The sequence below is a fragment of the Telluria sp. ZB4P34 genome (genome assembly GCF_059686055.1).
In genome coordinates this window covers 852398-908787 of the sequence record NZ_JCASIF010000001.1, presented here as the reverse complement: position 1 = coordinate 908787, position 56390 = coordinate 852398, and the positions used below count along the sequence as shown (strand labels likewise).

Genomic DNA, 56390 nt, shown 5'->3' with positions numbered 1-56390 from the left:
CGGGCCCGCCGCAGCAACAAACTGATGGCGCTGATTTACCTCGACATCGACCATTTCAAGCAGATCAACGACAGTCTCGGCCACCAGGTCGGAGACGCCTTGCTGCGCGAGTTCGGCGCCCGGCTCAAGGCCAGCGTCCGTGTCGTCGATACCGTGGCGCGGCTTGGCGGTGACGAATTCGTGATGATTCTCGAACAATTGCAGGAGCCCGCCGATTCGGACATCATCATTGCCAAGATCCTGGACAACGTGCGTCGCCCCGTGGAGATCGAGGGACGAACCCTGCACGTCACCACGAGCCTGGGCGGCGCCTTTTATTCCGCCCAAATGCATTCTCCGGACGAATTGCTGGCCCGCGCCGATGAAGCCTTGTACAAGGCCAAGCAGGCGGGACGCAACCAGGGGTGCTGGGCAAGCGACTGAGGACAGCGGACTCGCGCCGGCAGCCGCCGGCAGCGTCGAATGCCCCGCCAGGCACACGACGCTGCCGGGCTGCCAGGGAACAGAACTGGCATACAGGGGGAAAGCTGTGTCGACACCAATCATCCGGGTCGTGATGGGCGTAAGCGGATGCGGCAAGAGCGAAGTTGGCAGGCGGCTGGCGCACGCCATGCACGGGCGCTTCATCGAGGGCGATGCTTTCCATTCGCCCGACAAGCTTGCCAAGATGTCCGCCGGAGAGCCGCTCACGGATGCCGACCGGTACGGCTGGCTGCACGCCCTGCGCGCCGAAATCGTGGGCGCGGCCGGGGCCGGAGAGTCCGTGGTGCTGTCCTGCTCCGCGCTGAAACGCGCCTATCGCGACATCTTGCGCGGCGAGGGTGGCGAGGGTGGCGAGCGTGAAGTTGGCTACGGTTCGCGCATCTGCTTCATCCACCTGCATGGCGAGCGCGAGCTGATCGCCCGGCGCATGGCTGCGCGCAGCGGCCACTTCATGCCGCTTTCCCTGCTCGACAGCCAGTTGCGCGACCTCGAGCCGCTCCAGCCGGACGAATGCGGCCTCACGCTCGACCTGCGCGAACCGCCGGCGCGTCTGGTGGAGCAGGCCTTGGCCTGCTGCGCCTCCTGAAACCTCTCGTTACACACTCGTTTCCACGCCGTGGTTTTCTGATGATTTTCCGGGCTTCCCATCTGCTACGCTCACGAAAATAGTTCATCTTTGGAAGACATCTCATGGCAATCAAGCAGCAATGGAGCATTGTCCTGGCGCTGGCGGCATCCGGCGCATCCGCCGTCGAGGCGCCGATCCAGAGCGTGACCCTGTATCCCGGCAGCGCCACGGTCGAGCGCGTGGTGCAGGTCACGCCTGGCATGAGCCAGGTCGAGATCAGCGGCCTGCTTGCCAACTTCAGCACCGACACCGTGCGGCTGCAGGCCGACCCGGGCATCCAGGTCGGGCAGGTGCTCACCCGCGACCAGGCGGCGGCAGAGAATCCGAGCCCGCGCGAAGCGGCACTGGAGGCGAATATCCAGGCGCTGCAGGACCAGGCGGCGCTGCTCGATGCGGACCATAAATCGGCGCAGCTGGTCCAGGGCTACCTGGAGCGTCTGGGCGGCGGCGAAGGCGCAGGCCGCGCCGCTCCCGCCGACCCCAGGGCCCTGCCAGGCATCCTGGACGCAATCCGCAAGGGCGGCAGCGATGCGCTGGCCCGCATGCACGAGGCCGAGGTGAAGAAGCGCGCCTTGACGAAGCAGCTCGAGGCCCTGAAGCTCGACCTGTCCAGGCTCCAGGCCAGCACGCGCGAGAGCCGCACCATGACGGTGGCGGTGTCGGTGCGGCAGCCGGGCAGGATCCTGCTGAGCTACCAGGTCAATCGCGCCGGGTGGAAGCCGGCCTACCGCGCCTCGCTCGACTCGCATGCCTCCGTCGTCGAACTGGAACGGATGGCGGCGATCTCGCAAAAGACCGGCGAGGCCTGGAGCAAGGTCAAGCTGCGCCTGTCGACCGGGCAGCCGAACCTGGCTGCCTACGCGCCCGATCCTTCCCCGTGGCTGCTGAGCTGGCAACCGCCGCAGCCGCCGCAGCCGCAGCAAGAGGCGCAGGGAGCGATCCGGTACCGCTACGCGCGTCCGCCTGCGCCGCCACCGGCGCCGTCGCCCGTGATGGTGAGCGGTTCGCGCATTGCCCAGGCTGACGACTACATTGCGCCCGTTATCGAAATGCAGGGCACATTCGCCACCGAATTCGAGGTGCCGGCGCGTGTCGACCTGGCGTCGGACGGCCGCGAGATCTCGGTCGCGCTGTCGACGCAAAAGCTCCCGGTCAGGCAGCAGGTGCGCATCGCACCGCGCGACCACAAGGACCTGGCGGTGCTGACCATCGATGCGGCGCGTCCGGACGGCGACTGGCTGCCGGGTCAGGTGCAGCTGCGCCGCGACGGTTCCTACGTCGGCGTCCTGCATTGGAACCCGCGCGCCAGCGAGCGCTTCAGCATGGCCTTCGGCCGCGATCCGCTGGTGCGGGTGGCCGTCGAGCGCCGCAACGAGAAGTCGGGCGAGGTGGGCCTGCTCAACCGGGAAAACCAGAAGCGCATCGCCGATACCTACGTGGTGACGAGCTCGCACCGCCAGCCGATCGACATCCTGGTGCTGGAGCCAACCCCGGTCAGCCAGTCGGACAAGGTGCAGGTGAAGGTCGCACTGCGTCCGGAAGCGAACCTGAAGGATTGGCAGCAGCGGCGCGGCCTGGTGGGATGGGAACGCACGCTCCAACCCAAAGAGACGGCGCGCTTCGACGTCGATTACGTGATCGACTATCCGACAGAGGGAAGCGTGCAGGGCTTGCCCTGAAGCGGCCGGAGGGATCGCTACTGTTCCCCCCGCCGTGGGGCTGTTATCCGCAGCCGGCGCCGCTTATCTTGCCAGGAATGACAAGACCCGGCCGGCTGCATGACAACAGCATGCGGCGGTCTCTACACCCGGAACGAACCATCATGATCGACACCCTCTACAAGAGCTGTGCCGCAGCCGCCGTGCTGCTGGCGCTCGGCATGCCGGCCGCCGCGCAGGCCGCTCAGAACACTCCCCACCAGCCGGCGGCGAACGCATCCGCACAAGGCAAATACATCGAACGGGGACGCTACCTCGTGAAAGTCGGCGGCTGCAATGACTGCCACACTGCCGGCTATGGCATGAGCGCCGGCAAGGTGGCGGAAAAGGACTGGCTCCAGGGCGACCAGCTCGGCTGGCGCGGCCCCTGGGGCACGACCTATCCGACCAACCTGCGCCTGTCGATGAATGCGGTAGGCGAAGAAGAATGGATCAGGATGGCGCAAACCATCCAGACCCGTCCGCCGATGCCCTGGTTTATCCTGCACGAGATGGACAAGGAAGACCTGCGCGCCATCTACCGCTTCGTGCGTCACCTCGGCCCGGCAGGCAAGCCGGCGCCGGCCGCGCTGCCCCCGGGCGTCGTACCGAAGGGGCCGGCGATCCAGTTCCCGGCCCCGCCGCAGCCGCCCAGGCAGGCACCGAAATAATCGTTCACCTGGCGGCGTGCCGGCCACAGCGCCCGGCGCCCGCCATCTCTTACGGCGTCGCCTGCACGGGCGCCGCCTGGCCAGGCTCCTGCACGATCGGCGCCGGCTCGGCAAACTCCGCATAGACCCAGTCTCCGCCGGCCTGCACCACCCCCTCGGGCGGCGTGCGCTCGCGCTGCGGCGTGCCCGCCAGCGCCACGCGCATGTAGTCGACCCAGACCGGCAGCGCGAGGGTGGAGCCGAATTCGCGGCTGCCCAGCGAGCGCGGCTCGTCGTAGCCCATCCACGCGACCGCCACCACCTTGCCGCCGTAGCCGGCGAACCAGCCGTCGATGGCGTTGCTGGTGGTGCCGGTCTTGCCCGCGAGATCGCTGCGGTTCAGCAGCCGCGAGGCCTGGGCTCCGGTGCCGACGCGGGCCACGTCGCGCAGCATGGAATCGAGGATGAAGGCGTTGCGGGCGTCGAGGACACGCGAATTTTCCCTTTCCTCCTCCTGCAGCGGGCGCGGCCTGCCGCTCTCGAACAGCAGCTTGCCGTCGCGGTCGTGGATGCGCATCGCCAGCTGGGGCTCGACCCGGTAGCCGCCGTTGGCAAGCACCGCATAGGCGCCGGCCAGCTGCAGCGGCGTCACGGCGCCCGTGCCCAGCGCCAGCGTCAGGTTGCTCGGGTGGCGCGCCAGGTCGAAGCCGAAGCGTCCCAGGTGTTGGCGCGCATAGTCGACGTCGAGCGCGCGCAGCATGCGCACCGCGGGCACGTTGCGCGAATGCGTGAGCGCATGGCGGATCGTCACCGGGCCTTCGAACAGGCCGTCGTCGTTGCGCGGCGACCAGCTGGCGTAGGCTTTCTCATCCGAAAAATCGAGCGGCTCGTCGAGGATGGCAGTGCCGGGGAAGAAACCGCGCTCCAGCGCCGCCGAATACACGAAAGGCTTGATGCTCGATCCCGGCTGGCGCCAGGCCTGCGTCACGTGGTTGAGCTTCTGCAGCCCGTAGTCGAAGCCGCCGACCAGCGCGCGCACCGTGCCGGTCTGGGCGTCGAGGGCGACGAAGGCGGAGGCCACCTGCGGCAGCTGGGTGATCGCCCAGGCGTTCTTGCCGGAAGGAGCGATGCGCACCACCGCGCCCGGCGCCAGCTTGAGACCGGCCTTGGCCGCGGGCGACAGGGCAGGGGCGGCGAAGGCCAGTCCGGCGCCCTGCACCTCGATCGTCTCGCCGTCGCGGGTGGCGACCCGAACGCGCCTGGGCGAGGCCGACAGCACCACGGCCGGGGTGAAGCCGGTGACCGCGGGACGCTTCTGCAGCGCATCGACGATCGCGTCCGCGCGTTCTTCCTGCGCCTTCGGCAGCGCGATGCGCGCCTCGGGGCCGCGGTAGCCGTGGCGGCGGTCGTAGGCGATCGCATTGCGGCGCACCGCCTCGTAGGCTGCCAGCTGCTCCGCCGCATTGACGCTGGTGGTGACCGTGTAGCCGTGCTCGTAGGCGGCCTGGCCGAAGCGGGCAAAGGCCGCCTGGCGCGCCAGCTCGGCGACGTATTCCGCCCCCGCACCGGGGCCGCCGCCATCGCGCCGCACGCGCAGGGGCTCGTCGAGCGCGCGCCGGTACTGCGCATCGCTGATTCTGCCCAGCGCGAGCATGCGCTTGAGGACGGCGCGCTGGCGCTCCTGCGCGCGCTCGGGGTTGGCGACCGGGTTGTGGCGCGAGGGATTCTGCGGCAGGCCGGCCAGCATCGCCGTCTCGGCCAGGCTCAGCTTGTCCAGCGGCTTGCCGAAATAGGTGCGCGCCGCGCTGGAAAAGCCGTACGAACGCTGCCCGAGGTAGATCTGGTTCATGTAGACCTCCAAAATCTGGTCCTTGGACAGGGCCTGTTCGATCTTGTAGGCCAGCGCCACTTCGGTCAGCTTGCGCGGCAGGGTCTTGTCGCGCGACAGGAAGAAGTTGCGCGCCACCTGCATGGTGATGGTCGAGGCGCCCTGGCGGAAATTGCCCAGCGCGGCCAGGTTGGCCTTGGCGGCGCCCAGCGCGCGGATCCAGTCGATGCCGCCATGCTCGTAGAAGCGCGCGTCCTCGATGGCCAGCACGGCGGCTTTCATCAGGGGCGGGATCTTCGCGATCGGCACGAAGTCGCGCCGCTCGGTCCCGAATTCGCCGATCAGTACCTTGTCGGCCGAATAGACCCGCAGCGGGATCTTCGGACGGTAGTCGGTGACGGCGCCGATGTCCGGGACCTCGTCCAGGATGCCGGCCGCGGCCGGCGCGGCGGCGAGCGCGGCCAGCAGCGCAGGAAGCGCAGCGAGGCGAAGGAGAAGGGGCGGGCGGGAGGGATGGAAAGGTGGCTGGAAGCTGGGCATGGTGGTGCGTCTGGTTGAAGGCTGCGGCAAGGACTGGATAGGCATGGGCGGCATCATACTGCCGGCCCGGCGCGCGTGCACCCGGCGCCGCCAAGGTAGCGTCGGATGCCTTCGCCGGGCTCAGTCGGCGCTACCCTGGCGCGCCGCATCCCCGCGCGCAGGGCCAGGCCGCTGCCGTGCGCATGGTCGACCAGGATGTCGCGCTACAGCAGGTATTCCCTCGTGCAGGCGGCCAGCTGCGCCGCGAGACGCTCGGTGATGCGTTGCGTGGCTCCGGCGAACGCGCCCGGCTCGGCGAAGAACGAGTAGCCGAGCCTACCAGCGCCGATACAGGCCGAGGCCGAGGCCGCGCTCGCGGGCTCCGTTGCCGCCGCTGCGGGCGAAACTCGCGCCGACCCTGCCGCCCCAGTCGCGCGACAGGTAGTGGACCCAGGTCAGGCTGCCGCCGCCGGAACGCGCCCGTCCCCCGGTGAGGGAGAGCGGATCGTCGCTGCGGCCGCGGTTGGCCGTTGCCTCGAGGTAGCTGTCGCCGCTGCCCGTGTAATACCAGCGCGCCAGCAGGCGGTCGCCCGAGCTGCGCGTGCCCGCGGACACGATATTCTGGCGGCGCAGCTGGACATAGAAGTTGCCGGTGTAGCGGGCCAGGCCCAGCCCGTAGATGTTGACCCGCTCGTCGAAACGTAGCACGTCGTCGCTGAGCGACACTTCCCATCCATTGCCGAGCGACTGGTAGAGCTCAATGCGGCCGGAACGCGATGGGAATAGGCGCCCGGCCGGTGCGCGCTGGTAGCGCAGGTTGGCATAGGCTCCCTGCCACAGGGGCGCATAGGCATCGATCGCCCAGGCGCCGTCGCTGCGGTCGAAGCGGTGCGCGCGCAGCGCCTCGAAGCCGATCGAACCGCCTTCCAGGTAGCGGCGCACGCTCAGTGTCTGGTCGTTCCAGCGCGCGCCCGCGCCTGCACCCGCGTCCTGCCAGTTGCCGGTGACGCCCGCGGCCCAGGCCTGGCCGGGGAGGATGGCGGCATCGAAGCTGGCGCCCGGCTGGCGCTGCGGCTGCATCGCGCGTAACAGGGCGTCGGCCTCGCCCGCATCGGCGCCGGCAGCGCGCGCCTCTTCCAGGGCGGCCCGCGCGGCGCCGGTGTCGCCGGCTGCGCGCAAGGAGCGCGCCCGCGCCATCAGGATGGCGGAGTCGCCGGGACGCAGGGCGGCGGCGCGCCCATAGGCCTCGGCGGCCCTGGCCGGCCGGGCTTGCCATGCATGGAGGTTGCCGAGGGCGAACCAGACGTCGGCATAGTCCGGCGCCGTCCTGGCTGCCGCCGTCAGGTCGGCTTCGGCCTCGGGCCAGCGCTCCAGGCGGCTGAGTACGATGCCGCGCCCGAGCAGCACATCGGCATTGCCCGGCGCGCGCACCAGCAGGGCGTCGTAGGCCGCCAGCGCCAGTTCGGGCTGGCCGGCGTTGGCGAGCGCGCGGGCGCGCGCATAGTGTTCATCGAAGGAAGCGGTGGCGGGCGCCTGTGCCTGGACGGTCTCGGCGGGAGGCTGCTGGTAATCGAAAGGCATGGACTCGGCAATGGAAGAAACGGAGGCGGCCGGGCCGCCGGACAGGCAAGACTGTGCCCGAGCGCTGGACGAGCGTCAATCCGACCGCCCGTTCGCGTCAGGCAGTATCGCGCAAAATCGTCAATTATGGCAAATCTGCCGGGATTGCCCGGAAACGCTCGCGGCCCTGCGCGGCCTAGTTGCCGCGCCCCGCCTCGCCCTCGAGCAGGCGCCTGCTGCGCAGGTAGCCGTCCGGGTGGCTGGCCGCATACGACATGGCCTGGCGGAAAAACTTCGGCACCTTCTCCTGCTTTTCGTCGAGCCGGTCGAACAGGGCCGCCAGCGGCGCCGCCGGGATGCCGTGCGCGCGCAAGGCGCGCGCCGCATAGTCGTCGGCCGCCAGTTCCATCTCGCGCGAATATTCCATGTTGCTCAGTACGGCCGGCAGGCCGGCGGCGACGGCGCTGAAGTCGCCGAACAGGGTGGCCGACAGCGCCGCCGTCAGCGAGGAACGCGTGATGGTGCGCACGCTGTGGCGCATCTCGATATGGCCGACCTCGTGGGCCAGCACGCCGGCCAGGGCCGCCGCCGCGCGCGCGTCCAGGTCGTTGTTCTTGCCCATCACCATGCGCACCATGTCGTCGGTGAGGACGATGGTGCCGTCGGGGAAGGCCAGCGCGTTCGGACCCAGGTGCGGCGCCGCATGGACCCGCAGCCGCAGCGGAATGCGCGGCGCGGCGGGCTGGACCCGTTGCAGGATGCCGGCCAGCGCGGCGATCCGGTCCTCGCTCAGCTGCGAAGGCTGCAGGATGCCCTGGCGCTGCAGCAGGGCGAGGGCGTTGCGGCCGAGCGACAGGTCGGCCGACGGCGGCACCGCGCGAGACAGGCGCTCGGCGGCAGCCGGGATGCCCCAGTGCCAGGCAGAGGCGATCAGGGCCACCAGCAGGATCACGGCAGCCAGGGCGGCCACGGTGTGCTCCTGCCAGCGCACTACCCAGGACTTGCGGTAGCCGAGCGTGGCGGCCAGCAGTGGACGCATGGCGGGGTCGAGGACTTCGGCATGGGCGCCGTCCTCGAAATACAGGACCGCGGGGGCGTGCTCGAAGGGTTCGGCAAGGCGCGTGGCCGCGGCGCTGTAGCTGCGCGTGATTGCGTCGCCGCGCAGGTGGATGGCGCCGTCGCCGGCGAGAAGCTCGACGACGTGCAGGCGTGCGCTGCGGCCATCGAAGTAGTGTGCTGCGCTCATTGGATTCATGTCCTTGCCGGATGCCTTACCAGGAGAGGTCGATGCCGAAGCCGTCCGCGACACTGTCGCCGGCCGCGCCCGAGCGGGTGACCACGTGGGCCGCGGCCGCCTCGATGTCGCCGTCGACCTCGATGTGCAGGTGCGCCAGCCGGAAGCGGTACACGCTGACCACGGCGAAAGGGCGGTACAGGCCGAGGGTGAGCAGGGTCAGCAGGGTGTTCTTCGTCTGCAGGCTCATGAAGTCGTAGGCCGGCAGGGTGGAGCGGAAGCGGATGCCGGGGAAGCCCGTATGCGACCAGGCCAGGTTGGATGCCCTCACCAGGATGTAAGGCCCCATCAGCAGGTAGACCACATAGGTCGCCACGGCCATGGCCGCCAGGCCGAACAGCATGACCGCCACGCCCCCACCGCGGGCGATGGCGCCGACGATGCCGGCCGCGAACACCGCGCCGAGCATGGACAGCAGCACCAGGCCGCCGGCCACCAGGTAGAAACGGTAGAAGCGGCGCGCCTTGACATCGTAGTGCGCATGCTGGTCGCCGAACAGCAGGTGGGCATGCTGGAAGCGGCGGATCCGCGCATGCATCAGCGGCCACAGCAGGTAAAGCGGCAGCGGCAGCGCGGCCAGCCAGGGCTGCCCCGGATTCAGGGCCAGCAGCACGCCCGGCGCCAGGAAGGTGAAGGCGGGCGGCAGCCAGGTGAGGTAGGCCTGCGCCACGCTGCCGTCGAAGCCCAGCCGCAGGCCGCGGTAGCTGGTGTTCCCCAGGCGGAAGCGCAGCGCGCCGCGCATCAGGAAGGGGAAGGCGAGCAGCAGGCCGGCGATGGTCGCCAGTCCGAAGGTGGTCGAGAAGCCGAAAGCATAGTGGTAGGCGACCAGCAGCAGCACCGCCAGGATCCGGCCTCTCAGGACGGCGCGCGGGTCGCCGTGAAAGTCGAAGCTGGCGCCCGCCAAGTGCGTGTTGCGGTCGAAATACTGCAGCCGGCGCACCTTGGCCCAGGCCGAATAAATGCCGAGCGTGGCCAGCGTCAGCAGCAGGTTCACGATCCAGATGCGGAAATATTCCTTGCCGTCGCCGGTGAAAGCGAGCGCCAGGGTGCGCGGCTGGGCGGCGGGGGGAAGGACGTCGGCGGCGGGCGGGTCGGAAAGGGTATGCATGGCTGGCCAGTAAAAAACACAGTATAGGCAGGCACCCGGCCGGTCGGTCAATTGCTGGGGCATATTCTGCGCGCCATCGTGCGCCGGCCTGTCATGGCGATGTCGACTTTTCCCTTGGCAATTGGCTGTAGATGGACCCGCGTTGGCATGGTGACCAGAAGTATTTGCGCGGTTTAAGGTATAATTTCTATTTCCCGCGCGTGCCATTCGGCACCTCAGTACACATGACCAAATTCGTATTCGTCACTGGCGGCGTCGTGTCTTCCCTCGGCAAGGGGATCGCGGCCGCTTCCCTCGCTGCGATCCTCGAATCGCGCGGTCTCAAAGTCACCATGCTCAAGCTCGACCCGTACATCAACGTGGACCCGGGCACCATGAGCCCGACCCAGCACGGTGAAGTGTTCGTCACCGACGACGGCGCCGAGACCGACCTCGACCTGGGCCACTACGAGCGCTTCATCAGCACCCGCATGAAGAAGGTGAACAATTTCACCACGGGCCAGATCTACGAATCGGTGATTCGCAAGGAGCGCCGCGGCGAGTACCTCGGCAAGACCGTGCAGGTGATCCCGCACATCACGAACGAGATCCAGGACTACATCCGCCGCGGCGCCGAAGGCGTCGACGTGGCGCTGGTGGAAATCGGCGGCACCGTCGGCGACATCGAGTCGCTGCCCTTCCTCGAAGCCGCGCGCCAGCTGTCGCTGCGTTCGGGCCGCAAGGGCGCGGCTTTCGTGCACCTGACCCTGGTGCCCTGGATCGCCTCGGCCGGCGAACTGAAAACCAAGCCGACCCAGCACTCGGTGCAGAAGCTGCGCGAGATCGGCATCTCGCCGAACGCGCTCCTGTGCCGCGCCGACCGCCGCATCCCGGACGACGAGCGCGCCAAGATCTCGCTGTTCGCCAATGTGGAAGAGCAGGCCGTGATCTCGGTGTGGGACGTGGACACCATCTACAAGGTGCCGCAGGTGCTGTGCGACCAGGGCCTGGACGACATCATCCTGGAAGCGCTCGGCCTGGAAGCGCCGAAAGCCGACCTGTCGATGTGGACGAAACTCATCCACACCCTGGAAAACCCGAAGCACGAGATCACCATCGGCATGGTGGGCAAGTACGTCGACCTGATCGAATCGTACAAGTCCCTCACCGAGGCGCTGCGCCACGCCGGCATCCACACCGAGAGCCGCGTCAACATCGAATACCTCGACTCCGAAGAAATCGAAGAGCGCGGCTGCGAGCACCTGGCGAAGTACGACGCCATCCTGGTGCCGGGCGGCTTCGGCAAGCGCGGCGTGGAAGGCAAGATCATGGCGGCGCGCTACGCCCGCGAGAACAAGATCCCCTACCTCGGCATCTGCCTGGGCATGCAGGTCGCGCTGATCGAATACGCGCGCCACGTGGCCGGCCTGCCGAACGCCAACTCGACCGAGTTCGACCCGGACACCGACCAGCCGGTGGTCGCCCTGATCACCGAATGGCAGAACCATGACGGCCGGGTCGAGCGCCGCGATACGAATTCCGACCTGGGCGGCACCATGCGCCTGGGCGCCCAGACCTGCGCCGTGAACCCGGGCACCCTGGCCGCCGAGATCTACGGCAACGTCGTGACCGAGCGCCACCGCCACCGCTACGAAGGCAACAACTTCTACCTGCCGCGCATCGAGGCGGCCGGTCTGGTGATCTCGGCGCGCACGCCGAATGAAGACCTGCTCGAGATCATGGAACTGCCGCGCAGCGGAGCCGATGCGCACCCGTTCTACATCGGCGTACAGTTCCACCCGGAGTTCAAGTCGACCCCGCGCAACGGCCACCCGCTGTTTACCGCGTTCATCCAGGCAGCCCTGACGCACCAGGCGGCCAACACCAAGGTGGCGGCGAACAATGCTTCGTCGCTGCAAGGAGATGCAGCATGAAACTCGCCGGTTTCGACGTCGGCCTCGACCACCCGATCTTCCTGATCGCGGGCACCTGTGTGATCGAATCGCGCCAGATGGCGCTCGACACCGCGGGCACGCTGAAGGAGATCACCAGCAGCCTGGGCATCCCCTTCATCTACAAGTCCTCGTTCGACAAGGCCAACCGCTCGTCCGGCAAGTCTTTCCGCGGACCGGGCCGCGACAAGGGCCTGGAGATCCTGGCCGACGTGCGCCGCGAGATCGGCGTGCCGGTCCTGACCGACGTGCACGACGAAGAAATGATCCCGGAAGTGGCGAGCGTGGTCGACGTGCTGCAGACCCCGGCATTCCTGTGCCGCCAGACCGACTTCATCAACGCCTGCGCGCGTTCGGGCAAGCCGGTCAACATCAAGAAGGGCCAGTTCCTGGCGCCCGGCGACATGAAGAACGTGATCGACAAGGCGCGCGCCGCCGCACGCGAAGCGGGCCTGCCGGAAGATAATTTCATGGCCTGCGAACGCGGCGCCTCGTTCGGCTACAACAACCTGGTGTCGGACATGCGCTCGCTCGCCATCATGCGCGAGTCGAACTGCCCGGTGGTGTTCGACGCGACCCACTCGGTGCAGCTGCCGGGCGGCCAGGGCACCTCGTCCGGCGGCCAGCGCGAGCACGTGCCGGTGCTGTCGCGCGCCGCAGTGGCGGCCGGCATTGCCGGCCTGTTCATGGAAACCCACCCGGACCCGGCCAATGCAATGTCCGACGGTCCGAACGCGGTGCCGCTCGGCCGCATGAAGGAACTGTTGACGACCCTGGTCGAGCTCGACCGCATCGTCAAGAAGACAGGTTTCCTGGAAACCGACTTCAAGTAAGAACAGCGACATTGCGATGCGCTGGTGCGCCACTGCGCCGTGCGCCCGGCCGCCCGGTCCACGGCGCAGTGGCGCACCAGCGCATTTGCTACAATGCTATCGGTTTGCCTGCGACGCCTTCACCCGGGACGCAGCCGCTACAGATTTTTTCCCCCTTCGGAGACTGAAAAACATGAGTGCTATCGTTGATATCATCGGCCGCGAAATCATTGACTCGCGCGGCAACCCGACCGTGGAATGCGACGTCCTGCTGGAATCGGGCGTGATGGGCCGCGCCGCCGTGCCCTCGGGCGCCTCCACCGGTTCGCGCGAAGCGATCGAGCTGCGCGACGGCGACCCGAAGCGTTACTTCGGCAAGGGCGTGCTGCAGGCCTGCGAGAACATCAACACCGAGATCTCCGAAGCGATCATGGGCCTGGACGCCAATGAGCAGGCCTTCCTGGACCGCACCCTGATCGACCTCGACGGCACCGAAAACAAGAGCCGCCTGGGCGCCAACGCCATGCTGGCCGTGTCGATGGCCGTGGCCAAGGCCGCTGCCGAAGAAGCCGGCCTGCCGCTGTACCGCTACTTCGGCGGTTCGGGCGCGATGCAGATGCCGGTACCGATGATGAACGTCATCAACGGCGGCGCGCACGCGGACAACAACCTGGACATCCAGGAATTCATGATCATCCCGGTCGGCGCACCGTCGTTCAAGGAAGCGCTGCGCTACGGCGCCGAGGTGTTCCACACCCTGAAAAAGATCCTGCACTCCAAGGGCCTGAACACGGCAGTGGGCGACGAAGGCGGTTTCGCCCCGTCGGTGGCCAACCACGAGGAAGCGATCAAGCTGATCATGCAGGCGATCGAGCAGGCAGGCTACGTGGCCGGCCAGGACATCGCCATCGGCCTCGATTGCGCCGCCAGCGAATTCTACAAGGACGGCCGCTACGTGCTGGAAGGCGAAGGCCTGAGCCTCTCCGCCGCCGACTTCACCAACATGCTTGCCACCTGGTGCGACCGCTACCCGATCATCTCGATCGAGGATGCCATGCACGAAGGCGACTGGGAAGGCTGGGCCACGCTTACCGCTGCCCTGGGCAAGCGCGTTCAGCTGGTGGGCGACGACCTGTTCGTCACCAACACCAAGATTTTGAAAGAAGGCATCCAGAAGGGCATCGCCAACTCGATCCTCATCAAGATCAACCAGATCGGCACCCTGACCGAGACCTTCGCCGCCATCGAGATGGCCAAGCGCGCCGGCTACACCGCCGTGATCTCGCACCGTTCGGGCGAGACCGAAGATTCGACCATCGCCGACATCGCCGTGGGCCTGAACGCCCTGCAGATCAAGACCGGCTCGATGTCGCGCTCGGACCGCATGGCCAAGTACAACCAGCTGCTGCGCATCGAGGAAGACCTGGGCGACGTCGCCACCTACCCGGGCCGCGACGCGTTCTATAATCTGAAGTAATCCCTGAGCAATCCGTAAGCACTGAAACGGGCCGGACTGCCTTCACGGGCGTCCGGCCCGCCATTTGGCACACCGTACGATCATGCGACTCATTACCATCGCGCTTGCCGTCCTGCTGCTCCTGATCCAGTACCCCCTGTGGCTGGGGAAGGGCGGCTGGCTGAACGTCGCCGACATGCGCGACCAGGTCGAGAAGACCCGTTCCCGCACCGAAGTGCTGGAGGCGCGCAACGCCAAGCTCGACTCGGAAGTGCGCGACCTGCGTGAAGGCCTGGGGGCCATCGAGGAGCGCGCCCGCTACGAGCTGGGCATGATCAAGCAAAATGAAATCTTCGTGCAGGTCTTGCGCAAGGACGAGCAGCCCGCGGTCTCGATGACCGTGCCGCCGCCCCCGCCGGCCCCGAAGGAAAAGAAACGTTGAGCGCGCCTGACGCTCCCACACCGGCCTCGAACAGCATGTCCCAAGCACACCCATCTCTCGATTCACTCGATGCGATCGCCGACTTCCTGGCCGAGGCCTTCGAGGACGGCGACGGCGCGACGATCGGCGCCGCGATGCAGGCGGTTGCGCAGGCGCCCGGCCTGGCGGCGCTGGCCGCCGCCGTCGGCATGCCGCGCGAGGACCTGCAGGCCGCCCTGCTGGCGGACGAGTTCAACCTCGACCTCACCCTCGAAATCATGAAGGTCGTTGACCTGCACCAGTCGGGTGGACGGGGCTGATCCGCCCGGTCCCCGAACATCAAAAACGCGCCTTCCGGCGCCATGCCGTTCAATCAAGCTTTTCTAGGGTGGACGGCTTCGCCGTCCGCGTGTTCAACGTCCATCAGAATGGATGCAGCACATGCGTTTCACGCACTGTCTGAACGCGTGCACGGCGAAGCCGTGCACCCTACGATCGTCTCACTGAACACCATGACGCCTTCCGGCGCGTTTGTCGATGTGGAGCCGCTATGCGTTCATCAGTCAGACGACGCTTCGCCCTGCGTCGAGCCTGCGCCCTGTTCCAGGAAGGAGCGCAGCATCCAGGCGTTCTTTTCATGCACTTCCATGCGGGTGGTCAGCATGTCGGCGGTGGGGAAGTCGTCCAGGTCGTCGGCCACCTTCACGCCTTCGCGCATGGTGCGCACCAGGATCTCGTTGCCTTCGACCAGCTGGCGGATCATTTCCTTGGCCGACAGGACGTCCGGCTCTTCCTTGATGCTCGACAGTTGCACGTAGCGCTGCGAGGTCGCAGGCGCGAAGTGGCCGAGGGCGCGGATGCGCTCGGCGATCTCGTCCAGCGCGTTCCACTGCTCGGTGTACTGCTCTTCGAACATCACGTGCAGGGTCGAGAACATCGGCCCCGTCACGTTCCAGTGGAAATTGTGGGTCTTCAGGTAAAGCATGAAAGCATCGCCCAAGACGGTCGACAAGGACTCGACGATCTTGGCGCGGTCTTCGGTGCTGATTCCAGTATCCATGTGCATCGTTTTTCTCCTGAGGTTAATGCAGTGTTCGTAAGGAAATGACAACACTGTCAAACATGCATCAGCTTAGCACCCCTGAAAAAAATGCGCGTTTTGAGTGTTCCGGTTCAAACACGGGGCGGTGAGCATGTGTGCACCTTGCCGTGCTGCCCGTCTTTACGATGCCGGGAGCACTTGCCAGGGAAGCGCTGCGACGACGAAAGCGCTGGCGATCTACGCATTCGCGGAGCCGAAGCCCTGGCTCAGGGAGCCAGCAGCGCTTCGAGAACGGCGCGCGTCGCCGGGGGAACCGGGGTCGGGCGCTTGGTCGTGCGGTCCACATAGACGTGCACGAAGTGCCCGGCGGCCGAGGGCAGGGCCTCGTCGTTGCGGTACAGCGCGATCTCGTAGCGCACGCTGGAATTGCCCAGCTTCGCCACCCGTACGCCGGCATGCACCGTGTCCGGGAAGGAGATCGGACTGAAGTAGGAGCAGCCCGTCTCCACCACCAGGCCGACCGTCGTGTCCTGGTGGATGTCCAGCACGCCCCTGGCGATCAGGTAGCGGTTGACCGCGGTGTCGAAGAAGCTGTAGTAGTTGACGTTGTTGACGTGCCCGTAGCTGTCGTTGTCCATCCAGCGCGTGGGAATCACGAGGAAATGGGGGAACGCGCTACGGGGCAGGTTTTTCATTGCCGACCTTAGTTGATCGACCCGCTGGCCGGCATCATTGTCTCCACTGGGGTGTCGACGGCGAACAGCTGGGCGCAGTCCACCTTGTCGAAGGCGTAGTGCTTGCCGCAGAAGTCGCAGTTGATGCCCAGCTCGCCCAGGTCGGCCAGGGCCGATTCGACCTCCTGCTGGCCCAGCATCTTGAGCATGTTGCCGACCTTCTCGCGCGTGCAGCTGCAATGGAACTGCGGGTGCTGCGGATCGAACACGCGGATCGTCTCTTCCCAGAACAGGCGCTTGAGCAGGGTCTCGATGCCCGTCGCCAGGAGCTCCTCGCGCTTGAGGGTCTGGCCCAGCATCACGGCGCGGTTCCAGGTTTCCAGGTCTTCCGCTTCCGAGGCCTGCTTCTGCTGGTCGTCCTTGCCGCTGTGGCGCGGCAGCTTCTGCAGCAGCAGGCCGCGCGAGACCTGGTCGTCGGCGGCCAGCCACAGGCGGGTGTCCATCTGCTCGGAACGCAGCATGTAGTTCTCGATGACGGTCGCCATGTCCTCGCCCGTCAAGGGAACCACGCCCTGGTAGGGCTGCTGGCCCGGCAGCTTGTCGGCCGGGTCGAGCGTGATCACGAAGCGTCCCTTGCCCCCGACGTTGAACATCTGGGTCAGCGTCGCGTCGTCGGCCAGCTCGGCGTCCGGCGCCAGTTTCGCGGTCGCGCGGATGCGCAGCTGGGCGTCGCATTCGACCACCAGCAGGCGCACCGGTCCGTCGCCGAAGATCTGCATCACGATGGCGCCGTTGAACTTCAGGTTGGCCGAGAGCAGGGCGCTGGCCGCCACCATCTCGCCGAGCGCGGCGCGGACCGCCTTCGGGTAGGCGTGCCGGGCCTGGATCTCGCGCCAGGTGTCGGAAATCTCGATCAGCTCGCCGCGCACGGCCGCGTTGTCGAAGATGAATTTTTGCAGGGTATCGCGGGTTGCGCTCATCGCTTCAGTCGTCATTCTTTATCCAATTTTCTTGAGCTGCGCCTTGAACAGCTGGCCGCGCGCCACGTAGCTCGCGGCGCTGGCCTGGAGGCGCAGCAGGTCGTCTTCCGTCAGGGTGCGTACGAGCTTGGCAGGCGAACCGAGAATCAGCGAACCGTCCGGGAACTCCTTGCCTTCAGTCACCAGCGCGCCGGCGCCCACCAGGCAACCCTTGCCAATCCGGGCGCCGTTCAGGATCACCGCCTGGATGCCGATCAGCGAACCGTCGCCCACCGTACAGCCATGCAGCATGGCCTGGTGGCCGACGGTCACGTTCTTGCCCAGCGTAAGGGGGAAGCCCATGTCGGTATGCATCACCGTGCCTTCCTGCACATTGCTGTTCTCGCCGATGGTGATGCGTTCGTTGTCGCCGCGCAGCGTCGCGCCGTACCACACCGAGGCGTTGGCTTCGAGCGTGACCTTGCCGATCAGGGTTGCCGAATCGGCCACGAAAGCCGACGCGTCGATGTCGGGCGCAATCTCGCCCAGCTGGTAAATCGCCATGGATGTGCTCGCAGAAGCCGAGGTTGATTGAAATGCCGCTATTGTAAACCCTGCGGCGAGCAGCGTCCGGTCGCTAGAAAATGGGGCCGCCCTGCGGAATATCAAGCATACGGCTATAATGCGAACGGTCGTACTTTTTTGACCGATTCTTGATTGAGCCAGCATGCATCCATCCCGTTCCGAATTCCTCACCGTGCGCGGCCTGCGCACCCACGTCCGCCATTGGGGCCGCGAAGGCGCGCCGAAAATCTTCATGCAGCACGGCTGGATGGACGTGTCGGCCTCGTTCCAGTTCGTGGTCGACGCGCTAAGGGGCGACTGGCACGTGATCGCCTTCGACTGGCGCGGTTTCGGGTTGAGCGAGCGCTCGCATTCGGACACCTACTGGTTCCCGGACTACCTGGCCGACCTGGAAGCCGTGCTCGACCATTACGCGCCGGGCGAAGCGGCTGGCGCGCCCCGCGTCAACCTGCTGGGCCACAGCATGGGCGGCAACATCGCCAGCCTGTATGCGGGTGTCCGGCCGCAGCGCATTGCAAAGTTGATTAATCTGGAAGGTTTCGGCCTGCCGGCAAGCCGGCCCTCGCAGGCGCCGGGCCGCTTCGCCAAATGGCTGGATGAACTGCGCGCCAAGCCCGGGATGCGTGGCTACGCGAGCCTCGGCGAGGTGGCGGCGCGCCTGCAGAAGACCAACCCGCGCCTCCCTGGCGAGCGCGCCGCCTTCCTGGCGGAGCACTGGTCGGCGCAGGATCCGGATGGCCAGTGGCGCATTTTGGGCGATCCGGCGCACAAGATGACCGGTCCGCTGCTGTACCACGCGGACGAAGTGCTGGCCTGCTGGACGCAGGTCACGGCGCCGGTGCTGTGGGTCGAGGCCGAGGAGACGGATATGTGGCGCTGGATGGGACCGAAAGAGCAGGCGCGGGCGGAGATCGACCGCCGGCGCGCGCACCTGGCGGATGTGACGGCGCGCATGATGCCGGGGGCGGGGCATATGCTGCACCATGACCAGCCGGCCTTGTTGGCGGGGATGATCGAGGCCTTCCTGACGGGCGGTGAGGTACCGGGCTAAGCGTGGGAAATTGGGCGCAGGCCCTGGCCCAGGTTCATAGCGCCGCGCTACCGTTGCAGGCGGTCCTCACCCGGCATCCCACTAATTGCCGTCAAGAAACGCCTGTGCTACAGTCCCATTCCGAACCGCGCCATCGGGCGCGATCGATGAACTGACAGGACACCCATGCGATTTCGAGCCGCCCTCGCGCTCTGCGGCGCCCTCCTGGCGGCAGGCTGCACCGTTCCCTACAGCCCGGCCCCGCTAGCCACCAACTTCCCGAGCACCCAGCAGGCCAAGCTGCAGGCTGCCGCCCACTGGGGCGTCATCGCGCGCCATATGGCGGGCCAGCTCGGCCCCTCGCTGAAGGTCAACGCGCGCCGCCCGCTGTACGTGAGCGCGCAGCAGTCGAGCGCCTTTGCCAAGGGTGTCAGTGCGCACCTGGTCACGGCCCTCGTCCACGACGGCTACACCGTCGTGAAAGTGCCGGACGCGAACACGCTGCGCATCGAGCTCGACACCCAGGTGCTCGCCTTTTCGCCCAATCGGCCCCAGTACAAATTCGCCGGCGAGCGCACGACGCTGGTCGCAGGCGCCTGGGCGCTGACCGGCATCGACCGCAGCATCGAATTCCTGGCCAGCGCCGCCATCGTCGGCCAGGACGCCTATGCCTGGTTCCGTTCCCAGTTCGCCACCGGCGCCACGCCGAAGACGGAAATCATCGTCAACCTGTCGCTGGCCGACGACAGCCGCTACTACGCGCGCTCGACCGCCGTGTACTACACGCTCGACAGCGACCGCGCCCTGTACGACGCCGCCCACCAGCCGACCAAGACCTTCGCGGTCCGCAACCATTGAATCCCGCCATGCGATTCCCAACCCTTCCTGTCGTCCTGTCTGCCCTGCTGGCCCTGCCGCCGCTGCTCGCCGGCTGCTCCACGCAGCCGCAGGAAGACACCAACTACACCTCGGTGTCGGCCAATGCGTTCGTTGCCGCCAACTACCGCGCCGCGGACGCGCTGGCGCTGCAGCTGCGCGGCAAGCTGGATGGCGAGAAGCCGCTCATCATGGCGACCATCGTCAACATCGATGCGCTGGAACACACGTCGATGCTGGGCCGCCTGGTCTCCGAGCAGCTCTCGACCCGCCTGGCCCAGGGCGGCATGAAAATGCTGGAAATGAAGCTGCGTAACAGCGTCTACCTCAAGCGCGGGCAGGGCGAACTCATGCTCACGCGCGAGATCGGCGACGTCGCCCACACGCACAACGCCCAGGCCGTCGTGGTGGGCTCGTATGCCGAAACCCGAGACGCCGTGTTCATCAACGTCAAGGTGATCCAGCCGACCACCAACCTGGTGCTTGCCGGCCACGACTACGTGCTGGCAAAAGAGGGCACCGTGCGTTCGATGCTGCAGTCCCACTGATCTCTCCAGCCCAGGCGGAGCGTGCCGGCGGCACGGCAGGCGATTGACGCGTACAATGTTCCGCTCCATCGCCATTGTGTCTGCCGTACCATGAAAGTCGATCTCCACTGCCATTCCAACGTCTCCGACGGCGTGCTCGCACCCGGCGCCGTCGCCGCCTATGCGAGAGCGGGCGGTGTCGACGTGTGGGCGCTGACCGACCATGACGAGATCGGCGGCATCAAGGGCGCGCGCCAGGCGGCCGGCGAACTCGGCATGCGCTTCGTGGCCGGCGTCGAGATTTCCGTCACCTGGGCCAATGAAACCGTGCACATCGTCGGCCTGCAGGTCGACGAGGACAACCAAGCCCTGATCGCAGGACTGGCGGCCACCCGCAACGGCCGCGAGGCGCGTGCCCGCGACATCGCCGCCCAGCTGGCAAGCGCCGGCATCCCGGACGCCTACGACGGCGCGCTGCGTTATGTCGGCAACCCGGACCTGATGTCGCGCACCCACTTCGCACGCTACCTGGTCGAGCTCGGCATCTGCGGCACGCCGGCCGAGGTGTTCCGCAAATACCTGACCGAAGGCAAGCCCGGCTATGTCCCGCACCGCTGGGCGACGCTCGAGCAGGCGGTCGGCTGGATCCGCGGCGCGGGCGGCATTCCCGTGATCGCGCATCCGGGACGCTACCCCTTCAGCGACACGGCCGAAGGCGCGCTGTTCGACGAGTTTCGCCAGCTCGGCGGCAACGCCATCGAGGTCGTGACGGGCAGCCATACGCCGGACCAGTACCTGGGCTATGCCGAAGTGGCGCGGCGCTACGGTTTCCTCGCGTCGCGCGGCACCGATTTCCACGCGCCGGGCGAGGCGCGCGTCGAGTTCGCCGAGCTGCCGCCGCTCCCTGGCGGGCTCAAGCCGGTCTGGCACGACTGGTTCTGAGGGCAACCGCGAAGCCCCGGAAACGGGGCTTCGCGGGCTCCCGTCCTATGGCCGAGCCCTTGAATTTCCCGTTTTGCAGCCCAATCTTGGCAGCCTGACATCATCCTGCTGCCCGGAGGCTCCGTCCATGAAACGCATCGTCCTGTTCCTTGCCACTAACCTTGCCGTCGTGCTGGTGGTGTCGCTGGTGCTCAACCTGCTCGGCGTGGGACGCGCCGTCTCGGGACAGGGGATCGACATCCAGGCGCTGGCCGTGTTCTCGCTGGTGGTCGGCTTCACCGGTTCCTTCATCTCGCTCCTGATGAGCAAGCCGATGGCCAAGTGGTCGACTGGCGCGCGCGTGATCGAGACACCCGCCAACGGCACCGAGCGCTGGCTGGTCGACACCGTGCGCAAGCTCTCCGAGCGCGCCGGCATCGGCATGCCGGAAGTGGCGGTCTACGAGGGCGAGCCGAACGCCTTCGCCACCGGCGCCTTCAAGAATTCGGCCCTGGTGGCCGTGTCCACGGGCCTGCTGGCCAACATGGACCAGGACGAGGTCGAGGCCGTGCTCGGCCACGAGGTCGCCCACATCGCCAATGGCGACATGGTCACGCTCACCCTGATCCAGGGCGTGGTGAATACCTTCGTCGTGTTCCTGGCGCGCGTGGTCGGCTTTTTCGTCGACAAGATGCTGTTTCGCAGCGAAGGCCGCGGGCCCGGCATCGGCTACATGATCACGGTGTTCGTGTGCGAGATCGCGTTCGGCATCCTGGCCTCGATCATCGTGGCCTGGTTCTCGCGCAAGCGCGAATTCCGCGCCGACGCCGGCGCCGCCAGGCTGATGGGCACCCCGGTACCGATGCAGCATGCGCTGGCCCGCCTCGGCGGCCTGGCGCCCGGCGCGCTGCCTTCGTCGATGGCCGCATCCGGCATCTCGGGCAGCGGCGGCGGCTGGGGCGCGCTGTTCTCGACCCACCCGCCGATGGAGCAGCGCATCGCCGCGCTGCAGGCGCTGCGCTAACCACCACATAAGGAAATGGCACCCCGATGGCCCAATACTTCCAGATCCATCCCGACAACCCGCAGCCGCGGCTGCTCAAGCAGGCTGCCCAGATCATCCGCTCGGGCGGGATCGTGGCCGCGCCGACCGATTCGGCCTACGCGCTGGTGTGCCGGCTAGACGACAAGGGCGCGGTCGAGAAGCTGCGCCGGATCCGCGGCGTCGACGACAAACACCACCTGACCCTGCTGGTGCGCGACCTGTCCGAAATCGCCCACTTCGCCCGCGTCGACAACACGCAGTACCGGCTGCTCAAGGCGACCACGCCGGGGCCCTACACCGTGATCCTCGAGGCCACCCGCGAAGTGCCGCGCCGCCTGTCGCACCCGTCGCGCAAGACCATCGGCCTGAGGGTTCCCGAAAACCACATCCTGCTGGCCCTGATCGAGGAGCTGGGCGAACCGCTGATCGGCACCACGCTGCAGCTGCCGGGGGACGAGCACATGCTGTCCGATCCCGACGAAGTGCTGGAGCGCCTCGGCAAGCAGATCGAACTGGTGATCGACGGCGGCGCCGGCACGCTCGAGCCGACCACGGTGATCGACCTGACCGGTCCGGCGCCGGAACTGGTGCGCGAAGGCAGGGGGGATCCGGCCGCATTCGGCCTGTGATCGATGTTGTTCGCGTAGGGTGGTCGGCTCCGCCGACCGCGCGTTCAGACAGAGGGAGAATGGCTGATGAGCGTGTATTCATCGTCTGCTTGAACGCGCGTTCGGCATAGCCGAACACCCTACGTCTTCAGGCCTGCTTAACTGCCGGCTACCCCGGACCTGATAGAATCCCCCCATGGATCCAGAACTCATACGCAACATCGCCGTCTACGCGCTCCCCGTTCTTTTTGCGATCACCCTGCACGAAGCCGCCCACGCCTACGTCGCCCGCTATTTCGGCGACAACACCGCCTATGCCGCCGGGCGCATGACGCTCAATCCGCTGGTGCACGTCGACATCCTCGGCACCATCGTGATCCCGATCGTGCTGTACCTGACCAGCGGCTTCGTGTTCGGCTACGCCAAGCCGGTTCCCGTGGACTTCAGCCGCCTGCGCAATCCCAAGCGCGACATGGCCTGGGTGGCGCTGGCCGGCCCGGGCGCCAACTTCATCATGGCCTTCATGTGGCTGGTCTTTGCCGTGTTGCTGGTCTCGTTCGGCGTGAACGAGGAATTCCCGCACAAGGTGGCGCAGGCCGGCCTGTTCGCCAACCTCCTGATGTTCGCCTTTAACCTGCTGCCGATCCCGCCGCTCGATGGCGGCCGCGTGGTCACGAGCATGCTGCCGACCCGACTGGCCTACCAGTTCTCGCGCATCGAGCCGTACGGCTTCTTCATCGTGCTGGCGCTGATTTTCCTGAACGTGCTGGCGTTCTGGGTGATGCCCGTCATGCAGCTGGGCCGCGTGCTGCTGCAGCTGATTGCCTCGCCGCTGACGATTCTGCTCACCTGATCTGCCGACATGAACATGCCGAACCTGCCGGTCTCGCCCTGGGTCGCGCGCTTCGCGCCCCTGGCCGCCTCCGGCGAAGCGCTCGACCTGGCCTGCGGCAGCGGCCGCCACACCCGCCTGCTGGCGGCGCGCGGCATGCCGGTAGTGGCGCTGGACCGCAACCCGGAACTCCTGGCGCCGCTGGCAGGTCCGAACGTGCTCACGCTGCAGCACGACCTCGAAGCCGCGGATGCCGCCTGGCCTTTCGCGCCCGGGCGCTTTGCGCTGATCGTCGTCACCAACTACCTGCACCGCCCGCTGTTCCCGCAGCTGGCCGCCAGCCTGCGCCCGGACGGGCTCCTGATCTACGAAACCTTCGCGCAGGGAAACCAGATCTACGGCAAACCATCCAATCCCGACTTCCTGCTAGGGCCCGAAGAATTGCTCGGCCTGGCGCGCGCGGGCGGGCTACAGGTGCTGGCCTACGAGGACGGCCACGTCGACCGGCCGCATCCGGCACAGGTGCAGCGCCTGTGCGCGGCTGGCCCGGGCTTTGCCAAAACCGAGGCAAAGCTCGACCATTATGTGGACGCGAATGAACCATAGAGGCGGGCGATCCGCTACAATCAGACTTTTATTTACTTTCCGGCACCGTCAACGCATATGATTAAGGGCAGCATCGTAGCAATCGTCACCCCGATGTTCGAGGACGGCAGTCTTGACCGCGATTCCCTGCGCAAGCTGCTCGACTGGCACATCGCGGAGGGCACCGACGGCATCGTCATCGTCGGCACCACGGGCGAATCGGCCACCGTCTCTCCCGAGGAGCACGCCGAACTGATCAAGATTGCGGTGGACCATGTGGCCGGCCGCATCCCGGTGATCGCCGGCGCGGGCGCGAACTCGACCGCGGAAGCCATCGCGCTCACGGTTCACGCCAAGCAGGTCGGCGCCGACGCTACCCTGCAAGTCGTGCCGTACTACAATCGCCCGACCCAGGAAGGCATGTTCCGCCACTTCAAGGCGATCGCGGAAGCGGTCGATCTGCCAGTGATCCTGTATAACGTGCCGGGCCGCACCGTGGCCGACATGAGCAACGAGACCGTCGCGCGCCTGGCGCAGGTCGATAACATCGTCGGCATCAAGGACGCCACCGGCAATGTCGGCCGCGGCATCGAGCTGCTGCGCATGGTCGACCAGTCCTTCGCCGTGTATTCGGGCGACGATCCCACGGCGATGGCCCTGATGTTCTGCGGCGCTGCCGGCAACATCTCGGTGACCGCCAACGTGGCGCCGCGCGCGATGCACGAGCTGTGCGCGGCCGCGATGGCGCGCGACGTGGCGCGCGCGGTCGAGATCAACAACCGCGTGCTCGACCTGCACGCGAAATTGTTCGTCGAGCCGAATCCGGTGCCGGTCAAGTGGGCGCTGGCCGAGATGGGCAAGATCCCGTCCGGCCTGCGCCTGCCGCTGGCGCCGCTGGGCTCGTCCTTCCACGATACCGTGCGTGACGCACTGGCCCAGGCGGGCCTCCTTTCTGCCTGAACCCGCAAGGTTCCGGTTCCCAGTACCTGATAGCGAAAGCCATGACTAACCGCACCAACAAGACTCCTGCCGCCGCCGCGCGCGTGCTGACGCTGAGCGCGATCGCGCTGAGCGTCTCGGCCTGCACCACCATCTTCGAATCGGACAAGGTTGACTACCGCGGCGCCAAGCGCGCGGCCAACCTGGAAGTCCCGCCCGACCTGACCGCACTGCAGCGCGACAACCGCTACGCCATCCCCGAGGGCAAGGGCGTGGCCACGGCATCCGGCTTCCAGCAGCAGCGCGCCGGCCAGCCGGGCGTGGCGCCAATGACGGGCTCGGGCTCGATGGAAACGATCGGCCCGGTCTCGACCGAGGCCGTGAGCATCCAGCGCAACGGCGACCAGCGCTGGCTGGTGGTCAAGCAGACTCCGGAGCAGCTGTGGCCGCAACTGCGCCAGTTCTGGGAAAACCAGGGCTTCGCGATCGAGACCGAATCGGTCACGACCGGCACCATGGAAACCAACTGGGTCGAGAACCGCTCGAAGATCCCGCAGGACTTCATCCGCCGCTCGATCGGCCGGGTGTTCGACAGCGCCTACTCCACCGGCGAGCGCGACAAGTTCCGCACCCGCCTGGAACGCCTGCCGGACGGCTCGACCGAAGTCTTCATCAGCCACCGCGGCGCCGAAGAGGTGCTGCAGGGCGCGCAGAAGGAAACCACGATCTGGACCGTGCGTCCGAACGATCCGGGCCTGGAATCGCAGTTCCTGGGCCGCCTGGTGGCGCAGCTTACCGGCAGCAAGGAAACCAAGCAGGCCGAGACCATGGTCGCGAGCGCGCCGGTGGCGCCGCAGCAGGCCAAGCTGGTCGGCAACGTGGTGGAGCTGAACGAAGGCTACGATCGCGCATGGCGCCGCGTCGGCCTGGCGCTGGACCGCGTCGGCTTCACCGTGGAAGACCGCGACCGCGTGCAGGGCGTGTACTTCGTCCGTTACGTCGACCCGGATGCGGCCAACAAGGAAGGCTTCCTGAAGAAGCTGCTCACCTTCGGCAGCGCCGAAGACAAGGCCAAGGAAGCACAGCGCTACCGCGTGATCGTCAAGGCGGAGCAGGGCGCCTCGACCAGCCAGGTGAGCGTGCAGACCAACGACGGCAAGACGGATACGGGTGAAACCGGGGCGAAGATCCTCAAGCTGCTGACCGACGAACTGAAGTAATCGGCATCGCGGTTCCATACTGGACGGCCCGCTCGGTATCCGAGTGGGCCGTTTTGCTTTTGGCGCCCATTGGCAGCCATGCCTGAAGCGCAGCGTGAATCCGTCTGGTTCCAGCGACTCCTACGGCTTCTTTGGAAACAGCGTGCTGGGCACGATCGACCTCAGCATGAACAACTACGCGGGGAATGCGCAGTCTGACTTTGCCTTGCCGACGGCATCGCTGGGATCTGAGCGCCTATAGTTACCGCCAGGTCGGGCTCAACTGGCAAAATAGGCGAGCTGAGGGCGTTTTCTACATCTTCGGCAGCGGGCGACGTGCCGGAGCCGGCTTCGCTGGGATTGATGGCGCTTGGGCTGGCGGCAGACGGAATCGCACGCCGCCGCATGCCGCTTGCATGACGAGCTAGACGGGCGTCATTCCCGCAGCGGGATCGTCCGTGGCGCATGAATCGCGGACGAAAAAAAACCGGCCCGCAGGCCGGTTCTGGATCAGCAGAAGCTGATTACTTCTTAGCAGCTTCGGTAGCAGCGCCAGCAGCCTGGTTGGCGTTGGCAGCAGCGTCGGTAGCGGTAGCAGCAGCGTCGGTAGCAGCGGCAGCAGCGTCAGCAGGAGCGGCCGGGGTAGCGGCTGCGTCGGTAGCGACTGGGGTGGTTGCAGCAGCGTCGGTGGTTGCAGCAGCAGGTGCTTCAACAGCAGCAGGAGCGGCCGGAGCAGCTTCTTCTTTCTTGCAAGCAGCCAGAGCGACAGCCATCAGGGAAACGATCAGCAGGGATTTTTTCATGATTTTCCTTAATATTTCAAAAGTAAGTACTGCTTGTTTGAATAATAATTACCGGTAATTATTGCTCAGAGGAATTCTCGTGCTTTCAGTGAAAGCAATACTGCCAGTTAGGCAACGGAACCTTCCTGACCCGATATTATAGCCAAATTTACTGAATCGCAATAGCGAACTCATGCTCTAGCGAAAGTAATTTGCGGTTTAATAAGCTTCATCTTGTTACAAGATGCAACGACGAGCACGCCGGATGCCGGTAACCCCCGTATAACGCTCAGCAAGCTGTCCCGGTTGACTGAAAAACAGGAAAAGTTTCTTCCCATATCGCTTCGAAGCGTCGGCGCGGCAGGTCCGCAGCTCCCTCGACGGAAAAGCTGGCCTCGCCCCGCATGTGCGCACTGTGAAAGCGCCGCACGACATGCAGCTCATCGGCAATACAGAACGAATCCGTCAGGTGGCGCAAGCCTTTTGGCGTGTTGCGGCAGCTGAGCAGATGCTTGTAGTCCCGCAGCAAACGCAGGAAGCGCGGGGCGTGGCGTTCGATGTGGGCCGGCGAGTGCATCGCCAGGCGCAGCTCGCCGCCGCGCTGGAAGAACGCGCGCAACATCGTCTCGACATCGACGGCGCCGAGCGGAAAGCTTGCAAAGTCCGGATCGAACAGGTCGAGGCGGGTACGGGCCGCGCCCAGGCAGGCGCGCAGCTGGGCGTCGAATTCGGTCCGGGTATCGAAACGTATCGTCGTCGGCTCCTGCATGGCCCCTCCCGCCGGTCTGCTCAGGCCAGTTCGACCCAGCCGTCCTGGTACCAGGTATACAGCGCTTCCAGCACGTCGTCGGTAGCGCCGGCCAGCAGCGCTCCCTTGAGGCGGCGCTCATTGGCCAGCACGTCCAGCACGGCCTTGTCGGCGCGTCCCACGGCGAAGGACTCGCCATTGATGAACACGTTCTTGCCGCGGTAGAGCATCAGGGTCTTGCTCGACAGCTTCAGCCCTTTCCTGGCGGCCGTCTCCATGAAGCGGCCCATCGTCAGCGGCTTGGCCGGTCCGGTAAAGAACACGTTGTGCTTCGGCTCGGACAGGTGTTCGCCCAGGAAGATGGTGACGTCTTCCTCGTCCCAGCGCACCTTGTTGAGCTCTTCCGTGATGGTCGACAGCATCTCGCGCGGGATCTCGGCCGGGTTCTTCGCCAGCTCCAGGTGCGGGTCGGCATAGCGCCCGGGCAGGTCGATCGAGTCGGCCATGAACTGCAGGAAGGCTTCGCCCAGCTCCTGGAACGAAGGCGAGCGGAAACCGACCGAATAGGTCATGCATTCGCCTTCGGCGACGCCGTCGTGGGCGTAGTGGGGCGGCAGGTAGAGCATGTCGCCCGGCTCCAGCACGAATTCTTCCTCGGCTGCGAAGTTGGCGAGGATCTTGAGCGGCAGGCCGTCGACCAGGTCCAGGTCCTGCTGGGCGCTGATGCGCCAGCGGCGCTTGCCCTGCGCCTGCAGCAGGAACACGTCGTAGGAATCGAAGTGCGGACCGACGCCGCCGCCGTCGCTGGCGTAGCTCACCATCAGGTCGTCCAGGCGTGCATCCGGCACGAAGCGGAACTGGCGCAGCAGCTCGTCGGCCCGCTCGTCGACCAGGTTGACGCCCTGGACCAGCATGGTCCATTCGCGTTCGCTGCGCGCCGGCAGTTCGGCGAGCGGGCCAATCTGCATGTCCCACTGGCCGTCGCGCAGGGTGACGAGGCGCGATTCGACGTAGTTCTGGCGGGCCAGCTCAGCCAGTTTCTCGAACTTCAGGAGCGGCTTGAAACCGGGGATGGCCTGGCGGATCAGCAGGGGTTTCTTGTGCCAGTAATCGCGCAGGAACTGGGCGGGAGTAATATTCCCGAGAAGCTGTAATTTTTTCATGCGCCATTATAACCAGCCTACCAGGTAAGCTAAGCGGGTGGGTTTATAATCCGGGGCTTACTACGAAAGGATCTGTGATGAAGATTGCCAAGAATACGGTCGTGTCGGTCAACTACAAACTGTCGGACGCCCAGAACAACCTGATCGAAGAGGGTTCCCAGCCGATGGTGTACCTTCACGGCGGCTACGAGAACACTCTGCCGAAGATCGAAGAAGAGCTCGATGGCAAGGAAGCCGGCTATTCTTCGACGATCCAGGTGGAACCGGAAGACGCCTTCGGCGACTACGATCCGGAGCTGGTAAAGGTCGAAGACCGCAAGCGCCTGCCCGAGCCGCTCGAAGTCGGCATGCAGTTCGAAGGCGTGGCCGAAGGCGTGGACGACGAGCCGACCATCTTCACCGTCACCGACATCGCGGACGACAAGGTGGTCCTGGACGGCAACCACCCGCTGGCCGGCATGGCCCTGCGTTTCGACCTGTCGGTGATCGACGTGCGCGAAGCTTCGCCCGAAGAAATCGCCCATGGCCACGTGCATGGCGCGCATGGTCACCACCATGAAGAGATTGACGACAGCGACGAAGGTGATCATTTCCGTAGCAAGCCGCTGTAATGTCGATTGCACGGCCCCGCGGTCATTCGGCGCCGCGGGTAGGGTGGTCGGCTACGCCGACCGCGCGTTCAGCTATCTCGTGAGCCGCCACGGCGCATCCGCGAGTTGAGCGCGGGGTCGGCGCAGCGTGGTCCATTCCACTAGACCACCCTGCAACGCAGCCCGACTATGGGGTGCAGCTGCTAGCGCAAGGCCTCACCCAAGCTGAACACGTTCTCCCCCTTGCCCGCCACCCGCAGCTCCACCGCGTGCGCCCCGACGGACAAGTGCCCCAGGTTGCCGCGCCACGTGATCGCCGGCCGCGCATCCTTGGGCAGCCCCGCGCTGTCCACCACCAGCACCTGCCCCTTGAAGCGGGCCGCGCGCTGCTGTACCTGGCGCCGCGTGTCGGCGAAGCCGTCGTGACCCGTAGGCGTGCGCTGCAGCAGGGCGCGCAGGCCGTTGGCCGGCTGCAGCAGCGGCTGCATATTCCCTTCCGCGAAAAGCACCACCGCATCCACCTTGTCCTGCCTGGCGATCGCGAACAGGCGGTTCAGCCAGAAGCGGTTGGCCACCGCCCGGTCTTCGTACTCGCTGTTGCGTCCCGCCGCCGGCAGGTAGTGGTTGTTGGCTGCGGGCAGGTTGATGGTGGCGTACAGCACCTTGCCGACCTGCCAGTGGGCGTTCTCCGCATAGCTGCGAAAGCGCGGACTGCTCGACAGGCGCGTGAGCGGCAGCTTGTTCCTGCCGAGCGACTCCGGCTCGCCATAGAACAGTTCGCGCAGCCGGTTCAGGCGTTCGATCGCATTCGTCCGGCCCGCCGAGTTGCGGCAGCCGGTCCAGTCGGCTCCCGCGAGCGACAGGATCACCGGCGTCTTCGCCTTGTCGAACAGGGCGCGCCGCTTCTGGTAGACGCGGTCGCCGCAGGCTTCCTCGAGCCCCTTGACGCCGGTGACGACCAGGAAGGCGAGTTCCTCGTCCTTCGCTTCCTGCAGCAGCTCCTTCAGGGCGTCCTCGCCGCCTTCGGCTGCACGGTGCCCCACGATAGCGACATGGTGGGTATCTGGATCCTTGACGACTTCCGTTGCCTTCTTCCTGTCGCGCGCGACACCAGGCGCCGCGATGACGGCGGCCGCAAGCAGCGCAACAAGTAGGAAGGAACGGCGCGCCGGCATCAGGCAGTGAGCCGTTTCAGCTCGTAGAGCCGCTCCAGCGCTTCGCGCGGGCTCAGGGCGTCCGGATCGATCGCAGCCAGCGCTTGCTGCAGCACGTCGGACGGGACAGTGCCGGTCGCCGCCGGCGCCTGCTCGATGTCCTCAGCCTCTTCGCAGGGCGCGGCGAACAGGTCGAGCTGCGGCGTGGTATCCAGGGCCTGCGACTCGAGGCGCGTCAGGTGCTTGCGCGCGGCGCGGATCACGGCCGGGGGCACGCCCGCAAGCTGGGCCACCTGCAGGCCATAGCTCTGCGAAGCCGGGCCGTCCTGCACGGCGTGCAGGAACACGATGCTGTCCTTGTGCTCGACCGCCGACAGGTGCACATTGACCGCGCTCGGGTGGTTCTCGGGCAGCTGGGTCAGTTCGAAATAGTGGGTCGCGAACAGCGTGAAGCTGCGGCTGCTCTCGATCAGGTGGCGCGCAATGGCCCAGGCCAGCGCCAGGCCATCGAACGTCGAGGTGCCGCGGCCCACTTCGTCCATCAGCACCAGCGACTGTTCGGTGGCGCCGTTGAGGATGGCGGCTGATTCGGTCATCTCGACCATGAAGGTCGAGCGCCCGTTGGCCAGGTCGTCGCTGGCGCCGATGCGGGTGAAGATGCGGTCGATCGGCCCGATGACTGCTTGGGTGGCGGGCACATAGCTGCCCACATAGGCCAGCAGGGTGATCAAGGCCACCTGGCGCATGAAGGTCGACTTGCCGCCCATGTTGGGGCCGGTGATCAGGAGCATGCGGCGATCGTTCGACAGGGCGCAATCGTTGGCGATGAAGCGCTCGATCTGGTTCTCCACCACCGGGTGGCGGCCTTCGACGATGGCGAGGCAGGGCTCGTCCACCAGCTGCGGCGCGCACCAGTTGTTGCGCACCGCGTGGCTGGTGAGGGCCACCAGCGTGTCGAGCTGCGCCAGGCCGCCGGCGACCGACTGCAGGCAGCCGATGAAGGGCGCCAGGTCGCCCAGCAGCTGGTCGTACAGCATCTTCTCGCGCGCCAGCGCGCGGTCCTGGGCCGACAGCGCCTTGTCTTCGAAGGCCTTCAATTCCGGCGTGATGTAGCGCTCGCAGTTCTTGAGGGTCTGGCGGCGGCGGTAGTCTTCCGGCACCTTGTCGGCCTGGCCGTTGGTGACTTCGATGTAGAAGCCGTGCACGCGGTTGTACTCGACGCGCAGGTTGGCGATGCCGGTGCGGGCGCGCTCGCGCGTCTCCAGGTCGACCAGGAACTGGCCGGCGTTCTCGGACAGCGCGCGCAACTCGTCCAGCTCGGCATCGAAACCGCGCGCGAACACGCCGCCGTCACGCACCATCACGCTCGGCTCGTCCATGATCGCGCGGCTGAGCAGGTCGAGGCAGGCTGCGGGCGGCGCCAGCAGGTCGTGGATTTCGCGCAGCAGGCAGGTGTCGCCCGGGATGAAGCAGCGCGCCACCTGTTCACGCAAGGCAGGGAGTTGCTTGAGGCCGTCGCGCAGGCAGGACAGGTCGCGCGGGCGCGCCGACAGCAGGGCAATGCGCGTGGTGATGCGTTCGATGTCCGGCACCTTGGCCAGGGTGCTCGACAATCCTCCCGTGGCGTCGGCCTGGGCCAGCGCTTCGATCGCCTCATGGCGCGAGCGGGCCACGCGCTGGTTGCGGCGCGCATGGTGCAGCCAGTGGCGCAGCATGCGCGATCCCATCGCGGTGCGGCAGCCGTCCAGCAGCGAGAACAGGGTAGGCGATTCCTGGCCGCGGATGGTCTCGGTGAGCTCGAGGTTGCGGCGCGTGGCGGCGTCCAGGCCGATGTATTCGTTTTCCGTTTCGCAGGCCAGGCTCTTCACGTGTCCCAGCGAGCGTCCCTGGGTCGACTGGGCGTAGCGCAGCAGCGCGCCGGCGGCGCCGAAGGCGGCGCCCATGCCGTCGGCGCCGAAGCCGGTGAGGGTGGTCACGCCCAGCTGTTCCAGCAGCGCGCCGTGGCCCTTGAGGACGTCGAAGTGCCACTCGGGCACGCGATTGGTGTGCGCCACCGGCTCGGACTCGAACAGGTCGGCGCAGTCTGCGCGCAGGATCTCGGCCGGCGCGATGCGTTCGAGTTCATGCGCCAGGCGCGATTCGACGGCGCGCCCGTCTCCCGAGAATTCCATCAGGCGCAGCACGCCGCTGGCCAGCGACAGCCAGGCCAGGCCGACGGTGACGGTCTTGCGCTGGCTCAGCATGCACATGGCGAGCAGCGGGCGGTCGGCCTTTTCAGGCAGCAGGTCGCTGTCGGTGAGCGTGCCCGGCGTGACCACGCGCACCACCTTGCGTTCGACCGGGCCCTTGGACAGGGCCGGGTCGCCGATCTGCTCGCAGATGGCGCAGGATTCGCCGATCCTCACCAGCTTGGCCAGGTAGCCGTCCAGGGAGTGAAAGGGCACGCCGCACATCTTGATCGGCTGGCCGTTCGAGCTGCCGCGCGCGGTCAAGGTGATGCCGAGCAGGCGCGCCGCCTTTTCCGCGTCGTCGTGGAACAGCTCGTAGAAATCGCCCATGCGGTAGAACACCAGCATGGTGGGGTAATCGGCCTTGATGCGCAGGTATTGCTGCATCATGGGAGTGACTTTTTCCGTCGCGCCGGTCTTGAGGGCGGCGGCGTTGATTTCGTTGGGAGCGTTCATTTCTCGTGATTCGGTACGGCAAGGCGGGTGCTGGCCTGGACCGTCATTCTACCGCGATCGCTTGCTGAGGCGAGGCAAAAAGGACAATCCAAGCGCAGCGCGTTGCATTGTCTCCAAAGCAGAGAGGGAAGGAAGAGTCGCGCTCGCCCGGCGAAGCTGCGAGGCGCCTGGCCGGCGCCAGGCTGCAGGGGCGGCAGGCCGGGTCCCGGCCTGCCTCAGATATTCAAGGTGGATTCGGCATGCATTCGGCGTTATTGCGCTGGCGGCGATGCCTGTGCAGGCTGCGCCATGCTGCGGCTTGCGCTGGTGAGCATGAAGTCGACCAGATCCATCTGTCGGTTGGCCAGATAGGCTGGCCAATCGCGCTCGAGGCCGACGAGGATCCGGTATTTCGGCTTGCCGTCGTTTCGCATCTCCGCTGCCAGGCTGTAGTCCGCGGCGGTCGTGCCACAGGCTTGCGCCAGTTTCACCTGCATCAGCAGCGACAGCGCCTCTTCGATGTCGGCAGCCTGTCCGCCGGCGCCGACGACTTGTGCGATCACCCCGTTGGCGCGTGGACGCTCTTTCCAGCGGGCCCCGGCATATTCGTCCACCAGCAGATGTGTTCCTTCATGCCCGATCGTCCAAGGCAGGTTGGGTTTCTTCCAGACGCCCGAAGTAATGCTGGCGGGATCGGTATTCGCACTGCCCGACAGGTGCAGCGCCACGGAGCCGATCGTCAATGACGCGTGCGGAAAGCGAATGCGCGCCAGTTGCTGCAGTTTTTCGACGGGCTTGCAGTCGGCATCCTGCTGCTTCCAGACGCCGATCTGCGCGTCCTCGCGGGGAGCGATCTCTTTCTTCCATACCCGCTCGAATGCCGGAAAGCCCGCCTCGCCCGCGCGGACGAGCCGGTCCAGCTCGCTAAAACGGGGAAGCTCGTCGGCATGTGACAGGATGCGGTAATGGGGCCGCTCCTCGCCCGGGGCCGCCGGCATGCGCTCGACACGACGCTGGGCCGTTCGATAGGGTTCCATCAGGGCGATGACATCGGCATAGCTGCGCGCTTCGACCGCCAGGTGGGGCAGCGCGATCAGGACGGGAAGCCCGCTCCCTTCGAGTGGCACAGCCGCTTCCAGGCTGGCCTTATGGTCGTCGCCATGCCGGTACAGCAGATAGAACATGTAATCGGCGTAAGGGGATTTGGCGAAGCGCACCTCGACCGGACGGATGTCGGCTGCGGGTTCGGCGCCGGCCTGAAGGCTGGTACAGGCCAGCAGGGCGGCGACGGCAATCAAATGCATGCTTTTCATTGGTATTCTCCTAAGAAAATTTTAGCATCGCAATCTTCCTGGGAGAATGCTACCGAGGTAAGAGCCGGGTGCTCCAGCCGTCCTGGTGAACCGGATTCCGATCGCCCGGCAGCCGCGCATAGCGGCGACCGGCTGCAGCCTTGAGTGGAAGGCGCAGGCAGCTTCAGCGACCAGGGCGTTCCTATTTGCAGGTGACCTTCACCTCGCTATAGACGCCGCGGCGCTCCTCCTTCGTCGTCAGCTCGCACCTCGTTGCGGCGTCACCCATCCGCTTCGCGATGGGCGTTGCGAGTGTCCCGCACTCGCACCAGCCCCATTTCTCCTCGCCCGCCCGGAATTCGAACGTGGTCACGGACCTGCCTTTGATCTTCTTCGCTGGATGGCACCAGGTAGCCCGTCGCGCTCGGCGGCCCGCTCATCACGCCAGCACCGGTCAGGTACACCTGCGACTTCGGGCCCTGGACCGATGCAGCGGGCGGACGTGCTACCTCGATGGCCCCCTCTGGCAGAACAAGAGGGCACGCTTCTTGTTGAGCGCGCGCCAGCATTGGGGCGAGCACCAGGTCGGTACTGTTGAAGGATTCATCATTCTGCCGTGTCGTTTCCGTTCAAGACACGGATTGATATCTCGCGGACAATCCAGGCATGTATCAGGACCACATGAATACCTATTTCGCCGCCGCGGCGTCGCTCCTGTTCCTCATTGGCCTGGTGCACTCCCTGCTGGGAGAGCGGCTGATCTTCCGGCGGATGCGCAAGGGCGGCATCGTCCCGGTCAATGGCGGCCACGTCCTGCACGAATCCCACGTACGCATCGTGTGGGCGAGCTGGCACATCGTGACCGTCCTCGGGTGGTACGTTGCGACGGCGCTCTGGTGGTTGGCGGATGCCGCCCATGCAGGCCTCGCGCGATCCGTGCTCACCAAAGGGATCGCCGCCGGGCTGATGATAAGCGCGGCGCTGGTGCTCGTCGGGACGCGCGGCAGGCATCCTGGATGGGCGGGCTTGTCGGCGGTAGCGCTGCTCACCCTGGCCGGCATGGGCCGCTAGCCCTGTCCCGCCGCCGGATTGCCTGTGGCGCGCAATACCTAGGCCAGCCTGCAGTGCCCCGTCACCGCCGCCTTGCCTTGCGCTTCCACGACGAATTTCCCCGCCTGCGCTTCGCGGAGCGTCGCCGTGATGCCTAGCGTCACCGGTGCGCGGAAGCGGCATGCGATCTGCACGGCACGGCCGCCGCTGCCGTTTTCCAGCGCCGCGCAGCTGCTTGCCAGCGTGTGCATGCCGTGGATGATCGGCCGGCGCATGCCCATCAGCCGGGCGGTCCAGACGGTCAGGTGGATGGGGTTCCAATCACCCGACAGTCGGGCGTAGTGGCGGCCCTCCGCGGTATCGGGCGTCCATTGCGCCAGCGGTGCGCCGGACAATTCAAGGCGCGCGTCGGCCGGTTTCGCACCGCCGCCTGCGCCGCGCCGGATGAGATACGTGCTGATGCAGGTGAATATTGGCGTCCCGTCGGCGCTCCCGGTGGTGTCCAGCACACAGCGCAGTGCGCCACTGGACGAGGGCGGGAGCAGGCGTAGCACGGTGCGCACCAGCAGCGGCTGCCCAGGCGTCGGCTTGCCATGCGCCTCGAGCGCATTTTCCATATGGACCAGTCCGACGATCCTGAACGGAAAGCGCGGATCGAGCATCGTCGCCAGGTGCGCACGTTGCGCTAGCAGGTACCACCAGGTCAGCGGAATGTGATCCCCCGCGAAACCGAACGCGGTACGGTAACGGGCAATGTCGTCCAGCGGGAGGCTGTCGAGGCGGTACCCGGTAACGAGTTCCGGCAGCGTGGCAGGAAGGGGATGCCGCGGACGCTTGAACAATGCCCGCAGCAGCGTGACGACACCCATGCCCGGCAGCGCCGGTAAACGGGTAGGTGAAGAAGAAGGCATCAGCCCTCGGCGACGCGCTGCTTGATGTGCGCCAGCGCCTCGTCCACCTGGTCGATCAGGATCAGGCACAGGTCGCCGGCTTCCAGGCGCGACAGGGCGCGGTCGATCGCGACGAACTCGCCGTTGATCTCCTCGACGTGACTGGTGCGGGTGGCGCCTGCCAGGCCTTTGCGCAGGAGCGCCACCACTTCACCGTCGGCCCGGCCGCGCTGGCACTGGTCCTGGTAGAGCAGCACGTCGTCGAAGGCCTTGCCGAGGATTTCGGTTTGCTGGGAGATGTCCTGGTCGCGGCGGTCGCCGGCGCCGCTGATCACCACCGAACGGCGTTTGCCCGGCATCGCGTCCACGGCGTTGACCAGTGCGGCGATCGCGTCCGGGTTGTGGCCGTAGTCGGCAATCACGGTGGCGCCGCGGTAGTCGAACACGTTGAAGCGGCCCGGCGCATTGTCGCTCTCGCCGACGAAGGTCTTCAGGCCAAGGCGGATCTTGTCCCAGTCGATGCCCACGGCCCAGGCGGCGGCCACCGAGGCCATGACGTTCTCGACCTGGAAGCCGACCGCGCCGCCCCTGGTGATCGGCACCTCCGCCAGCGGCACGCGGTGCTCCAGCTTGCCCTGGGCGGCCACCAGGTGGCCGTCTTCGACGAAGACGACGCGGCGGCCCTGGGCGCGGTGCATGCTCATGACGGCGTTGCCGACGTCGAGCGCGAAGAAGGTCACGTCGCCGCGGGTTACGTCGGCCATCGCGGCCACCACCGGGTCGGCCGCGTTCAGCACGGCCATGCCGCCGACCGCCACGTTCTGCACGATCACGCGCTTCAGGACCGCGAGGTCTTCGAGCGTGGTGATGTAGTTCAGGCCGAGGTGGTCGCCCGCGCCGATGTTGGTCACGACCGCTACCTGGCAGCGATCGAAGGCCAGGCCTTCGCGCAGCAGGCCGCCGCGCGCGGTCTCGAACACGGCGGCGTCGACGTCCGGGTGCAGCAGCACGTTGCGCGCGCTGCGCGGGCCCGAGCAGTCGCCGCTGTCGATGCGGCGGCCTTCGATGTAGACGCCGTCGGTGTTGGTCATGCCGGTGCGCAGGCCGGAGCTTGTCATCAGGTGGGCGATCAGGCGCACGGTGGTGGTCTTGCCGTTGGTGCCGGTAACGGCGACCACGGGAATGCGGCCGTCGTCGCCCGGCGCGAACAGGGTGTCCATGATGGCTTCACCGATCGGACGGCTCCTGCCGAAGGACGGCGACAGGTGCATGCGCAGGCCCGGGGCGGCGTTGACTTCGACGATGCCGCCATTTTGCTCTTCGATGGGTTTCAATACGCTGTCGCACACCAGGTCGACGCCGCAGATGTCCAAACCCACCATGTGGGCGGCGGCGATGCAGCGCTCCGCGACTTCCGGATGGACGTCGTCGGTGACGTCGGTGGCGGAGCCGCCGGTGGACAGGTTGGCGTTATTGCGCAGCACAACGCGCTGGCCCTTGCCAGGGACCGAATCCGCATTCAGGCCGTGATTGGCCAGCGTGGCCAGGGCAATGTCGTCGAAGCGGATCTTGGTCAGCGACGTGGCGTGGCCGTCGCCGCGGCGCGGGTCCTTGTTGACCTGCTCGACCAGCTCGCGCACGCTGTGCACGCCGTCGCCCACCACCTGGGGCGGATCGCGGCGGGCGCAAGCCACCAGCTTGTCGCCGATGACGAGCACGCGGTAGTCGTGGCCCGGCAGGTAGCGCTCTACCAGGATGTCGTCGCGGAATTCCGAGGCCGCGTGGAAGCCCGCCGTGAGTTGTTCCCGGGTCGTGACGTTGACCGTCACGCCCTTGCCCTGGTTGCCGTCCTTCGGCTTGATTACGACCGGCAGGCCGGTCTCGAGCGCGGCGGCCCAGGCGTCTTCCGGGTCGCTCACGCTGCGGCCCATCGGCACCGGCACGCCGGCGGCGTCGAGCAGCTTCTTGGTCAGTTCCTTGTCCTGGGCGATGGTCTCGGCGATCGCGCCGGTGGCGTCGATTTCGGCAGCCTGGATGCGGCGCTGGCGGCTGCCCCAGCCGAACTGCACCAGGCTGCCCTCGGTCAGGCGGCGGAAGGGAATGTTACGGGCGACAGCCGCCTGCACGATGGCGCCGGTGGACGGGCCGAGGCGCACGTCTTCGTCCAGCTCGCGCAGGCGGGCCAGGGCGCCGGCCAGGTCGAACGGGCTGTCGTTGCGGGCGGCCTCGATCAGTTCCTGGGCCAGGGACAAGGCCAGGCGGCCGACGTCTTCCTCGCTGTACTCGACCACCACCTGATAGATGCCGCGCTCGATGGTGGCGGTGGTGCGGCTGAAGGTGACCGGGCAGCCGGCTTCGGCCTGCAGCGCCAGCGCCGCGTGCTCGAGCACCTGGGCCATCGGCACGGTGTCGTCGTGGCCGTAGGGCTGCAGTTCGCCCACCTGCGGGAAGCGTGCGCGCAGGCGCGTCTCGAAGCCGGCCAGTTCACGGACCGATTCTTCCTCCGGTGAGCAGGAGACGATCGCCTCCACCGACGTGTGATGGCTCCAGAGGTTGGGGCCACGCAGGGCCCGTACGCGAGATACTTCCATAAACCTTCAGTCCTTTCGGGGCGCGGCGCCGGCGTGGGGCCGGTGCGGTGCGCAGGGCCCGGCGGCATGGCCGGGCCGTTCTTATTCAATGAGTCGTCTTCTTCGGGGTGGCGTCGAACGCCCGCAGGCCGCCGCAGATCAGGTCGGAGGGCACGCCCAGCGCCCAAGCCGCGGCCACGGCCGCCAGCACGCTGTCCGGATGCTTCACGGTCGCCGGCGGGATCTTTGCCAGGTCGAGCAGCACGTGTTCCAGGTCGAAGCCTTCGGCCAGCACGATGCGATTGTCGCGCACGAACACCACGCGCTCGCCCTGGGCGCGGTGGTTGGCCACCACCGGGTTGTTCTCGTCGAGCGCGTAGAAGATCACGCGGCCGTCGCACAGTTCCGCCAGCGCAGCCACCCGTTCGTTGGCCGCGTTCAGGACGGCCGCGCCTTCCGGCAGGATCACGTCGACCTGGCTGCGGATCACGTTGCGCAGGCCGTCCTCGTCCAGGACGTGGAATTCGGCCACATCGTCCAGGCCTTCCATGTCGGTGACGATGCCGACCGTGCAGCGGTCGTACGGCAGGCCCTCGGCCAGGATCGAGCGCGCGTTCGATTCGAACACGGCGGTCTGCACGGTGCGGTTGATCAGGAGGCGCTGCCCGGCGTCGAAACCGGTGGAATCCTTGGCGCTCACCTGGCGCGCGTCGAGGTACAGGCCTTCGCCGTTGGCCACGCCGACGTGCTTGCCGGTGATGTGGACCAGGCAGCCCACCAGGCGCGCGATCAGGCTGGTGCCGAGGGTGCCGGTGACGCCTACCACCGGGATGCGTCCGATATTTTCGCCCTGTCCTTCTGCGAACAGGTGGTTCACGATGGCCTTGCCGACATTGCGCGGCTTGCCGCTGGCCGGCTTGATGTGGGCCAGCAGGCCCGGGCTCGAATTGACTTCGATGATCGCGCCGCGCTGTTCCTCCAGCGGACGCGAGATGTCTTCGCATACCAGGTCGATGCCGGCCACGTCCAGGCCGACGATGCGCGCCGCCAGCGCCGCCACGTGCGCGACCGACGGGTGCACCAGGTCGGTGACGTCGTCGGCGACGTTGCCGTTCACCTGGATCAGCACCTTCTGCCCAGGCTGGGGAACCGACTCGGGCGTGAGGCCCTGGCGTTTCAGGTCCAGCATGATCTCGCTGTCGTGCGGCTTCACCAGGCCGAGCGGGTGCTCTTCGCTCTCGCCGCGGCGCGGGTCGGTATTGATCTGGCGGTTGCACAGTTCGATCACGTTCGCGCTGCCGTCGCCCGTCACCCATAGCGATTCACCCCTGGCGGCGGCCACCACTTCGCGGCCGACCACCAGCAGGCGGTGTTCGTTGCCCGGAATGAAGCGCTCGACCAGCACGGCGCTGCTGCCGCCGGCTTCCGCGGCGATCGCATAGGCGGCCAGCACGTCGGCCTCGCTCATCAGGTTCAGGGTCACGCCGCGCCCGTGGTTGCCGTCGACCGGCTTGACCACCACCGGCAGGCCGATGTCCTGCGCTTCTTCCCACGCTTGCCCGGCGCTGCGCACCAGGGCGCCTTCCGGCACCGGCACGCCGCAGGAGGCGAGCAGGGTCTTGGTCAGGTCCTTGTCGCTGGCGATGCCTTCGCCGATGGCGCTGGTGCGGTCGGTCTCGGCGGTCCAGATGCGGCGCTGCGCGGCGCCGTGGCCGAGCTGCACCAGGTTGCCTTCGGTGAGGCGGATCGACGGAATGCGGCGCTCGGTGGCGGCGTCGACGATGTGCGCGGTGGACGGGCCCAGGCACCAGCGGTCCACCAGCCCGGTGAGCTGCTGCACCGTGGCCGGCATGTCGAAGGGGGTGTCGTTAATGGCCGCCATCATCAAGCGGTGGCCGGCCTCGAGGGCCGCGCGGCCAACGATCTCGTCGCGGGTGCGGAAGGCCATCTTGTAGATGCCGTGCTGGCCGGTGGAGCGGGTCTTGCCGAAGCCGGTCTTCATGCCGGCCATGTTCTGCAGCTCGAGCACGACGTGTTCGAGGATATGGCCGGCCCAGGTGCCGTCGCGCAGGCGTTCCAGGAAGCCGCCGCGGTGCCCGACGCCGCAATGGTGTTCGACCAGGCCCGGCAGCCAGGCGGTGAGGCGCCCGGCAAAGCCGGGCAGGGTGTTCGAGGGGAAGTCTTCGAGCTCCCCGATGTCGAGCCAGGCCTCGATCACCGGTCGGTAGGTCCAGATGTTCGGGCCGCGCAGGTGGGTCACGCGGAGGAACTTGATATCGTTCTTCTTGTTCATGAAAAAATGTCTTTGTCGGTTGCGACCATCCCGCGCACAACCGGCGTTACCTTTGGTTGCCTGCCTGCCGCTACAGTACCGAAAGCCGGTGTTCCCTAGCGCACATCATATATACTTGCCGGCCGGAAGCTTACCGTGCCGAAACGTTTTCTGCCAGTTGGGGATTTCCTGTCATCCAAAGGATGCATAGAAACGTTACACCCGTTTGTGGAGCGCTTTTGTTGAGCGCCTAACGCAAAACGGGTATCCGGCAATCCCATGCCCTGCCGAGCCGCGATCTTGCACCCTCCACCAGAACCAATGCCTGAAGTCGGGCGCAAACCATGACAACTCAACAACTTGCTATTCCGTCGGCGCCGGCGGTCTCCGCCGCAGCATCGGCTGGCGGAGCTTTGCCTGAACACTGGCAAAATGACGTTGCGAAACAGCTTGCACCAGGGGAAAACGTTTTAACCGGCGTCGAGGTTGACCTCGACGCGAAATTACGTTTCAGGAAGGGCATGGTGGTGGTTACCGATCGCCGCCTGCTGGCCAAGGCGCCGGGCGAGGACAGCTGGCGCGATTGGGGCTACCGCCCCGGCCTGTCCCTGCGCCACCACGACCATGCCGGCGTCGGCCACCTGGAACTGGTCGATACGCACGCCTTGCTGGGCGCCTGGCGCTTCACGCTCGGCCAGAACCTGGGCGCCATCCGCGTGGTCGACCATTTCAACGAGCAGGCGAAAAGCTTCGTGTCCGGCGTGCCCGTGACGCCGCCGGAGCAGCATACCTGCCCGAGCTGCAAGGCACCGCTCGAGGCCGACGACGCCGAGTGCGCCGTATGCGCCAAGGTGCTGCACACGCCGCCTTCCACCTGGACCCTGTTCCGCCTGTGGCGCTTCGCCCGGCCCTACAAGGGCCAGCTGCTGCTCGGCTTCCTGTTGATGGTCGGCTCGACCGGGGCGCACATGATTCCGCCCTATCTGACCAAGCCCTTGATGGACAATGTCCTGATTCCGTACCAGAACGGCCAGGTCATCGACACGTCGCTCGTCTATCTCTATATGGGCGGCCTGTTAGGGGCCGCGCTGTTGGCCTGGGCGCTCGGATGGGGCAAGACCTACGTGCTGGCCCTGGCGTCCGAGCGGATCAGCGCCGACCTGCGCTCGACCACCTACGAACACCTGCTGCGCCTGTCGCTCGAATACTTCGGGGGGAAACGCACCGGCGACCTGATGTCGCGCATCGGCAGCGGCTCGGACCGGATCAGCGTGTTCCTGTCGCTGCACCTGCTCGACTTCCTGTCGGATGTCCTCCTGATCATCATGACGGGCGTGATCCTGTTCAGCATGAATCCCTGGCTGGCGCTGGTGACGCTGGTGCCGCTGCCCTTCATCGCCTGGATGATCCACGTGGTGCGCGACAAGCTGCGCACCGGTTTCGAGAAAATCGACCGGGTCTGGGGCGAGGTCACCAACGTACTGGCCGACACCATTCCCGGCATTCGCGTGGTGAAGGCCTTCGCCCAGGAAAAGCGCGAAGCAGCGCGCTTCCGCGAAGCGAACAGGCACAACCTGGCCGTCAACGACAAGCTGAACAAGGTCTGGTCGCTGTTCTCGCCGACCGTGTCGCTGCTGACCGAGATCGGCCTGCTGGTGATCTGGTGCTTCGGCATCTGGCAGGTCTCGCGCGGCGACATCACGGTGGGCACGCTGACGGCCTTCATCGCCTACAGCGGCCGCTTCTACGTGAAGCTCGATTCCATGAGCCGCATCGTGTCGGTGACCCAGAAGTCGGCCTCGGCGGCCAAGCGCATCTTCGACATCCTCGACCACGTGTCGAGCGTGCCGGACCCGGCCAATCCGGTGAAGGTCGACAAGGTGGCGGGTAACATCGAGCTGCGCGAAGTCGGTTTCCGTTACGGCAACCGAGCCGTCAACCGCGGCATTTCGCTCAACATCCGCGCCGGCGAGATGGTCGGCCTGGTCGGCCACTCGGGCTCGGGCAAGAGCACGCTGGTCAACCTGATCTGCCGCTTCTACGACGTGGCCGAAGGCGCCATCCTGCTCGACGGCCGGGACATCCGCACCTTCGCGGTCAGCGACTACCGCCGCCATATCGGCCTGGTGCTGCAGGAGCCTTTCCTGTTCTTCGGCACGATCGCGGAGAACATCGCCTACGGCAAGCCGGGCGCCACGCGCGAAGAGATCATCGCGGCGGCGCGCGCGGCCCATGCCCACGAGTTCATCCTGCGCCTGCCGCAGGGCTACGACTCGATGGTGGGCGAGCGCGGCCAGGGCCTGTCGGGCGGCGAGCGCCAGCGCATCTCGATCGCGCGCGCACTGCTGATCGACCCGCCGATCCTGATCCTGGACGAAGCGACGTCCTCGGTGGACTCGGAGACGGAAAAAGAGATCCAGAAGGCGCTCGACAACCTGGTGAAGGGCCGCACCACCATCGCCATCGCGCACCGCCTGTCCACCTTGCACAAGGCCGACCGCCTTGTAGTGCTGGACCGCGGCGTGGTGGTGGAAGAGGGCAGCCACGATGCGCTGATGGCGCGCGAGGGCGCCTACCGGCGCCTCTACGAAGCGCAGGCCCGCAACGTGGACCAGGATCCCGACGATGTCGAATAAATTCAGGACGATCAAATGACCGGTACTTTTCAACTGCGCCGCGACAGCTTCGGCAGGCTGGTCCTGACCACCGCCGAAGGTGAGGAACACGTCGGCGTCATCCCCGTGCGCGCGTTTCCGATCCAGGCGCCGGACAAGGGCATTTCCATGGTGCGCGAGGGCGGCAAGGAAGTGGCCTGGATCGACGACCTGGCCGAGCTGCCCACGGAGATCCGCGACATGATCCAGGCCGAGATCGAGGGCCGCGAATTCATTCCCGAGATCCTGCACATCAGGGAGGTGTCGAGCTTCGCCACGCCCTGCACCTGGTACGTGAAAACGGACCGCGGCGATACCGAGTTCGTGCTCAAGGTGGACGAGGACATCCGCCGCGTCGGCGAAGCCTCGCTCCTGATCGCGGACAACCACGCCATCAACTTCCTGGTGCGCGATATGTTCCATATCGACAAGCACAGCCGCAGGATCCTCGACCGCTTCCTGTAAGGCGCGGCGCGCCGGGCATCCGTGCTACCGTCTTCCTTCTACTTGAAGAGGAGACGGCCATGCAACGCACAGCACTGGTAGTAGGCGTCAGCGGGATCGGCGGCAGTTACACGGCGCGCGCGCTGGTGGCGGACGGCTGGCAGGTCCATGGACTGGCGCGCCGTCCCGGCAATGACATTCCTGGGGTAGGGCCGGTCGCGGCCGACCTGCTCGACGAGGCCGGCCTGGCCGCCGCGCTGGCGGACGTCGCGCCCACCCATGTCTTCATCACCACCTGGATGCGCCAGGCCACCGAGGCCGAGAACATCCGCGTCAACGCGGCCATGGTGCGCAACCTGCTCTCGGCCTTGTCGGGCAAGAAGACGCTGCGCCACGTGGCCCTGGTCACGGGCCTGAAGCACTACCTCGGCCCCTTCGAGGCCTACGCCGCCTCCGGCACCTTGCCGGACACGCCGCTGCGTGAGAGCCAGCCGCGCCTGCCCGTCGAGAATTTCTACTATGCCCAGGAAGACGAGGTCTATGCGGCCGCCGAGCGCGACCGCTTCACCTGGACCGTGCACCGTCCGCACTCGATCGTCGGCATGGCGGTCGGCAATGCGATGAACCTGGGCACCACCCTGGCCGTGTACGCCAGCATCTGCAAGGAAACCGGCCGCCCGTTCCGGTTTCCCGGCTCCGGCGCGCAGTGGAACGGCCTGTCCGACGTCACCGATGCGCGGATGCTGGCCAGGCAGCTGGTCTGGGCGGCCGATACCGACGCCGCACGCAACGAAGCCTTCAACATCGTCAATGGCGACCTGTTCCGCTGGAGCTGGCTGTGGGGCCGCATCGCCGACTGGTTCGGCGTGGAAGCCGCCGGCTTCGACGGCAAGATCCGGCCGCTGGAGGCGGAAATGGCGAACGACGGCGAGCTTTGGCGCGACATCACGGCGCGCCATGGACTGGTGGAGCCCGGGCTCGACCGCCTGGCCTCGCCCTGGCACACCGACCTCGACCTCGGCCGGCCGATCGAAGTCATGACCGACATGGCGCGCAGCCGCAAGCTGGGTTTCAGCGCCTACCAGGCCACCGACGAGTCCTTTTTCGATCTGTTCGCGCAGCTGCGCGCGGCGCGCCTGATCCCCTGATGCCGCCCGGGCCGCTTGCACGGCCGGCGAGCCCGTGCTAGATTCGTTAACACGTTAACGATATGGGCGCCGCCCAGCTACGCCATGAAGCCCGAACACCTGTCGATTCCGGTCGGCCCGGCCAGCCTGGAGGCCAGCTGCTGGACAGTCCACAATGCCGTCGCCACCGTCGTGCTGCACCCGGCCACGGCCGTCACCCAGGCCTATTACGAGGCCTTCGCCGCCTGGCTGGCTGGCCGCGGATTCAACGTCCTCACCTACGACTACCGCGGCACCGGCCGCTCGCGCCCGCCCAGCCTGCGCGGATTTGACGTCACGATGGCCGAATGGATGAGCAAGGACGTCGGCGCCGTTACGCGCTGGGCCGTGGCCCGGTTTCCCGGCCTGCCGCTGCTGGCCGTCGGGCACAGCGTGGGCGGCCATGCGATCGGCCTGTCGCCGGAGACGGCGCACCTGCGCGCGGCCGTGCTGGTGGCGTCGCACGCGGGCGCCAGCCGCACGGTGCGCGGATTCCTGGAGCGCCTGCGGGTGCGCTTCGTGCTGCGGGTACTGGCTCCGCTGCTGTGCGCCCTGTGCGGCTACATGCCGGGCAGCCGGCTGGGGCTGGGCGAAGACCTGCCGCGCGGCGTGATGCTGCAATGGGTGCGCTGGACCGCGCTGCCGCGCTACTTCTTCGACGACCCGGCCATGGACGCCGCGCGCCGCATGGCGCGGGTCGACATTCCCTTGCTGGTGCTGGGCTTCGACGACGACCCCTGGGCCAACCCGCTGGCGATGGACATGCTCGTGTCGCACTTCGTCAACGCGCAAGTGGAACGGCGCCAGGTCGACCCGCGCACGGCCGGCGTGCCTGCCATCGGGCACATGGGCTTTTTCCGGCGTCGCTGCGAGACGGTGCTGTGGACGCAGGTGGCCCTCTGGCTGCACGCCCACGCCCTGCCGGAGGGAAGGGGGCGCCATGCCGCCGTCTAGACCGCGCTTCGTGCACCTCCTGAACCGTGCACAACGCGCCCTGCAGCGCTGGATCGAGCTGCGCCCGGAAGCCTGGGAGGGCATCAGCGCGGCCCAGGTCGGCCTGCTGTTCGTGCTGCGCGCGCGCCCGGGCCAGCCGGCCGCCGTCGGCGAGATCGCCGCCGAGCTGGGCGTGGCGCCGGCGGCCGTGACCAACCTGTCCAAGCGCATGCAGGCCGCCGGCATGGTCGAGCGCGTCGCCGATGCCGCGGACGCCCGCCTGACGCGCCTGCAGATGACGGCCGCAGGCGAGGCTGCCAGTACGCGGGCCGGCGAGGTGCTGGTGGAACTCAATGCGCGCCTGAGCGAAGGTTTCACGCAGCAGGAACTGCGGACGGTGGCACGCTGGCTGGAGCAGGCGGCGTCGCTGGAGCGCGGCCTGCCGCAGGATTGACCCGGTCCCGAACCGCAGTCGCGCCGGATCGGCGGCCTGTGTACGCGCGCCCACATACCGGCAATCCCATCGCAGGTAGAGTCGCCCCATCCGCCACTGCACACGGGAGAAGCCATGGATTCGATCAACCGCAACCAGCCCGAGCGCAACCGGCTCGACCTGGACGGCCAGGACGCCATCAAGCGCCTGAAGGACATGGCCGGGGACGCCGACAGCTGCTTTTTCGTCACCCAGGGCAGCATGGCCCCGAGCCGGGGCGGTCGCCCGATGAGCGTGCGCGAAGTGGACGCCGCCGGCCGGCTGTGGTTCCTGAGCGCGAACGACAGCCACAAGAACCATGAGATCGCGGCGAATCCCGCCGTGACACTGTATTTCCAGCAGGGCGCGCATTCCGGTTTCCTCGAACTCGAGGGACATGCCGAGATCGTCACCGACCGCCAGCGCATCCATGAACTGTGGAACTTCATGCTCAAGACCTGGTTCACCGAAGGCGAGGACGACCCGCGCGTGACCGCGATTTGCGTAGTCCCGCGCCTGGGCTATTATTGGGACAACAAGCACGGCGACGCCGTGGCCGGCGCCAAGGTGATGGTCGGGGCAGTGCTCGGCAAGACCCTCGACGACTCCATCGAGGGCACGCTCACTTTTTGAATAGGGCCGCGCCCTGCCATGGATGGAATCCACTTTGTTGTCGTCACCATCGGCTCGGCCGGCGACCTGTTTCCCTTCATGCGGGTGGCCCTGGCGCTGCGCGAATGGGGGCAACTGAGCGGCCACCGGGTCACGATGCTCGGGCCCGTGCAGCACGAAGCCTTCGTCGCCCAGGCCGGCCTGCCTTTCCACGGCCTGCCGGCGGACGACGCGGTGCTCGACCATCCCGACCTGTGGCACCCGACGCGCGGCCTGGCCGTGGTCTGGAAGGCGACCCGTCCGGCCATGGCGCAGGTGCCGGACTTCGTGGCTGCGCTGCCGCCAGGTGAGCGCATCGTGCTGCTGGTACACCCGCTGGCCCTGCCGGAAGCGGACCTGTGCCGGGCGCGCCGGCCCGGCCTGAAGGTAGCGGCCGCCTACCTGGCGCCGTCCAACCTGCCGACCGTGCACGATCCGCTGCTGCTGGGTCCCTACCCGGTGCCGCGCTGGCTGCCCATGGACGCGCGCCGCTGGCTATGGCGGCGCCTGGCGGACGCCCTGATCAACCCGGTGGCCTTGCCCGACGTGAACGCCGCGCGTGCCGCGCAGGGCCTGGCGCCAGTAAGCGACCTGGTCGATTACATCGTGAACCTGCCGGACCTGTCGGTCACGCTGTTCCCCGAATGGTTCGCGCCCACCCAGCCGGACTGGCCGCAGCCGCTGCTGCGGGTCGGCTTTCCGCTGTACGACCCCACGCCGCAGGCCGAGCTGTCGCCCGAGGTCGCCCGCTTCATCGAAGGCGGAGCGAAGCCGGTCGTGTTCACGCCCGGCACCGGCAACCGCCAGGCGGCTACCTATTTCCGCTGTGCGCTCGATGCCTGCGCGCGGCGCGGCCTGCGGGCGATCCTGTTGACCCCGCACCGCGAGCAGCTACCTGGCCAGCTGCCGTCGCCGGTGCTGTGGCAGGACTACGTGCCGCTGCGCGTGCTGCTGCCGCACGTGGCCGCACTGGTGCACCACGGTGGCATCGGCACCACGGCCGAAGCCTTGCGTGCGGGCGCGCCCCAGCTGGTGGTGCCGCTGGCGCACGACCAGTTCGACAACGCGGCGCGGGTGCGCGCGCTGGGCGTGGGAAGCAGCCTGCGTGCCGCCCGCTTGACGCCGCGGCGGCTGGCGCAGCGCCTGGCCGCGGTGGTCGACGACCCGGACGTGGCCGCCGCCTGCCGCAAGGCGGCGGCCCTGGCCGGCCCGGCCGACCTGGACCCGCTGTGCACGCGGCTCGCCCTGCTTGTCGCTTGCACTGTTGGGGAGCGCACCGACAATGTCCCGCCGCCAGGGTGAAATGCGGCATCCAGCCGACGATGCCGAGGACCTCATGCGCGACAAGCACCGTGACCACAAGCAGCATGCCGCGCCCCATGCGGGCGAGGGGCGGGAAGGCTACGTCCGGGTGCGCGGCGCCCGCGAACACAACCTGAAGGACGTCGACGTCGACATTCCGCGCGGCGCCCTGGTCGTGTTCACCGGCGTGTCCGGTTCGGGCAAGTCCTCGCTGGCCTTCGGCACCCTGTACGCGGAGGCGCAGCGGCGCTACCTGGAGTCGGTGTCGCCCTATGCGCGCCGCCTGTTCCACCAGATGCCGGTGCCCGAGGTGGGCGAAATCGACGGGCTGCCGCCGGCCGTCGCCCTGCAGCAGCAGCGCGGCTCGCCCACCGCGCGTTCCTCGGTGGGCAGCGTCAGCACGCTGTCGAATTCCCTGCGCATGCTGTATTCGCGCGCCGGCGATTATCCGCCCGGCCAGGAGCTGCTGTACGCCGAGTCGTTCTCGCCGAATACGCCGGAAGGCGCCTGCCCGCAATGCTCGGGCCTGGGGCGGGTGTACGAAGTGACGGAGCAGTCGCTGGTGCCGGACGACTCGCTCACCATTCGCGAGCGCGCCGTGGCCGCCTGGCCGCCGGCCTGGCACGGCCAGAACCTGCGCGACATCCTGGTCACCCTGGGCATTGATGTCGACACGCCGTGGCGCGAACTGCCGAAGAAGGACCGCGACTGGATCCTGTTCACCGACGAGACCCCGACCGTCCCGGTCTATGCCGGCCTCACGCCGAAGGAAACCCGCGCGGCCCTGAAGCGCAAGGACACGCCCAGCTACCAGGGCACGTTCACCGGCGCGCGCCGCTACGTGCTGCAGACCTTCGCCAACACCGAGAGCGCCTCGATGAAGAAGCGGGTGGCGCGCTACATGGTGTCCACCGAATGCCCGATGTGCCGCGGCAAGCGCCTGCGCCGGGAAGCCTTGTCGGTGACCTTCGCCGGCATCGACATCATGGAACTGTCGCGCCTGCCGCTGGCGCGTCTGGCCGAACTGCTCACGCCGTTTGCGGCGGGGAAGGCGGCGGGGGACAGGACGCGCGCGAAGGAACATCCGGAACAGATGATCGTCACCCAGCGCATCGCCCAGGACCTGTGCGCGCGCCTGGGCGTGCTGCTCGACCTGGGCTTGGGCTACCTGGCGCTGGAGCGCAGCACGCCGACCTTGTCGCCGGGCGAGCTGCAGCGCCTGCGCCTGGCGACCCAGGTGCGCTCGAACCTGTTCGGTGTGGTGTATGTGCTGGACGAGCCTTCGGCCGGCCTGCACCCGGCCGACACCGAAGCGCTGCTCGATGCGCTGGCCCAGTTGAAAGCAGCGGGCAACTCGCTATTCGTGGTCGAGCACGCGCTCGACGTGATCCGGCGCGCCGACTGGATCGTCGACGTCGGCCCGGCAGCCGGCGAGAAGGGCGGGCAGGTGCTGTACAGCGGGGTGCCCGAGGGCTTGAAAAAGGTAGCGAATTCGCAGACGCGGCGCTACCTGTTCAACGAAGCGCCTCCGGCGCAACGCAGCCCGCGCGCACCTGGCGGCTGGCTGCGCCTGGAGGGCGTGCGCCGCAACAACCTGGACGGGATCGGCGCCGCCTTCCCGCTGGGCGTGCTCAGCGCCGTCACCGGCGTGTCCGGTTCGGGCAAGTCGAGCCTGGTGAGCCAGGTGCTGGTGGAGCTGGTCGGCGCCGCGCTCGGCCAGGCCGCGCCTGACGCCGACACGCCCGACACGGACGATCCGGGCCTGGAGCAGGATGCCGCGCTGCCGCTCGAAGGCCGGATCGTCGACGGCATGGAAGGGATCCGGCGCATGGTGCGGGTCGACCAGAAGCCGATCGGCCGCACCCCGCGCTCGAACCTGGCCACCTATACCGGCCTGTTCGACGGGGTGCGCAAGCTGTTCGCCGCCACGCCGGACGCGAAGAAGCGCCGCTTTGACGCCGGCCGCTTTTCCTTCAACGTGGCCAAGGGACGCTGCGAGCACTGCGCCGGCGAAGGCTTCGTCATGGTCGAGCTGCTGTTCCTGCCCAGCGTGTATGCACCGTGTCCTACCTGCGAGGGTGCACGCTACAACGCCAAGACCCTCGAGGTCTGCTATCGCGGCAAGAACATCGCCGAGGTACTGGGCATGACGGTGGGCGAGGCGATCGCCTTCTTCGAGGGCGAGCCGCTGGTCGAGCGCGCACTGGCGGTTCTGGCCGAGGTCGGGCTGGACTACCTGCGCCTGGGCCAGCCGGCCACCGAACTGTCGGGCGGCGAGGCGCAGCGCATCAAGCTGGCGACCGAGCTGCAGCGCGCCGGGCGCGGTAACACCCTGTACGTGCTGGACGAACCGACCACCGGGCTGCACCCGGTCGATGCCGACCGCCTGGTGGTGCAGCTGAACCGCCTGGTCGATGCCGGCAATACGGTGATCGTGGTCGAGCACACGATGCGGGTGGTGGCTGGTTGCGACTGGGTGATCGACGTCGGTCCCGGCGCCGGCAACGAGGGCGGCAGGATCATCTGCGCCGGTCCGCCGGCCGAGGTGGCGGCCTGCAAGGCCAGCCGGACCGCGCCCTACCTGGCGGCCCACCTCGGCTAGCCGAACTTCACGAGGTTCAGGGCGGCGAGCGCGCCGCCCGGGAACTGGGTCAGGCGCCCGCCCGCGGCGAGCCCGCCCAGGTCGAGGGACAGGAAGCCCAGCTGCCGCGCCAGGCCCGTCACCTGCGCCTTGGCCGAGGCATCGTCGCCCGCGAGGAACAGCACCCGCTGTCCGCCTTCGGCGGCCGGATCGGCCGCCAGCAGGGCCGCCTGCAGGTGGTTGAAGCCCTTGACCACGCGCGCGCCCGGCGCCAGGCCGGCGACGACCTCGCTCGAGCTGCGTGCGCCGAGCTCGACCGGGCGGAAGTCCGGCGCTTCGATCGGGTTGTTGGCGTCGACGACGATCCGGCCGTTCCAGGGACCGAGTCCCTCCAGTGCCGCGGGCAGCTTCGACCAGTTCACGGCCACGAAGACCAGGTCCGCCCGCGCCGCTTCCTTCACGTCGACGGCGCGGATGTGCGGGCCGAGCTCCTGCTCGAGGGCGGCCAGCGACTGCGGTCCGCGGCTGTTGGCGATGAGGGCGTCGATGCCGGCCCGGGCAAGTGCGCGTGCGATGGCGCTACCGATGGCGCCGGCGCCGATGATTCCGATCTTCATATTGTTCTCCGTTCGTTTGGCAAGGGTGGGCATGCTCAGGCGGTAAAGCCGCCGTCGACCAGCAGCTCGGCGCCGGTCACGAAGGCGGCGTCGTTCGAGGCGAGGAAGGCGACGGCGCCGGCGATGTCGCTGCCCTGGCCGTAGCGGCCGAGGGCGATGCCGGGCTTGACGAAGTCCGCCACCGCGCCGTCCGCCGGGTTCATGTCGCTGTCGGTCGGGCCGGGATGGACCGTGTTGACGGTGATCCCTTGCGGGCCGAGGTCGCGCACCAGGCCGCGGGTAAAGCCGGCAACGGCGCCCTTGGTGAGCGTATAGGCCGACGCGGTCGGGAAAGCGGCGTACTGGACCATGGAGCTGCCGATGTTGATGATGCGGCCGCCCGCGCCCATGTGGCGCAATGCCTCTTGGGTGGCGACGAAGACGCCGGTTACGTTGACCGCGAGGATGCGCTCGAAATCGCCGAGGGCGATCTCGGTCGGGGCGCCCAGCACGCTGATACCGGCGTTGTTGACGAGGATGTCGATCCGGCCGAAGCGGGCGGCGACGCTGGCGACGGCATCGCGCACGGCGGCCGGGTTGCCGGCATCGGCCTGCAGCGCGAGGGCGAGCCCGCCGGCCGCTTCGATGGCGGCGACCACTTCCTCCGCCTTTTCCGGCGACGCGTTGTAGGTGATGGCGACGGTGGCACCGTCGCGGGCAAGGCGCTTGGCGATGGCGGCGCCGATCGAGCGGCTGGCGCCGGTGACGATGGCGATCTTGCCTTCCAGGGGGTGCTTGTTCATGGTGCTTCCTTTCGTGGTGGGTGGTTGATGGAAGCCAGTATGGTCGTCGCAGCTTTATATGCGTAGTAGAAAACGGCTACAATCAGTTTCAACCAATGCTTGAAGGTAATAATGTGGAAACCCTGTCGAACCTGGAATCCTTCGTGCGCAGTGCCGAATCGGCCAGCTTTTCCGCCGCCGCGCGCCGCCTGGGGCTGACCCCGGCCGCCGTCAGCCGCAACGTGGCCCAGCTCGAGCGCAACCTGGGGGTGCGCCTGTTCCAGCGCAGCACCCGCGGCCTCACCCTGACCGAGGCGGGAGAGCGCTTCCTGCAAGCGATTGCCGGCGGACTCGACAGCATCCAGTCGGCCATTGCGCAAGTCACGACCCATGCCGGGCAAGCGGCGGGGGTGCTGAAGATCAGCGCCGGCCCCGGCTTCGGCCGCGACTACCTGCTGCCGCTGATGCCGGCCTTCCTGGCGCGCTATCCGGCGGTGCAGCCCGACTGGTACTTCGACAACCGCCAGGTCGACCTGGTCCGCGACGGCATCGACGTCGCCGTGGGCGGCGGCTTCGAACTGACACCGGGCGTGGTCGCGCGCGCGCTGGGGCGGGTGCACATCGTCGCCGTCGCCACGCCGCAGTTCCTCCGGGGTATTCCCGCGCCGGCCACGCCGGCCGACCTGGCCGGCCTCGATGGCGTCGTGATGCGCTCGGCAGTGACAGGACGCGTACGCCAGCGCATACTGCGCAACCGGGCTGGCGACGAATTCCCGGTCGAGCAGCGCGTCCGCATGACGGTCGACGACCCGGATGCTCTGGTGGAAGGCGTCCTGATGCACATGGGGATCGGCCTGATGGCGCTGCCGAACGTCCTGCGCCAGCTCGACAAGGGGGAGCTGGTGCGGGTGCTGCCGGACTGGCACCAGGACGCCGGCCAGATTTCCCTCTACTTCAGCAGCCAGAAGCTGCTACCGTCGAAAACCCGCGCGTTCGTCGATCATGTACTCGACGGGTTTCGGGAGCAGCGGCTGGCCGAACGCTTCAGGGCCGCCTGAGCCGGTCGAGCATATTGATTCAATGACAATTGTCGTGCTAAGCCGGCAATCCAATTGTGTGCCGGAAAAACAGGTCATGCGTTACACTTGGGATATTTTTTTCCCAACATTTCCCTCGCATGCCCGGCACCTCGATCGATAATTCACAATTCCGCCGCATCCTGAGCCGCAATGTGGCGCTGCCGCTGGCAATGAGCGTCGTCACGGCGATCGTCTTCGTCGGCATCATCGCCTACCTGATCAATGTGCTCACCTGGGTCGAGCATTCCGAGCGCGTGATCGGCAATGCGCAGGAGGTCAGCAAGCTGTCGGCCGAGATGGAAGCGGGCATGCGCGGCTACCTGATCGCCGGCGACGAGGCTTTCCTGGCGCCCTACGGTGCGGCGAAGCAGCGCATGCAGACCGGTCTGCAGAGCCTGGATGCCGTCGTCAAGGACAATCCGGTACAGGCCGAGCGCGTCATGCGCATCCAGGCCGCACAGTCCCAGTGGGAGCAGTTTGCCGACAACATGGTCGAGCTGCGCCGCGGCGGCTTCGACGTGGTCGAGCCCGTGCGCGCCGGCCGCGGCAAGAACCTGACCGACGAGATCCGGCGCAATTTCGAGCTCTTCCTCGATGCCGAACGTCGCCTGCTGCAGGAGCGCAACGATTCGGCGCGCAGCGTTACCACCTGGTCGGTCGCCTGCTTCCTGCTGCTGAGCCTTTCGATCGGCGGCGGCCTGGCCATGTTCGGCCGTCGCCAGCTGGTGAGCCTGTCGACGTCCTACCAGGAAACGCTCGAGCACGAGGCCGAGCACAACGAGCAGCTGCGCCACCAGGCCTGGCTGCGTACCGGCCAGACCGAGCTGGCCACGCGCAGCGCCGGCATCCATGCGCTCGAGCCGCTGGCCGACGCGGTGCTGGCCCACGTGACGCGCTATCTCGACGGCGTGGTGTCGGCCATGTACGTGCGCAGCGAGGAGGGCGTGCTGCGCCGCATCGGCGCCTACGGCTTCGCCCACGATACCGCCGAGCATGCGCAGCTGATCCAGGCGAGCGAGTCGCTGGCCAGCCAGGCCGCCAACGAAAGCCGCATCCTGCACCTGCGCGAATTGCCGGACGGCTATATCAAAGTGGGCTCGGCACTGGGCGAAGCCTCGCCGCGCGAGATCCTGATTGCCCCGGTGGTCAACTATGGCAAGGTCAAGGGCGTGATCGAGATCGGTTTCCTGCATCCGGTCAAGGAGCGCGACCGCGAGTTCATGGAGACCATCGCGCCGGCCGTCGGCGCCTCAATGGCGGCGGTGCTGTACCGCCAGCGCCTGCAGCACGCGCTGGAAGAAACCCAGACCCTGAACGAGGAACTGCAGGTGCAGCAGGAAGAATTGCGCACCGCCAACGAAGAGCTGGAAGAGCAGTCGCGCGCGCTGGAAGAATCGCAGACCGCCCTGGAAAACCAGCAGTCCGAGCTGCGCGCCACCAACGACCAGCTGGCCGAGCAGGCCCTGAACCTCGACATGAAGAATGCGGCGCTCACCGCCGCCCAGGACCAGCTGCGCCAGCGCGCGCTGGAACTGGAACGCGCCAGCCGCTACAAGTCCGAATTCCTGGCGAATATGTCGCACGAGCTGCGCACGCCGCTCAACAGTTCGCTGATCCTGGCCAAGCTGCTGGCCGATAACGCGGCCGGTAACCTGAACGACGAGCAGGTGCGCTTCGCCCAGACCATCTACTCGGCCGGCAACGACCTGCTGCACCTGATCAATGACATCCTCGACATCTCGAAGGTCGAGGCGGGCAAGCTGGAACTGGTGCCGGAAGAAGTGCCGCTGCGCCGCATGGTCGAGGGCCTGGCGCGCACCTTCGAACCGCTGGCGCGCCAGAAAGCGCTCGATTTCAGCGTCGCGGTCGAGTCGAACGTGCCGGCGGCGATCACCACCGACCGCCAGCGCGTGGAGCAGATCCTCAAGAACCTGCTGTCCAACGCCGTGAAGTTCACCGACCGCGGCAGGGTCGCGATGACGGTGTCCGTGACGCCGGAAGGCTGGGTGCAGTTCGGCGTGGCCGATTCCGGCATCGGCATCGCCCCGGACCAGCAGGAACGCATCTTCGACGCATTCCACCAGGCCGACGGCACCACCAGCCGCCGTTTCGGCGGCACCGGCCTCGGCCTGTCGATCTCGCGCGACCTCACCGGTCTGCTGGGCGGCAGCCTGAACGTGGCCAGCACGCCGGGCGAGGGCAGCCTGTTCACATTGAGCCTGCCGCGCAGCGCCTCGGTGGCCGCCAGCCCACCGCCTGCTCCGGTGATGCCGGCCGCCCAGCCCATGCGCGAGCCCGCCCCCACGCCGGCGCCGGGCGCCGCTCCGGCGCCGGTCGAGCCGGCGGC

Annotated in this window: 52 protein-coding genes and 1 pseudogene (2 of these 53 running past the window's edge); 32 read left to right on the top strand and 21 right to left on the bottom strand. The window is 67.2% G+C overall.

Annotated elements, in window-relative coordinates; all coding sequences use genetic code 11:
* From AC56KL_RS04065 to AC56KL_RS04050, 4 genes are all read left to right on the top strand, one after another.
* On the top strand, positions 1-423 hold the final stretch of the coding sequence (locus AC56KL_RS04065) for a diguanylate cyclase domain-containing protein (RefSeq protein ID WP_497178849.1). 1530 nt of this gene lie to the left of the window's left edge; 423 of the gene's 1953 nt are visible here — the last part of the coding sequence; the start codon falls outside the window, past its left edge; it ends in the stop codon at positions 421-423.
* Positions 424-529: 106 nt separating this feature from the next.
* Positions 530-1069 carry a gluconokinase gene (locus tag AC56KL_RS04060; RefSeq protein ID WP_497178848.1) on the top strand — a complete coding sequence of 180 codons (540 nt, stop codon included), beginning with the start codon at positions 530-532 and terminating at the stop codon, positions 1067-1069.
* A 104-nt stretch (positions 1070-1173) separates the two neighbouring features.
* On the top strand, positions 1174-2790 hold the full coding sequence (locus AC56KL_RS04055) for a DUF4139 domain-containing protein (RefSeq protein WP_497178847.1): 1617 nt from the start codon (positions 1174-1176) through the stop codon (positions 2788-2790).
* A 143-nt stretch (positions 2791-2933) separates the two neighbouring features.
* Positions 2934-3479 carry a cytochrome C gene (locus tag AC56KL_RS04050; RefSeq protein ID WP_497178846.1) on the top strand — a complete coding sequence of 182 codons (546 nt, stop codon included), beginning with the start codon at positions 2934-2936 and terminating at the stop codon, positions 3477-3479.
* A 49-nt stretch (positions 3480-3528) separates the two neighbouring features.
* Here the strand turns inward: AC56KL_RS04050 and AC56KL_RS04045 are convergent, their stop codons facing one another.
* From AC56KL_RS04045 to AC56KL_RS04030, 4 genes are all read right to left on the bottom strand, one after another.
* On the bottom strand, positions 3529-5826 hold the full coding sequence (locus AC56KL_RS04045; RefSeq protein WP_497178845.1) for a penicillin-binding protein 1A: 2298 nt from the start codon (positions 5824-5826) through the stop codon (positions 3529-3531).
* A gap of 315 nt (positions 5827-6141) precedes the next feature.
* Positions 6142-7386, bottom strand: coding sequence for a YaiO family outer membrane beta-barrel protein (locus tag AC56KL_RS04040; protein ID WP_497178844.1), 1245 nt, complete (start codon positions 7384-7386; stop codon positions 6142-6144).
* Between the two features lie 175 nt (positions 7387-7561).
* Positions 7562-8611, bottom strand: coding sequence for a M48 family metallopeptidase (locus tag AC56KL_RS04035; protein ID WP_497178843.1), 1050 nt, complete (start codon positions 8609-8611; stop codon positions 7562-7564).
* A 25-nt stretch (positions 8612-8636) separates the two neighbouring features.
* Positions 8637-9767, bottom strand: coding sequence for a YjgN family protein (locus tag AC56KL_RS04030; RefSeq protein WP_497178842.1), 1131 nt, complete (start codon positions 9765-9767; stop codon positions 8637-8639).
* Between the two features lie 224 nt (positions 9768-9991).
* Between AC56KL_RS04030 and pyrG the strand changes: the two genes are divergently transcribed.
* The 5 genes from pyrG (at position 9992) to AC56KL_RS04005 (ending at position 14707) form a co-directional block, all read left to right on the top strand.
* Positions 9992-11680, top strand: coding sequence for a CTP synthase (gene pyrG / locus AC56KL_RS04025; RefSeq protein ID WP_497178841.1), 1689 nt, complete (start codon positions 9992-9994; stop codon positions 11678-11680).
* On the top strand, positions 11677-12531 hold the full coding sequence (gene kdsA / locus AC56KL_RS04020) for a 3-deoxy-8-phosphooctulonate synthase (protein WP_497178840.1): 855 nt from the start codon (positions 11677-11679) through the stop codon (positions 12529-12531). Before pyrG ends, kdsA begins: the two co-directional genes overlap by 4 nt.
* A gap of 172 nt (positions 12532-12703) precedes the next feature.
* Positions 12704-13987, top strand: coding sequence for a phosphopyruvate hydratase (eno, locus tag AC56KL_RS04015; RefSeq protein WP_497178839.1), 1284 nt, complete (start codon positions 12704-12706; stop codon positions 13985-13987).
* 82 nt (positions 13988-14069) lie between these two features.
* Complete coding sequence (ftsB, locus tag AC56KL_RS04010) at positions 14070-14408, top strand: cell division protein FtsB (RefSeq protein WP_497178838.1); 339 nt, start codon at positions 14070-14072, stop codon at positions 14406-14408.
* Between the two features lie 35 nt (positions 14409-14443).
* Positions 14444-14707: a helix-turn-helix domain-containing protein gene (locus AC56KL_RS04005; protein ID WP_497178837.1), complete on the top strand. Its 264-nt coding sequence runs from the start codon at positions 14444-14446 to the stop codon at positions 14705-14707.
* Between the two features lie 239 nt (positions 14708-14946).
* Here AC56KL_RS04005 and AC56KL_RS04000 read toward each other — a convergent pair whose 3' ends face one another.
* The 4 genes from AC56KL_RS04000 to AC56KL_RS03985 all read right to left on the bottom strand — a co-directional run bounded on the left by AC56KL_RS04000 (position 14947) and on the right by AC56KL_RS03985 (position 17626).
* Complete coding sequence (locus AC56KL_RS04000; protein WP_497178836.1) at positions 14947-15453, bottom strand: Dps family protein; 507 nt, start codon at positions 15451-15453, stop codon at positions 14947-14949.
* 242 nt (positions 15454-15695) lie between these two features.
* Positions 15696-16124, bottom strand: coding sequence for an acyl-CoA thioesterase (locus tag AC56KL_RS03995; protein WP_497178835.1), 429 nt, complete (start codon positions 16122-16124; stop codon positions 15696-15698).
* 8 nt (positions 16125-16132) lie between these two features.
* The gene (hslO, locus tag AC56KL_RS03990; RefSeq protein WP_497178834.1) at positions 16133-17083 is read right to left on the bottom strand and encodes an Hsp33 family molecular chaperone HslO; all 951 of its coding nucleotides are present in this window, start codon (positions 17081-17083) and stop codon (positions 16133-16135) included.
* A gap of 18 nt (positions 17084-17101) precedes the next feature.
* A complete protein-coding gene (locus AC56KL_RS03985; protein ID WP_497178833.1) occupies positions 17102-17626 on the bottom strand; it encodes a gamma carbonic anhydrase family protein in 525 nt (174 codons plus the stop codon).
* A 163-nt stretch (positions 17627-17789) separates the two neighbouring features.
* Here AC56KL_RS03985 and AC56KL_RS03980 point away from each other — a divergent pair, with 163 nt between their 5' ends.
* The 11 genes from AC56KL_RS03980 (at position 17790) to AC56KL_RS03930 (ending at position 26629) form a co-directional block, all read left to right on the top strand.
* Complete coding sequence (locus AC56KL_RS03980; RefSeq protein WP_497178832.1) at positions 17790-18698, top strand: alpha/beta fold hydrolase; 909 nt, start codon at positions 17790-17792, stop codon at positions 18696-18698.
* Between the two features lie 165 nt (positions 18699-18863).
* Positions 18864-19535, top strand: coding sequence for a hypothetical protein (locus AC56KL_RS03975; protein ID WP_497178831.1), 672 nt, complete (start codon positions 18864-18866; stop codon positions 19533-19535).
* An 8-nt stretch (positions 19536-19543) separates the two neighbouring features.
* Positions 19544-20101: a FlgO family outer membrane protein gene (locus AC56KL_RS03970; protein WP_497178830.1), complete on the top strand. Its 558-nt coding sequence runs from the start codon at positions 19544-19546 to the stop codon at positions 20099-20101.
* Positions 20102-20191: 90 nt separating this feature from the next.
* Positions 20192-21022, top strand: coding sequence for a 3',5'-nucleoside bisphosphate phosphatase (locus AC56KL_RS03965; RefSeq protein ID WP_497178829.1), 831 nt, complete (start codon positions 20192-20194; stop codon positions 21020-21022).
* 127 nt (positions 21023-21149) lie between these two features.
* Positions 21150-22025: a protease HtpX gene (gene htpX / locus AC56KL_RS03960; protein WP_497178828.1), complete on the top strand. Its 876-nt coding sequence runs from the start codon at positions 21150-21152 to the stop codon at positions 22023-22025.
* Positions 22026-22051: 26 nt separating this feature from the next.
* Positions 22052-22675 carry an L-threonylcarbamoyladenylate synthase gene (locus tag AC56KL_RS03955; RefSeq protein WP_497178827.1) on the top strand — a complete coding sequence of 208 codons (624 nt, stop codon included), beginning with the start codon at positions 22052-22054 and terminating at the stop codon, positions 22673-22675.
* A 175-nt stretch (positions 22676-22850) separates the two neighbouring features.
* Positions 22851-23507, top strand: a complete 657-nt coding sequence (locus AC56KL_RS03950; RefSeq protein WP_497178826.1) for a site-2 protease family protein — start codon at positions 22851-22853, stop codon at positions 23505-23507.
* 9 nt (positions 23508-23516) lie between these two features.
* On the top strand, positions 23517-24092 hold the full coding sequence (locus tag AC56KL_RS03945; protein ID WP_497178825.1) for a class I SAM-dependent methyltransferase: 576 nt from the start codon (positions 23517-23519) through the stop codon (positions 24090-24092).
* A gap of 57 nt (positions 24093-24149) precedes the next feature.
* On the top strand, positions 24150-25031 hold the full coding sequence (gene dapA / locus AC56KL_RS03940) for a 4-hydroxy-tetrahydrodipicolinate synthase (protein ID WP_497178824.1): 882 nt from the start codon (positions 24150-24152) through the stop codon (positions 25029-25031).
* Positions 25032-25072: 41 nt separating this feature from the next.
* Positions 25073-26230 (top strand): NlpB/DapX family lipoprotein, encoded by a 1158-nt coding sequence (gene bamC / locus AC56KL_RS03935; RefSeq protein WP_497178823.1) that lies wholly within the window; start codon positions 25073-25075, stop codon positions 26228-26230.
* A gap of 315 nt (positions 26231-26545) precedes the next feature.
* The gene (locus tag AC56KL_RS03930; RefSeq protein WP_497178956.1) at positions 26546-26629 is read left to right on the top strand and encodes a PEP-CTERM sorting domain-containing protein; all 84 of its coding nucleotides are present in this window, start codon (positions 26546-26548) and stop codon (positions 26627-26629) included.
* Between the two features lie 104 nt (positions 26630-26733).
* Here AC56KL_RS03930 and AC56KL_RS03925 read toward each other — a convergent pair whose 3' ends face one another.
* From AC56KL_RS03925 to AC56KL_RS03915, 3 genes are all read right to left on the bottom strand, one after another.
* Positions 26734-27012, bottom strand: coding sequence for a hypothetical protein (locus AC56KL_RS03925; protein WP_497178822.1), 279 nt, complete (start codon positions 27010-27012; stop codon positions 26734-26736).
* A gap of 268 nt (positions 27013-27280) precedes the next feature.
* Positions 27281-27760, bottom strand: a complete 480-nt coding sequence (locus AC56KL_RS03920; RefSeq protein WP_497178821.1) for a DUF7931 domain-containing protein — start codon at positions 27758-27760, stop codon at positions 27281-27283.
* 20 nt (positions 27761-27780) lie between these two features.
* Entirely contained in the window at positions 27781-28902 is a 1122-nt protein-coding gene (locus AC56KL_RS03915; RefSeq protein ID WP_497178820.1) for a JmjC domain-containing protein, read from the bottom strand.
* Positions 28903-28979: 77 nt separating this feature from the next.
* On the opposite strand from AC56KL_RS03915, the gene AC56KL_RS03910 reads away from it, so the two are divergent.
* Positions 28980-29513: an FKBP-type peptidyl-prolyl cis-trans isomerase gene (locus AC56KL_RS03910; protein WP_497178819.1), complete on the top strand. Its 534-nt coding sequence runs from the start codon at positions 28980-28982 to the stop codon at positions 29511-29513.
* A gap of 182 nt (positions 29514-29695) precedes the next feature.
* Here AC56KL_RS03910 and AC56KL_RS03905 read toward each other — a convergent pair whose 3' ends face one another.
* From AC56KL_RS03905 to AC56KL_RS03885, 5 genes and pseudogenes are all read right to left on the bottom strand, one after another.
* Positions 29696-30667: a hypothetical protein gene (locus AC56KL_RS03905; protein ID WP_497178818.1), complete on the bottom strand. Its 972-nt coding sequence runs from the start codon at positions 30665-30667 to the stop codon at positions 29696-29698.
* Positions 30667-33330, bottom strand: coding sequence for a DNA mismatch repair protein MutS (mutS, locus tag AC56KL_RS03900; RefSeq protein WP_497178817.1), 2664 nt, complete (start codon positions 33328-33330; stop codon positions 30667-30669). The genes AC56KL_RS03905 and mutS overlap by 1 nt, the downstream gene beginning before the upstream one ends.
* A gap of 251 nt (positions 33331-33581) precedes the next feature.
* On the bottom strand, positions 33582-34622 hold the full coding sequence (locus AC56KL_RS03895; RefSeq protein WP_497178816.1) for a hypothetical protein: 1041 nt from the start codon (positions 34620-34622) through the stop codon (positions 33582-33584).
* 181 nt (positions 34623-34803) lie between these two features.
* Positions 34804-34989 carry an STY0301 family protein gene (locus AC56KL_RS03890; protein WP_497178955.1) on the bottom strand — a complete coding sequence of 62 codons (186 nt, stop codon included), beginning with the start codon at positions 34987-34989 and terminating at the stop codon, positions 34804-34806.
* 28 nt (positions 34990-35017) lie between these two features.
* A pseudogene (locus AC56KL_RS03885) lies at positions 35018-35170 on the bottom strand (hypothetical protein); the annotation flags it as partial.
* Positions 35171-35282: 112 nt separating this feature from the next.
* Between AC56KL_RS03885 and AC56KL_RS03880 the strand changes: the two are divergent.
* Positions 35283-35672, top strand: coding sequence for a hypothetical protein (locus AC56KL_RS03880; protein WP_497178815.1), 390 nt, complete (start codon positions 35283-35285; stop codon positions 35670-35672).
* A 38-nt stretch (positions 35673-35710) separates the two neighbouring features.
* Here AC56KL_RS03880 and AC56KL_RS03875 read toward each other — a convergent pair whose 3' ends face one another.
* From AC56KL_RS03875 to AC56KL_RS03865, 3 genes are all read right to left on the bottom strand, one after another.
* Positions 35711-36562: a MaoC/PaaZ C-terminal domain-containing protein gene (locus tag AC56KL_RS03875; protein WP_497178814.1), complete on the bottom strand. Its 852-nt coding sequence runs from the start codon at positions 36560-36562 to the stop codon at positions 35711-35713.
* Positions 36562-39132 (bottom strand): cyanophycin synthetase, encoded by a 2571-nt coding sequence (gene cphA, locus AC56KL_RS03870; protein WP_497178813.1) that lies wholly within the window; start codon positions 39130-39132, stop codon positions 36562-36564. Before cphA ends, AC56KL_RS03875 begins: the two co-directional genes overlap by 1 nt.
* A gap of 85 nt (positions 39133-39217) precedes the next feature.
* On the bottom strand, positions 39218-41404 hold the full coding sequence (locus AC56KL_RS03865) for a cyanophycin synthetase (protein ID WP_497178812.1): 2187 nt from the start codon (positions 41402-41404) through the stop codon (positions 39218-39220).
* Positions 41405-41727: 323 nt separating this feature from the next.
* On the opposite strand from AC56KL_RS03865, the gene AC56KL_RS03860 reads away from it, so the two are divergent.
* The 8 genes from AC56KL_RS03860 (at position 41728) to AC56KL_RS03825 (ending at position 51607) form a co-directional block, all read left to right on the top strand.
* Positions 41728-44019 (top strand): cyanophycin metabolism-associated ABC transporter, encoded by a 2292-nt coding sequence (locus AC56KL_RS03860; RefSeq protein WP_497178811.1) that lies wholly within the window; start codon positions 41728-41730, stop codon positions 44017-44019.
* A 15-nt stretch (positions 44020-44034) separates the two neighbouring features.
* Entirely contained in the window at positions 44035-44502 is a 468-nt protein-coding gene (locus AC56KL_RS03855; protein WP_497178810.1) for a cyanophycin metabolism-associated DUF1854 family protein, read from the top strand.
* Between the two features lie 59 nt (positions 44503-44561).
* On the top strand, positions 44562-45629 hold the full coding sequence (locus AC56KL_RS03850; protein WP_497178809.1) for an SDR family oxidoreductase: 1068 nt from the start codon (positions 44562-44564) through the stop codon (positions 45627-45629).
* 84 nt (positions 45630-45713) lie between these two features.
* Positions 45714-46601 (top strand): alpha/beta hydrolase family protein, encoded by an 888-nt coding sequence (locus AC56KL_RS03845; protein ID WP_497178808.1) that lies wholly within the window; start codon positions 45714-45716, stop codon positions 46599-46601.
* Positions 46588-47034: a MarR family winged helix-turn-helix transcriptional regulator gene (locus tag AC56KL_RS03840; protein ID WP_497178807.1), complete on the top strand. Its 447-nt coding sequence runs from the start codon at positions 46588-46590 to the stop codon at positions 47032-47034. Before AC56KL_RS03845 ends, AC56KL_RS03840 begins: the two co-directional genes overlap by 14 nt.
* A 114-nt stretch (positions 47035-47148) precedes the next feature.
* Positions 47149-47685, top strand: coding sequence for a pyridoxamine 5'-phosphate oxidase family protein (locus tag AC56KL_RS03835; protein ID WP_497178806.1), 537 nt, complete (start codon positions 47149-47151; stop codon positions 47683-47685).
* Between the two features lie 18 nt (positions 47686-47703).
* Positions 47704-49005 carry a glycosyltransferase gene (locus AC56KL_RS03830; protein ID WP_497178805.1) on the top strand — a complete coding sequence of 434 codons (1302 nt, stop codon included), beginning with the start codon at positions 47704-47706 and terminating at the stop codon, positions 49003-49005.
* Positions 49006-49039: 34 nt separating this feature from the next.
* Positions 49040-51607 carry an excinuclease ABC subunit UvrA gene (locus AC56KL_RS03825; RefSeq protein ID WP_497178954.1) on the top strand — a complete coding sequence of 856 codons (2568 nt, stop codon included), beginning with the start codon at positions 49040-49042 and terminating at the stop codon, positions 51605-51607.
* Here AC56KL_RS03825 and AC56KL_RS03820 read toward each other — a convergent pair.
* Together AC56KL_RS03820 and AC56KL_RS03815 are read right to left on the bottom strand one after the other, a co-directional pair.
* Positions 51604-52203: an NADPH-dependent F420 reductase gene (locus tag AC56KL_RS03820; protein WP_497178804.1), complete on the bottom strand. Its 600-nt coding sequence runs from the start codon at positions 52201-52203 to the stop codon at positions 51604-51606. The two genes, AC56KL_RS03825 and AC56KL_RS03820, sit on opposite strands and share 4 nt — an antisense overlap.
* 35 nt (positions 52204-52238) lie before the next feature.
* On the bottom strand, positions 52239-52985 hold the full coding sequence (locus AC56KL_RS03815) for a 3-oxoacyl-ACP reductase family protein (protein ID WP_497178803.1): 747 nt from the start codon (positions 52983-52985) through the stop codon (positions 52239-52241).
* A gap of 113 nt (positions 52986-53098) precedes the next feature.
* On the opposite strand from AC56KL_RS03815, the gene AC56KL_RS03810 reads away from it, so the two are divergent.
* Entirely contained in the window at positions 53099-54022 is a 924-nt protein-coding gene (locus tag AC56KL_RS03810; RefSeq protein ID WP_497178953.1) for a LysR family transcriptional regulator, read from the top strand.
* Positions 54023-54141: 119 nt separating this feature from the next.
* On the top strand, positions 54142-56390 hold the 5' portion of the coding sequence (locus AC56KL_RS03805; RefSeq protein WP_497178802.1) for a response regulator. Its footprint extends 1222 nt past the window's final position; the window shows 2249 of its 3471 coding nt (coding positions 1-2249); the start codon lies at positions 54142-54144; its stop codon lies off the right edge, out of view.

What these genes read in the sequence shown, in the direction of transcription:
- AC56KL_RS04055 (WP_497178847.1), top strand. Translation starts at nt 1,174, where the DNA reads ATGGCAATCAAGCAGCAATGGAGCATTGTCCTGGCGCTGGCGGCATCC.
- AC56KL_RS04050 (WP_497178846.1), top strand. Translation starts at nt 2,934, where the DNA reads ATGATCGACACCCTCTACAAGAGCTGTGCCGCAGCCGCCGTGCTGCTG.
- AC56KL_RS04045 (WP_497178845.1), bottom strand. Translation starts at nt 5,826, where the DNA reads ATGCCCAGCTTCCAGCCACCTTTCCATCCCTCCCGCCCGCCCCTTCTC.
- AC56KL_RS04040 (WP_497178844.1), bottom strand. Translation starts at nt 7,386, where the DNA reads ATGCCTTTCGATTACCAGCAGCCTCCCGCCGAGACCGTCCAGGCACAG.
- AC56KL_RS04035 (WP_497178843.1), bottom strand. Translation starts at nt 8,611, where the DNA reads ATGAGCGCAGCACACTACTTCGATGGCCGCAGCGCACGCCTGCACGTC.
- AC56KL_RS04030 (WP_497178842.1), bottom strand. Translation starts at nt 9,767, where the DNA reads ATGCATACCCTTTCCGACCCGCCCGCCGCCGACGTCCTTCCCCCCGCC.
- pyrG (WP_497178841.1), top strand. Translation starts at nt 9,992, where the DNA reads ATGACCAAATTCGTATTCGTCACTGGCGGCGTCGTGTCTTCCCTCGGC.
- kdsA (WP_497178840.1), top strand. Translation starts at nt 11,677, where the DNA reads ATGAAACTCGCCGGTTTCGACGTCGGCCTCGACCACCCGATCTTCCTG.
- eno (WP_497178839.1), top strand. Translation starts at nt 12,704, where the DNA reads ATGAGTGCTATCGTTGATATCATCGGCCGCGAAATCATTGACTCGCGC.
- ftsB (WP_497178838.1), top strand. Translation starts at nt 14,070, where the DNA reads ATGCGACTCATTACCATCGCGCTTGCCGTCCTGCTGCTCCTGATCCAG.
- AC56KL_RS04005 (WP_497178837.1), top strand. Translation starts at nt 14,444, where the DNA reads ATGTCCCAAGCACACCCATCTCTCGATTCACTCGATGCGATCGCCGAC.
- AC56KL_RS04000 (WP_497178836.1), bottom strand. Translation starts at nt 15,453, where the DNA reads ATGCACATGGATACTGGAATCAGCACCGAAGACCGCGCCAAGATCGTC.
- AC56KL_RS03995 (WP_497178835.1), bottom strand. Translation starts at nt 16,124, where the DNA reads ATGAAAAACCTGCCCCGTAGCGCGTTCCCCCATTTCCTCGTGATTCCC.
- hslO (WP_497178834.1), bottom strand. Translation starts at nt 17,083, where the DNA reads ATGAGCGCAACCCGCGATACCCTGCAAAAATTCATCTTCGACAACGCG.
- AC56KL_RS03985 (WP_497178833.1), bottom strand. Translation starts at nt 17,626, where the DNA reads ATGGCGATTTACCAGCTGGGCGAGATTGCGCCCGACATCGACGCGTCG.
- AC56KL_RS03980 (WP_497178832.1), top strand. Translation starts at nt 17,790, where the DNA reads ATGCATCCATCCCGTTCCGAATTCCTCACCGTGCGCGGCCTGCGCACC.
- AC56KL_RS03975 (WP_497178831.1), top strand. Translation starts at nt 18,864, where the DNA reads ATGCGATTTCGAGCCGCCCTCGCGCTCTGCGGCGCCCTCCTGGCGGCA.
- AC56KL_RS03970 (WP_497178830.1), top strand. Translation starts at nt 19,544, where the DNA reads ATGCGATTCCCAACCCTTCCTGTCGTCCTGTCTGCCCTGCTGGCCCTG.
- AC56KL_RS03965 (WP_497178829.1), top strand. Translation starts at nt 20,192, where the DNA reads ATGAAAGTCGATCTCCACTGCCATTCCAACGTCTCCGACGGCGTGCTC.
- htpX (WP_497178828.1), top strand. Translation starts at nt 21,150, where the DNA reads ATGAAACGCATCGTCCTGTTCCTTGCCACTAACCTTGCCGTCGTGCTG.
- AC56KL_RS03955 (WP_497178827.1), top strand. Translation starts at nt 22,052, where the DNA reads ATGGCCCAATACTTCCAGATCCATCCCGACAACCCGCAGCCGCGGCTG.
- AC56KL_RS03950 (WP_497178826.1), top strand. Translation starts at nt 22,851, where the DNA reads ATGGATCCAGAACTCATACGCAACATCGCCGTCTACGCGCTCCCCGTT.
- AC56KL_RS03945 (WP_497178825.1), top strand. Translation starts at nt 23,517, where the DNA reads ATGAACATGCCGAACCTGCCGGTCTCGCCCTGGGTCGCGCGCTTCGCG.
- dapA (WP_497178824.1), top strand. Translation starts at nt 24,150, where the DNA reads ATGATTAAGGGCAGCATCGTAGCAATCGTCACCCCGATGTTCGAGGAC.
- bamC (WP_497178823.1), top strand. Translation starts at nt 25,073, where the DNA reads ATGACTAACCGCACCAACAAGACTCCTGCCGCCGCCGCGCGCGTGCTG.
- AC56KL_RS03925 (WP_497178822.1), bottom strand. Translation starts at nt 27,012, where the DNA reads ATGAAAAAATCCCTGCTGATCGTTTCCCTGATGGCTGTCGCTCTGGCT.
- AC56KL_RS03920 (WP_497178821.1), bottom strand. Translation starts at nt 27,760, where the DNA reads ATGCAGGAGCCGACGACGATACGTTTCGATACCCGGACCGAATTCGAC.
- AC56KL_RS03915 (WP_497178820.1), bottom strand. Translation starts at nt 28,902, where the DNA reads ATGAAAAAATTACAGCTTCTCGGGAATATTACTCCCGCCCAGTTCCTG.
- AC56KL_RS03910 (WP_497178819.1), top strand. Translation starts at nt 28,980, where the DNA reads ATGAAGATTGCCAAGAATACGGTCGTGTCGGTCAACTACAAACTGTCG.
- AC56KL_RS03905 (WP_497178818.1), bottom strand. Translation starts at nt 30,667, where the DNA reads ATGCCGGCGCGCCGTTCCTTCCTACTTGTTGCGCTGCTTGCGGCCGCC.
- mutS (WP_497178817.1), bottom strand. Translation starts at nt 33,330, where the DNA reads ATGAACGCTCCCAACGAAATCAACGCCGCCGCCCTCAAGACCGGCGCG.
- AC56KL_RS03895 (WP_497178816.1), bottom strand. Translation starts at nt 34,622, where the DNA reads ATGAAAAGCATGCATTTGATTGCCGTCGCCGCCCTGCTGGCCTGTACC.
- AC56KL_RS03880 (WP_497178815.1), top strand. Translation starts at nt 35,283, where the DNA reads ATGAATACCTATTTCGCCGCCGCGGCGTCGCTCCTGTTCCTCATTGGC.
- AC56KL_RS03875 (WP_497178814.1), bottom strand. Translation starts at nt 36,562, where the DNA reads ATGCCTTCTTCTTCACCTACCCGTTTACCGGCGCTGCCGGGCATGGGT.
- cphA (WP_497178813.1), bottom strand. Translation starts at nt 39,132, where the DNA reads ATGGAAGTATCTCGCGTACGGGCCCTGCGTGGCCCCAACCTCTGGAGC.
- AC56KL_RS03865 (WP_497178812.1), bottom strand. Translation starts at nt 41,404, where the DNA reads ATGAACAAGAAGAACGATATCAAGTTCCTCCGCGTGACCCACCTGCGC.
- AC56KL_RS03860 (WP_497178811.1), top strand. Translation starts at nt 41,728, where the DNA reads ATGACAACTCAACAACTTGCTATTCCGTCGGCGCCGGCGGTCTCCGCC.
- AC56KL_RS03855 (WP_497178810.1), top strand. Translation starts at nt 44,035, where the DNA reads ATGACCGGTACTTTTCAACTGCGCCGCGACAGCTTCGGCAGGCTGGTC.
- AC56KL_RS03850 (WP_497178809.1), top strand. Translation starts at nt 44,562, where the DNA reads ATGCAACGCACAGCACTGGTAGTAGGCGTCAGCGGGATCGGCGGCAGT.
- AC56KL_RS03845 (WP_497178808.1), top strand. Translation starts at nt 45,714, where the DNA reads ATGAAGCCCGAACACCTGTCGATTCCGGTCGGCCCGGCCAGCCTGGAG.
- AC56KL_RS03840 (WP_497178807.1), top strand. Translation starts at nt 46,588, where the DNA reads ATGCCGCCGTCTAGACCGCGCTTCGTGCACCTCCTGAACCGTGCACAA.
- AC56KL_RS03835 (WP_497178806.1), top strand. Translation starts at nt 47,149, where the DNA reads ATGGATTCGATCAACCGCAACCAGCCCGAGCGCAACCGGCTCGACCTG.
- AC56KL_RS03830 (WP_497178805.1), top strand. Translation starts at nt 47,704, where the DNA reads ATGGATGGAATCCACTTTGTTGTCGTCACCATCGGCTCGGCCGGCGAC.
- AC56KL_RS03825 (WP_497178954.1), top strand. Translation starts at nt 49,040, where the DNA reads ATGCGCGACAAGCACCGTGACCACAAGCAGCATGCCGCGCCCCATGCG.
- AC56KL_RS03820 (WP_497178804.1), bottom strand. Translation starts at nt 52,203, where the DNA reads ATGAAGATCGGAATCATCGGCGCCGGCGCCATCGGTAGCGCCATCGCA.
- AC56KL_RS03815 (WP_497178803.1), bottom strand. Translation starts at nt 52,985, where the DNA reads ATGAACAAGCACCCCCTGGAAGGCAAGATCGCCATCGTCACCGGCGCC.